The sequence below is a fragment of the Nonomuraea sp. NPDC002799 genome (assembly GCF_053592075.1).
The window spans coordinates 1-55883 of record NZ_JBSFVA010000006.1; the positions used below are offsets into that span (position 1 = coordinate 1).

53 protein-coding genes, 2 tRNA genes and 2 pseudogenes (1 of these 57 running past the window's edge) are annotated in these 55883 nt (G+C 67.9%); 32 read left to right on the plus strand and 25 right to left on the minus strand.

The genetic code is table 11. The features are described from left to right. Positions 1-554, minus strand: a 554-nt coding sequence (locus tag ACWD0F_RS13445; RefSeq protein WP_449875718.1) for an IS701 family transposase, incomplete at its 3' end; no start/stop codon positions are given. Positions 555-805: 251 nt separating this feature from the next. Here ACWD0F_RS13445 and ACWD0F_RS13450 point away from each other — a divergent pair. Then, positions 806-1414: a DUF1877 family protein gene (locus ACWD0F_RS13450; protein ID WP_449875030.1), complete on the plus strand. Its 609-nt coding sequence runs from the start codon at positions 806-808 to the stop codon at positions 1412-1414. Positions 1415-1511: 97 nt separating this feature from the next. Continuing rightward, on the plus strand, positions 1512-2024 hold the full coding sequence (locus ACWD0F_RS13455) for a hypothetical protein (protein ID WP_449875032.1): 513 nt from the start codon (positions 1512-1514) through the stop codon (positions 2022-2024). A gap of 17 nt (positions 2025-2041) precedes the next feature. Here ACWD0F_RS13455 and ACWD0F_RS13460 read toward each other — a convergent pair whose 3' ends face one another. The 3 genes from ACWD0F_RS13460 to ACWD0F_RS13470 all read right to left on the minus strand — a co-directional run bounded on the left by ACWD0F_RS13460 (position 2042) and on the right by ACWD0F_RS13470 (position 4058). Then, complete coding sequence (locus tag ACWD0F_RS13460; RefSeq protein WP_449875034.1) at positions 2042-2884, minus strand: IS5 family transposase; 843 nt, start codon at positions 2882-2884, stop codon at positions 2042-2044. Between the two features lie 95 nt (positions 2885-2979). Next, positions 2980-3591: an IS630 family transposase gene (locus ACWD0F_RS13465; RefSeq protein ID WP_449875036.1), complete on the minus strand. Its 612-nt coding sequence runs from the start codon at positions 3589-3591 to the stop codon at positions 2980-2982. Beyond that, positions 3516-4058, minus strand: a complete 543-nt coding sequence (locus ACWD0F_RS13470; protein ID WP_449875038.1) for a winged helix-turn-helix domain-containing protein — start codon at positions 4056-4058, stop codon at positions 3516-3518. Before ACWD0F_RS13470 ends, ACWD0F_RS13465 begins: the two co-directional genes overlap by 76 nt. A gap of 543 nt (positions 4059-4601) precedes the next feature. Between ACWD0F_RS13470 and ACWD0F_RS13475 the strand changes: the two genes are divergently transcribed. Then, the gene (locus ACWD0F_RS13475) at positions 4602-4739 is read left to right on the plus strand and encodes a hypothetical protein (protein ID WP_449875040.1); all 138 of its coding nucleotides are present in this window, start codon (positions 4602-4604) and stop codon (positions 4737-4739) included. A gap of 154 nt (positions 4740-4893) precedes the next feature. Beyond that, positions 4894-6414, plus strand: coding sequence for a hypothetical protein (locus ACWD0F_RS13480; RefSeq protein WP_449875042.1), 1521 nt, complete (start codon positions 4894-4896; stop codon positions 6412-6414). A 375-nt stretch (positions 6415-6789) separates the two neighbouring features. Here ACWD0F_RS13480 and ACWD0F_RS13485 read toward each other — a convergent pair whose 3' ends face one another. The 3 genes from ACWD0F_RS13485 to ACWD0F_RS13495 form a co-directional block, all read right to left on the minus strand. Then, positions 6790-9219, minus strand: coding sequence for an N-6 DNA methylase (locus ACWD0F_RS13485; RefSeq protein WP_449875044.1), 2430 nt, complete (start codon positions 9217-9219; stop codon positions 6790-6792). Between the two features lie 115 nt (positions 9220-9334). After that, positions 9335-9964 carry a hypothetical protein gene (locus ACWD0F_RS13490; protein WP_449875045.1) on the minus strand — a complete coding sequence of 210 codons (630 nt, stop codon included), beginning with the start codon at positions 9962-9964 and terminating at the stop codon, positions 9335-9337. A gap of 663 nt (positions 9965-10627) precedes the next feature. Continuing rightward, positions 10628-10700: transfer RNA gene (locus ACWD0F_RS13495), tRNA-Arg, on the minus strand. 1075 nt (positions 10701-11775) lie between these two features. Here ACWD0F_RS13495 and ACWD0F_RS13500 point away from each other — a divergent pair. Continuing rightward, on the plus strand, positions 11776-12792 hold the full coding sequence (locus ACWD0F_RS13500) for a D-alanyl-D-alanine carboxypeptidase family protein (RefSeq protein ID WP_449875046.1): 1017 nt from the start codon (positions 11776-11778) through the stop codon (positions 12790-12792). Between the two features lie 3 nt (positions 12793-12795). Here the strand turns inward: ACWD0F_RS13500 and mscL are convergent, their stop codons facing one another. Genes mscL through ACWD0F_RS13515 form a run of 3 tightly spaced genes read right to left on the minus strand, consistent with a single transcriptional unit; the run spans position 12796 to position 14614 of the window. After that, entirely contained in the window at positions 12796-13197 is a 402-nt protein-coding gene (gene mscL / locus ACWD0F_RS13505; RefSeq protein WP_449875047.1) for a large conductance mechanosensitive channel protein MscL, read from the minus strand. A gap of 29 nt (positions 13198-13226) precedes the next feature. Further along, the gene (locus ACWD0F_RS13510) at positions 13227-13817 is read right to left on the minus strand and encodes an RcpC/CpaB family pilus assembly protein (protein ID WP_449875048.1); all 591 of its coding nucleotides are present in this window, start codon (positions 13815-13817) and stop codon (positions 13227-13229) included. After that, a complete protein-coding gene (locus tag ACWD0F_RS13515; RefSeq protein ID WP_449875049.1) occupies positions 13814-14614 on the minus strand; it encodes an S-methyl-5'-thioadenosine phosphorylase in 801 nt (266 codons plus the stop codon). Before ACWD0F_RS13515 ends, ACWD0F_RS13510 begins: the two co-directional genes overlap by 4 nt. A 110-nt stretch (positions 14615-14724) precedes the next feature. On the opposite strand from ACWD0F_RS13515, the gene ACWD0F_RS13520 reads away from it, so the two are divergent. Further along, the gene (locus ACWD0F_RS13520) at positions 14725-16692 is read left to right on the plus strand and encodes an MFS transporter (protein ID WP_449875051.1); all 1968 of its coding nucleotides are present in this window, start codon (positions 14725-14727) and stop codon (positions 16690-16692) included. A gap of 232 nt (positions 16693-16924) precedes the next feature. Here the strand turns inward: ACWD0F_RS13520 and ACWD0F_RS13525 are convergent, their stop codons facing one another. The 3 genes from ACWD0F_RS13525 to ACWD0F_RS13535 all read right to left on the minus strand — a co-directional run bounded on the left by ACWD0F_RS13525 (position 16925) and on the right by ACWD0F_RS13535 (position 19406). Further along, entirely contained in the window at positions 16925-17239 is a 315-nt protein-coding gene (locus tag ACWD0F_RS13525; protein ID WP_449875053.1) for an FmdB family zinc ribbon protein, read from the minus strand. Positions 17240-17307: 68 nt separating this feature from the next. Next, the gene (locus ACWD0F_RS13530) at positions 17308-18813 is read right to left on the minus strand and encodes a potassium/proton antiporter (RefSeq protein WP_449875055.1); all 1506 of its coding nucleotides are present in this window, start codon (positions 18811-18813) and stop codon (positions 17308-17310) included. 23 nt (positions 18814-18836) lie between these two features. Continuing rightward, the gene (locus ACWD0F_RS13535) at positions 18837-19406 is read right to left on the minus strand and encodes a 5-formyltetrahydrofolate cyclo-ligase (protein ID WP_449875057.1); all 570 of its coding nucleotides are present in this window, start codon (positions 19404-19406) and stop codon (positions 18837-18839) included. A 24-nt stretch (positions 19407-19430) separates the two neighbouring features. On the opposite strand from ACWD0F_RS13535, the gene galU reads away from it, so the two are divergent. The 7 genes from galU (at position 19431) to ACWD0F_RS13570 (ending at position 24000) form a co-directional block, all read left to right on the plus strand. Next, on the plus strand, positions 19431-20333 hold the full coding sequence (galU, locus tag ACWD0F_RS13540) for a UTP--glucose-1-phosphate uridylyltransferase GalU (RefSeq protein WP_449875059.1): 903 nt from the start codon (positions 19431-19433) through the stop codon (positions 20331-20333). Further along, positions 20320-21507, plus strand: coding sequence for a molybdotransferase-like divisome protein Glp (gene glp, locus ACWD0F_RS13545; RefSeq protein ID WP_449875060.1), 1188 nt, complete (start codon positions 20320-20322; stop codon positions 21505-21507). Before galU ends, glp begins: the two co-directional genes overlap by 14 nt. Next, positions 21504-21980 (plus strand): cyclic pyranopterin monophosphate synthase MoaC, encoded by a 477-nt coding sequence (gene moaC, locus ACWD0F_RS13550; protein ID WP_449875062.1) that lies wholly within the window; start codon positions 21504-21506, stop codon positions 21978-21980. Before glp ends, moaC begins: the two co-directional genes overlap by 4 nt. Beyond that, positions 21977-22459, plus strand: coding sequence for a MogA/MoaB family molybdenum cofactor biosynthesis protein (locus ACWD0F_RS13555; protein WP_449875064.1), 483 nt, complete (start codon positions 21977-21979; stop codon positions 22457-22459). Before moaC ends, ACWD0F_RS13555 begins: the two co-directional genes overlap by 4 nt. A gap of 58 nt (positions 22460-22517) precedes the next feature. Next, positions 22518-23171 (plus strand): GNAT family N-acetyltransferase, encoded by a 654-nt coding sequence (locus tag ACWD0F_RS13560; RefSeq protein ID WP_449875720.1) that lies wholly within the window; start codon positions 22518-22520, stop codon positions 23169-23171. A gap of 124 nt (positions 23172-23295) precedes the next feature. Continuing rightward, positions 23296-23877 (plus strand): divisome protein SepX/GlpR, encoded by a 582-nt coding sequence (sepX, locus tag ACWD0F_RS13565; RefSeq protein ID WP_449875066.1) that lies wholly within the window; start codon positions 23296-23298, stop codon positions 23875-23877. 49 nt (positions 23878-23926) lie between these two features. Next, positions 23927-24000 (plus strand) — tRNA-Ala (locus tag ACWD0F_RS13570). Between the two features lie 248 nt (positions 24001-24248). Here the strand turns inward: ACWD0F_RS13570 and ACWD0F_RS13575 are convergent. Together ACWD0F_RS13575 and ACWD0F_RS13580 are read right to left on the minus strand one after the other, a co-directional pair. Beyond that, a complete protein-coding gene (locus ACWD0F_RS13575) occupies positions 24249-25913 on the minus strand; it encodes a hypothetical protein (RefSeq protein WP_449875068.1) in 1665 nt (554 codons plus the stop codon). An 80-nt stretch (positions 25914-25993) separates the two neighbouring features. Then, the gene (locus ACWD0F_RS13580) at positions 25994-26917 is read right to left on the minus strand and encodes a hypothetical protein (RefSeq protein ID WP_449875070.1); all 924 of its coding nucleotides are present in this window, start codon (positions 26915-26917) and stop codon (positions 25994-25996) included. A gap of 72 nt (positions 26918-26989) precedes the next feature. Here ACWD0F_RS13580 and ACWD0F_RS13585 point away from each other — a divergent pair, with 72 nt between their 5' ends. Then, positions 26990-27304: a helix-turn-helix domain-containing protein gene (locus ACWD0F_RS13585; RefSeq protein ID WP_449875072.1), complete on the plus strand. Its 315-nt coding sequence runs from the start codon at positions 26990-26992 to the stop codon at positions 27302-27304. Between the two features lie 252 nt (positions 27305-27556). Here ACWD0F_RS13585 and ACWD0F_RS13590 read toward each other — a convergent pair whose 3' ends face one another. Next, a complete protein-coding gene (locus ACWD0F_RS13590) occupies positions 27557-28075 on the minus strand; it encodes a hypothetical protein (protein ID WP_449875074.1) in 519 nt (172 codons plus the stop codon). Positions 28076-28477: 402 nt separating this feature from the next. Between ACWD0F_RS13590 and ACWD0F_RS13595 the strand changes: the two genes are divergently transcribed. Then, positions 28478-29014: a hypothetical protein gene (locus ACWD0F_RS13595; protein ID WP_449875076.1), complete on the plus strand. Its 537-nt coding sequence runs from the start codon at positions 28478-28480 to the stop codon at positions 29012-29014. Between the two features lie 364 nt (positions 29015-29378). Here the strand turns inward: ACWD0F_RS13595 and ACWD0F_RS13600 are convergent, their stop codons facing one another. Together ACWD0F_RS13600 and ACWD0F_RS13605 are read right to left on the minus strand one after the other, a co-directional pair. Continuing rightward, entirely contained in the window at positions 29379-30482 is a 1104-nt protein-coding gene (locus ACWD0F_RS13600; protein ID WP_449875078.1) for a hypothetical protein, read from the minus strand. A 568-nt stretch (positions 30483-31050) separates the two neighbouring features. Further along, positions 31051-31422 carry a DUF4260 family protein gene (locus ACWD0F_RS13605; protein WP_449875080.1) on the minus strand — a complete coding sequence of 124 codons (372 nt, stop codon included), beginning with the start codon at positions 31420-31422 and terminating at the stop codon, positions 31051-31053. A gap of 174 nt (positions 31423-31596) precedes the next feature. On the opposite strand from ACWD0F_RS13605, the gene ACWD0F_RS13610 reads away from it, so the two are divergent. Beyond that, positions 31597-32214 carry an SUKH-4 family immunity protein gene (locus ACWD0F_RS13610; protein WP_449875082.1) on the plus strand — a complete coding sequence of 206 codons (618 nt, stop codon included), beginning with the start codon at positions 31597-31599 and terminating at the stop codon, positions 32212-32214. 470 nt (positions 32215-32684) lie between these two features. Here the strand turns inward: ACWD0F_RS13610 and ACWD0F_RS13615 are convergent, their stop codons facing one another. Continuing rightward, positions 32685-33605 (minus strand): LysR family transcriptional regulator, encoded by a 921-nt coding sequence (locus ACWD0F_RS13615; protein WP_449875084.1) that lies wholly within the window; start codon positions 33603-33605, stop codon positions 32685-32687. A 112-nt stretch (positions 33606-33717) separates the two neighbouring features. Between ACWD0F_RS13615 and ACWD0F_RS13620 the strand changes: the two genes are divergently transcribed. The 5 genes and pseudogenes from ACWD0F_RS13620 (at position 33718) to ACWD0F_RS13640 (ending at position 37682) form a co-directional block, all read left to right on the plus strand. Continuing rightward, positions 33718-34575, plus strand: a complete 858-nt coding sequence (locus ACWD0F_RS13620; protein WP_449875085.1) for an MBL fold metallo-hydrolase — start codon at positions 33718-33720, stop codon at positions 34573-34575. A 20-nt stretch (positions 34576-34595) separates the two neighbouring features. Then, on the plus strand, positions 34596-34739 hold the full coding sequence (locus ACWD0F_RS13625; RefSeq protein ID WP_449875086.1) for a hypothetical protein: 144 nt from the start codon (positions 34596-34598) through the stop codon (positions 34737-34739). Between the two features lie 80 nt (positions 34740-34819). After that, positions 34820-35383 (plus strand): annotated as a pseudogene (locus ACWD0F_RS13630) (aldo/keto reductase). Positions 35384-35417: 34 nt separating this feature from the next. Further along, a complete protein-coding gene (locus ACWD0F_RS13635) occupies positions 35418-36224 on the plus strand; it encodes an SDR family NAD(P)-dependent oxidoreductase (RefSeq protein WP_449875088.1) in 807 nt (268 codons plus the stop codon). A 132-nt stretch (positions 36225-36356) separates the two neighbouring features. Next, positions 36357-37682, plus strand: coding sequence for an MFS transporter (locus ACWD0F_RS13640; protein ID WP_449875090.1), 1326 nt, complete (start codon positions 36357-36359; stop codon positions 37680-37682). Positions 37683-37977: 295 nt separating this feature from the next. Here the strand turns inward: ACWD0F_RS13640 and ACWD0F_RS13645 are convergent. Further along, positions 37978-38388 (minus strand): annotated as a pseudogene (locus ACWD0F_RS13645) (AfsR/SARP family transcriptional regulator); the annotation flags it as partial. 248 nt (positions 38389-38636) lie between these two features. On the opposite strand from ACWD0F_RS13645, the gene rox reads away from it, so the two are divergent. From rox to ACWD0F_RS13670, 5 genes are all read left to right on the plus strand, one after another. Then, entirely contained in the window at positions 38637-40106 is a 1470-nt protein-coding gene (gene rox, locus ACWD0F_RS13650; RefSeq protein ID WP_449875092.1) for a rifampin monooxygenase, read from the plus strand. 147 nt (positions 40107-40253) lie between these two features. Continuing rightward, the gene (locus ACWD0F_RS13655) at positions 40254-40673 is read left to right on the plus strand and encodes a hypothetical protein (protein ID WP_449875094.1); all 420 of its coding nucleotides are present in this window, start codon (positions 40254-40256) and stop codon (positions 40671-40673) included. Continuing rightward, entirely contained in the window at positions 40670-40864 is a 195-nt protein-coding gene (locus ACWD0F_RS13660; protein ID WP_449875095.1) for a helix-turn-helix transcriptional regulator, read from the plus strand. The genes ACWD0F_RS13655 and ACWD0F_RS13660 overlap by 4 nt, the downstream gene beginning before the upstream one ends. A gap of 311 nt (positions 40865-41175) precedes the next feature. Then, positions 41176-42351: an MFS transporter gene (locus tag ACWD0F_RS13665; protein WP_449875097.1), complete on the plus strand. Its 1176-nt coding sequence runs from the start codon at positions 41176-41178 to the stop codon at positions 42349-42351. Between the two features lie 75 nt (positions 42352-42426). Beyond that, a complete protein-coding gene (locus ACWD0F_RS13670; RefSeq protein WP_449875099.1) occupies positions 42427-43104 on the plus strand; it encodes a tetratricopeptide repeat protein in 678 nt (225 codons plus the stop codon). Positions 43105-43185: 81 nt separating this feature from the next. On the opposite strand, the gene ACWD0F_RS13675 is transcribed toward ACWD0F_RS13670, so the two are convergent. Continuing rightward, positions 43186-44601 carry a hypothetical protein gene (locus tag ACWD0F_RS13675; RefSeq protein ID WP_449875101.1) on the minus strand — a complete coding sequence of 472 codons (1416 nt, stop codon included), beginning with the start codon at positions 44599-44601 and terminating at the stop codon, positions 43186-43188. Between the two features lie 62 nt (positions 44602-44663). Between ACWD0F_RS13675 and ACWD0F_RS13680 the strand changes: the two genes are divergently transcribed. After that, the gene (locus ACWD0F_RS13680; protein ID WP_449875103.1) at positions 44664-45233 is read left to right on the plus strand and encodes a hypothetical protein; all 570 of its coding nucleotides are present in this window, start codon (positions 44664-44666) and stop codon (positions 45231-45233) included. A gap of 147 nt (positions 45234-45380) precedes the next feature. After that, positions 45381-46481 carry an NADH:flavin oxidoreductase/NADH oxidase gene (locus tag ACWD0F_RS13685; protein WP_449875105.1) on the plus strand — a complete coding sequence of 367 codons (1101 nt, stop codon included), beginning with the start codon at positions 45381-45383 and terminating at the stop codon, positions 46479-46481. A gap of 19 nt (positions 46482-46500) precedes the next feature. Here ACWD0F_RS13685 and ACWD0F_RS13690 read toward each other — a convergent pair whose 3' ends face one another. From ACWD0F_RS13690 to ACWD0F_RS13705, 4 genes are all read right to left on the minus strand, one after another. Then, on the minus strand, positions 46501-47700 hold the full coding sequence (locus ACWD0F_RS13690; protein ID WP_449875107.1) for a lanthionine synthetase C family protein: 1200 nt from the start codon (positions 47698-47700) through the stop codon (positions 46501-46503). Between the two features lie 132 nt (positions 47701-47832). Further along, positions 47833-47985 carry a hypothetical protein gene (locus tag ACWD0F_RS13695; protein WP_449875109.1) on the minus strand — a complete coding sequence of 51 codons (153 nt, stop codon included), beginning with the start codon at positions 47983-47985 and terminating at the stop codon, positions 47833-47835. Between the two features lie 33 nt (positions 47986-48018). After that, positions 48019-50607 (minus strand): class IV lanthionine synthetase LanL, encoded by a 2589-nt coding sequence (gene lanL, locus ACWD0F_RS13700; RefSeq protein WP_449875111.1) that lies wholly within the window; start codon positions 50605-50607, stop codon positions 48019-48021. A gap of 127 nt (positions 50608-50734) precedes the next feature. Further along, complete coding sequence (locus ACWD0F_RS13705; RefSeq protein WP_449875113.1) at positions 50735-51256, minus strand: histidine phosphatase family protein; 522 nt, start codon at positions 51254-51256, stop codon at positions 50735-50737. Positions 51257-51384: 128 nt separating this feature from the next. Here ACWD0F_RS13705 and ACWD0F_RS13710 point away from each other — a divergent pair, with 128 nt between their 5' ends. The 4 genes from ACWD0F_RS13710 to ACWD0F_RS13725 form a co-directional block, all read left to right on the plus strand. Then, a complete protein-coding gene (locus tag ACWD0F_RS13710; protein WP_449875115.1) occupies positions 51385-51987 on the plus strand; it encodes a DinB family protein in 603 nt (200 codons plus the stop codon). A gap of 23 nt (positions 51988-52010) precedes the next feature. Continuing rightward, on the plus strand, positions 52011-53294 hold the full coding sequence (locus ACWD0F_RS13715) for an MFS transporter (RefSeq protein ID WP_449875117.1): 1284 nt from the start codon (positions 52011-52013) through the stop codon (positions 53292-53294). A 43-nt stretch (positions 53295-53337) separates the two neighbouring features. Beyond that, on the plus strand, positions 53338-55452 hold the full coding sequence (locus ACWD0F_RS13720) for a hypothetical protein (RefSeq protein ID WP_449875119.1): 2115 nt from the start codon (positions 53338-53340) through the stop codon (positions 55450-55452). 307 nt (positions 55453-55759) lie between these two features. After that, positions 55760-55883 carry the beginning of a DinB family protein gene (locus ACWD0F_RS13725; RefSeq protein WP_449875121.1) on the plus strand. The gene runs 383 nt beyond the window's last position, so the window shows 124 of its 507 coding nt (coding positions 1-124); the start codon lies at positions 55760-55762; the stop codon falls past the right edge of the window.

Below are 55883 nucleotides of genomic sequence, written 5' to 3' on the forward strand. Positions count from 1 at the left end.
TGCAGTAGTTGGGGTTTGGTCGCGAAGCCGACCTGCTCGGGGACTTGCGCGGCAGCGCACCGCTCCGGTGAGGCGATCCAGGAGTCCCGGGGCAGGTAGAGCTCCCGGTCCAGCACGGCCCGGCCGCGACTGGAGGCGTAGCCGAGGAACACCCCGATCTGGCAGTTGGTGACCTTGCCGAGGGTTCCGGTGTATTGCCGTTGCACTCCGGCCGAGCAGCCGCCCTGTTTGGCGAAACCGGTGTCGTCCCCGACCAGTACCCCGTCGGCCTCGCTCAGGTGCTCCATCAGGTAACCGCGGATATCGTCGCGCACGCCGTCGACGTCCCATTTGGCGGCGTTGAACAGTCGCTGCATCCCATCCGGAGTGGTCTCACCGGCGTACTCGGCTAGTGACCATCCGTTCTTTCGCTCCAGCCCGGACAGCATTCCCTCAACGCAGGCCCGGGCCCGCCGCCGTACTTCCGGGCGTTTGAAACGACCGGCCACCAGCGCGAACGCACGATCCAGGCATGCTTGCAGACGAGCAGCGTCGAGATGTTCTACCCTGGCCAACGCGGCCACCGCATGATCTTCAGTTCCATCACACCTGAATGATCACAGCGGTGGCCGTTCCTCTTTCACCCAGGATCTACCCCGACAGACCCAGGTGGTCCTGGGTCGTCCCAGGCATGCCCAGGCACACCTACTTCAGGGAAGTGCGGCTGGAGTATTAGATCACGTGGTGGTCGTCTCTAAGCGACCCCGACCTCCAAGATCGCCAAGTGTCACGGGAAGTATTAGCCCCCACCCAACGAGGTACGACGATGGGCATAGACCTGCGGAGTGTTCCTGTTCTGCTGGACTCGGAGCCAGTCCAGGCGATCCGCCGCGATGCGGCGGTGTGGGAGACCGCTTCGTGGCAACCGCCCTTCCACTCCGACATCGACGACATCGGTGAGCCCTTGTCCGAGATCAACCAGGCGATGCTGGCGGACCGTCCAAGCGCCCTCGACACGCTCGAGGAACCCTGGCGCTCGGGTGCGCGTGATTATGAGCAAGCCGAGTATGCGCTCGACCCGGCGGCCTACCGCCAGTTGGACGACTACGAAGAGCGGGAGCGCTCACTGCCGTATCGGATCATCCACGGTGACCGGCACTTCGCCGACCACGCAGTCTCCGGACAGGGCATGCTGTGGCGCTGCTCTGCCCGAGCGTTCCTCATCGAGGCCGCCGACGCGATCGAGGCTCTGGATGAGGCGGCCATCCGCCGCGAGTTCTCGATCAAAGAGATGGCACGTGGCGTTTACAAGACGAGATCGGACGATGACGAGGACGAAACATTCGCGCGCGCCATGGACAACCTACGATGGCTCGCGCGTTACTACCGCGACGTCGCCGCCCACGACTACGACCTGATCGTGATCAGGTACTGACCCAGCTCACGGCCTCGTGGCGGGCTAGAACCCCCTCGCCGCCCCACACCGCCTTCTCCCGGGCCGCCCGTACAACCTCAGCGACCTGATCGACGGGTTGCCGGAGGACACCGCCACGGGCAGCATGCCCCTGTTCCCAGGCAAGCCCGGCATGGCGGAGAAGGCCACCGCCTCAACGCTGAGGAGCAAGCTGTACAAGCTCGGCAGATCCGAGATGCTCGACTGGATGCCCACCAGGAACACCCCGTACCTGGACGTGGACGAGCTTCTCGCCGGAAAGCGCCTGAGCGTTTTCGATGTGAGCGAGACCAACGACACTGCCCGCAACATCGCCATCTCATTCCTGTTGCAGGCGCTGTTCGACCGGGTGATCGCGGTGGCCCGCGATGAACCCATCGGCAAGGACGGCAGGAAGCAACCGCCGGTGCTGGTGGTGATTGAAGAGGTCCACACGTTCGTATCCCGGGCCAGCGCGGGCAGGATGCGTGTCGTGCTCGACCAGCTGCAGGTCATCAGCCGCCGCGGCCGCAAGCGCTGGATGGGGCAGGTGCTGACGCACGTATTTGGCACGATCAACGGCTGTATCTGTCCGGTGCCCGGGCGGTCGTAGAGGGTGTCTGAAAAGGGTCAGGGCGAGCGGCCGCTGTGGCGATGTAGCAGGATCATGCTCATCGCCAGGTAGATGACGTTCTCGGAGGTCGCTGTCAGGTACTCGTAATCCTTGGCCAGGCGGCGATACTTGCCGAGCCAGGCGAAGGTGCGCTCGACCACCCAACGGCGTGGCACGAGAGCAAACCGCGGTACCTGGCGCGGCGGGGTTCCTTCCTTGGCCCAGGTGGAGCGGAATCCGCCATCGCGCCGTGCGACGATCTGCACGGTCACGCCGAACTGGTCCAGGATCCAGCCGATGAAGTCCTGTCCGCGATAGCCCTGATCGGCCCAGACATGCTTCAGCCGGCGCAGGAGCTCGCGAGCTCGGGACAGCAGCACGACCGCGCCGTCACGATCGTTGACGCTGGCCGGGCTGACGCAGGCGGTGAGCACGGTGCCGAGCGTGTCGACCAGCAGGTGCCGTTTGACCCCGGGGACCTTCTTGCCGCCGTCGTAGCCGTGCAGGCCGCCTCGGTCGGTGGCCCGGACGCTCTGGCTGTCGATGATGCCGGCGCTGGGGGTGGGGTCACGGCCTCCAGCGATGCGATCGTGTTCGCGTAAGCGGACCAGGATGTGTTCCCAGCGGCCCTCGATTCGCCAGGTGCGCCAGTAGTGGTAGACCGTCTGCCACGGCGGCAGATCGTGGGGCAGCAGCCGCCACGCACAGCCTGCCCGCACCCAGTACGCCAGCGCATTCACGATCTCCCGACGCTCATGAACGGCAGGCCGGCCACCCGGTTTGGGCGCGGGAATCAGCGGAGCGAGCAGTTCCCACTCAGCATCGGACAGATCGGTGGGGTACGGACGCCGAGGGACCATCGCACGCCTCCAGGCTCACCCCCGACACCCTGCCAAGCATGACTCGCCCGACCCTTTTCAGACACCCTCTACACCGGTTGAATTCGTAGAGTCGGTCATGGTTTTGTCGGGGTGTCGAGGGTGAGGCCGGTCTGGGCCAGGCAACCGGTGAGCAGGTGGGGCCTGTACTGGATCGTCTTCAGCCTGCGTTTGACGAGCCGGACGAGTCCGGTCAGGTCGGCGACGACGAAGTTGGCCAAGGACCGCCGGAGCAGGGACCAGACGCCCTCGACAGGGTTGAGCTCGGGAGCGTAGGTGGGTAACTGGACGATGCGCAGCCAGTCGGCGTTCTCGGCGGCGAAGTCGGCGAGTTGGCCGGCCAGGTGCACGTTGAGGTTGTCCCAGCACCAGACCACTGGTGCTCCCAACTGCTGGTGAGTAGCCACGATCAGGTCCCGGTAGTCGATCCAGGAGAACGTCTTGGGCTCGCCCTTGCGCCGCCGGTAGACGTGCAGGCGGTAGAACAGGTGGGGCCGTTCGCCGTCTCGGTAGGCCACGACGCCGGCCATGTTGACCCGGCCACTGCCTTTGTCGCGCACCGTGACCACCGGCCGGGCACCGACCGGTGCCCAGGTACGTCCTTTCGGCGGCCTCAGCCCTTGCCCTGCCTCGTCTTCGAAGCAAACGTAGGCGCCCAGGTCCGCCGCGGTGCTTTTACCGCCGGCCACACCTCGTCCTTCCAGACCGCGATGGCCTCCTCGTCCCGCTCGATCTCCCGCCGGGCCGGGACCTGCACCGACCAGCCGTGGCGGTGCAGCAGCTTGCCCACGCCCTCGATGGTGTAGCCGATGTGGAACAGCCGCCCGATCAGCGTCTTGACCCGGCCCAGTGTCCAGCACTGGTCTTCGGCGTAGCCCCAGGCCAGCGGACCCCGCCGAAGCTCGGCATCCAGCCGCGCCCACTGCCGGGCCGACAACTTCTCCCTCGACACCGGACCCTTCGAGCGCAACGCCTGCTCTCCGCCCTCAAGCCAGGCCTTACGCCAGCGGGTCACCGACCGCTCGTGCACCCGTAACCGCGCCGCGACCGTCCTGGTCGACTCTCCAGCCTCGAACCACTGGGCCGCCTGCAGCCGTACACGCTCCCGCCGCTCCTGCTCCGCGGGCGTGTACCCACCCCTTTGCCCATACCGCACACTCCGGTCGTACCGCACCGACCGCTATCCGTCACGACCCAGAGACTCTACGAATTCAACCGGTGGTAGTGGGTTTCCAGAGGCCTGGATGACCTACATCGGGGTCTGACCAGGGGAAACACGTTAAAGATCATCCTGCTTATGTCCCCTGATCATGGTCTTACCGCTGCATGCGGGCACCGTCGGCTGCCTATCAAGGTCGGTAAAGCAAAGGACCTGCGGCTGAGAAACCGCAGGTCAGGGGCTGAAATGCCTATGTAGCCGAAGTGGCCCCGGCAGGATTCGAACCTGCGGCACCCGCTTTAGGAGAGCTCGAGTCGAACGGCGTCCGTTTCTCTATGAACGGGCCATATGTGATTGTTGCTCGGCCTGCATTGGCTCCTCAGCAAGGACCTCTCCATTGTCCATCGCTGGGCGGGTGTTTGTACTGGTGGAAGCGATACTCCCAGCGGGAGTCTTGCAAGGCGGTCCCGCTCTTCTGATGCGGGTCCTGCACCGTTTTAGTCGTGTCGCTCTGGGCGTCTCAAAGTCGAGGTTGCGCCGGTGCACGAGACGTTCGCTGGCGACGGTGAGGATTCCGCCAAGGTCAAGGCGCCGGGCGCACATACCAGCACACCGGTGAAGGCCGTCAGCATCGCGGTGGCACTGTTGCTGCTGGCCCTCTGCGTGGCGGTCGAGTAGCGAAGACGATGGCTGATTTGAACGGCGTCGCGTTCGGACGTGTCGACACCATGCGGTAGAGAGCGTCTATTCCGAGCCAGGCAAGGGCCTCAAGAGGTACAGTTGGTATCGTATCTGCGCCATGCAGGCATGGTGACATTCAAACTATGGGTCTGTGAAAGATATGGCTGATCAGAAAGAAATTGTACGGCTACTCTCGGAGATTGGCTACCGATCCCTCAATAGGCTGGACCCCGCTGGCGAAGACACTGCCAAGGCCGATGCCTTGAAGGCTTTTCTCCGTGCCAGCCCACGGCAATTTGAGATCGCGCTCCTGCATGCATGGTCCGAAAATGTGCTCACCCAGCAATGGATGCCTGATGTAGTGCGTCATGTGCTGTCGCTCGATCGGCTGCTTGGTCAGCTAGCCGCAGATAGCTTGCCTACGGTGTTTGGTATTGCTCAAGGATTGATAGACGCTGAGTACACGAGGCGCGACCTAGGACTTGCAAGCTGGAAGTCATCAAGCATAGAGGATTCTGACCTCAGCATAAAATCTACCCTAGCGCCACAGGCCTCTCAGATCGCAGTGCTATGGCATACCTTGGCGATGATAGCTTCCTTGTCGCATGGCTATACAGTCGAGCGAAACGAACGGCTCTGTGCGCTCGAGCGAGAGGTGGCGGCACATCCGGAAAGTTGGGCTCGTTCTATTCCCTGGATTTTGACTGTAGGCCCCTCTCTTAGTGACCTCGATGTCGCGCTAACGTTGTGGCTTAGGGAACGCTATTCGAGAATTGATGACGATCTTAGAGACATCGAGGCATTGTCGTTTGGTCGGATAAGTTTAAGGGCGCGAGGGATCCAGACGCTAGTAACTGGGCGCGAACCAGTCATAAGCCAAGACTGGCTGCTAAACGCTGCGGCGAAGCTGCTAGACGAGCGCCGGAACTTGTTTCCCCGCCCTCTTGAGGCGCCGTCGTCCACTTGGCTAGGGGATGCAAATGTTGAAAGTCTGATCCGCGGGGCGGCGGATCGGGCCGTCCAAGAGTTCGCAGATATTGTTGCAGCAGATGGCGCTGCTGAAGAGGAATATCTCACACCGAGCCTGCTGGCGCTACTATCCGACAATATAGATGCGGTGAAAGCCGCGCTTGTTCTGGCTGGGGTGGTAGGTTCCAGCCCGAAGGTCGAGGTCGAACGGCGGATAGTGCCAAAGAGCGAGGAGAAGGAGATTGGTGCCGATATCGGTGTGGTCGTCTCAATACAAGTACCCGCACACGCGACAATCACCTATGGTGACCTGGTTCAGATAAAGAAGTCGAAGCTGTTGCGTAAACCTGGCCCAGGTTCAGACTCCTGGGCCATCGCTATTGGTCAGCTCGAAGAGCTGCTGCGCTGCAGTGCGACCGCCGTGTATTGGCTAATTGCACAAAGTGGGGTCGTATATGTCGTCCCTGCGAAGATGATACTAGCCTTGCGTCATGGCCGAGGCAAGCCAAACGCGGGATCCTTCACCGTTCGATACAGCGATATTCGGCATGTTGCCATCAAGCTTGGGCACTACTTTTGTGACGTACTTCTTGGTATGTGGGTTGCTAGCTCCAACCCGGAAACGCTTGCCATTGCAGACGGAAGCAACGCACGTACAAGCCCTCGTCACCTGTTCAGGGTCTCGGTACGGATTGGTGACTGAGGTTTGCGATGATCGCAGATGTTGTTTCCAGCCCTGCGGCTGAGTAAAATATCGCAGTTCGCTCGGCGTAGCAGGCGTCTTGGGTGCCATGAAAAGGAACCCTGAGGGTCATCCCTTCCTACCGACGTCGCCGAAGTTGCTGTACAACGGGTACAACTGCCAGGCAGAGCAGCGCAGCCCCTCCGAAAGCGGCACCTGCCGAGAGGATGATATCGGTGGCCGGGCTGCCGTCGAGAGCTTTGAGGAAGCCAACGCACGTCGCGACGAGGGTGGAAAATAGCACCATGACCAGCAGCCAGGGAATCCAGGTACTGTTCGCTGGCTCAGAGACAGCTGTTGGTGGGGTCGTTGAAGCGAGCGGTTGTTGGGGGGTGTTCACAGGGATGCCTTCTTCTCGAATCGGTCGCGAGATTGGATGTTGGGGGCGGGCTCGGACGGGTTCAGGAGCACGCTAGCTAGTGCGATACGGGTTTGCCGCAGAGAGGCGGCCACGGTCTTATGTGCGCGATCCAGCTCGTCCACGTCGTTCAGCATGTTCACGATTTCCTGCTGCTCGGTGGGTTCGGGCAGCGGGATTCGTAGAGACCCGAGGGACTCGGTCCGGAGCGACGGGGCTGCGGTGGCCGCGGCTCGGTCTTGCATCCAGGCGACGGACTCGTCCAGACACAGGTAATGGAATAGGTATTCCGGAAGGATCCGGCACTCTAGCTCCTTGAGTATCCGGAGTCGGATGACATTTGGACTCATCAGCCAGCCGACCTGGTGCTTCCGCACCAGTGCCGGTGGGACGATCGCACCCGAGCGGACACATACGATGTCCTTCTCTCGAAGCTTGAAGTTCTCCAGCCGATGAGCTGTCTCCTCCGATACGAGCTCGTCCTTCTCGTCGCTGATATGTCGGTCCCTCAGGTGCCGAGGGAACACGACTGGCACCGATCCGCCTGCGCTGCGGTGGGCCTTGCCCAGCTTGGAATAGGAGGGTCCGGCCTGAATTTCGCACAACGAGTCGAGGGCGAACACGGAAGCCGGCCGGGTCCTTCGAGGCGACGATTCAAGGATTCTGACGGACGGCAGCCAAGTGGCGGCGTCCTGGGTATGCCGGAGGTGTTGCTCGGCATGGTCCAGGCTTCCCCAGGCAGCCTTGAGCTCGTGTTCACGGTCGTTGTCCTTGCCCCGTTGGCGCTCGACATAGTCAAGCGGGTTGAGCGAGTAGTCGCTTCGCCGCAGTTCGTCCCTGTTTACAAGGGCGCCGGGCACCTGCTGCTCCGCAGCCATGGCTCCGAGGGGGGGGACGGCCTCGCCTGGATTCCTGTGAGCACGGTAGGCGGAGAAAATACTCTCGGCGTCTACGGCATTGAGGACCTGGCGTGAGCCGCTCTTTTCCCCCATGTGCCGCGCGTCGAGGAATAGCGTTTCGTCGCAAGGAGTGTCGGGGTGGCGCAGAAACCAGACGGAGACAGGTACTGCGGTGCCGGTGAACAGTTGGGCTGGCAGGGCGATGACACAGTCGACGACTCCGGATTCCACTAGGTTGCGGCGGACGGTTCGCTCGGCCTTGTGGCCCGAGTTCCCCGCCTTGTTGGGCATGATGATGCCGGCCAGACCTCCTTCGCGTAGCGATGCGAGACAGTGTTGGACCCAGGCGAAGTTGTCGTTGTCGAGGGGCGGAGCCCCGTACGTCCACTGCCCATTGCTGCGCTCTCCGCGGCCGGGGTCGCTCATGTTGAAGGGTGGGTTGGTGAGCACGATGTCGAAGGGCCCTGGCGGAGCATGCCCAGGGCTGTTGTCCCAAGGGGCGTTGCGTTTGAGGTCGAGAGTCGGCGAGACACCGTGGAGAAGAAGATTCATGGTTGCCAGTCGCCAGGTGTCGGCACGCCGGGTCTCACCGTAGGTCCGCACCGCGTCCTCCCGTGGCAGGCCCTCTTCGTCCAAGGCGCAGGCGGCGCTCGCCTCGATGAGGAACCCGCCGTCGCGGGCGTACGGGTCATAGACGGACTCTGGCTTTCCAGGACCGAACTCGGAGCACGCCAGCCGCGTCATCACTCGGACTACTGCACGAGGCGTGAAGAACTCACCGCTGCCCAATGTGGCTTGGCGTTCGTACTCGTCTAGGAATAGCCCGAACACGTCCTCGTCGAGGCGGCTCATGGCGTCCACGACATAGCGAAGATCACGGGCGGTTCGTGGTTCGAGGCGCTGTAGCGCTTCCTGCATGCTCGCGTGCCCTCTGAGGCTAGGTATGTCCTCGTCGGTTTCGCGGCCGATGTCTCGGAGCAGTTGGGCAGCCTCGTCGAGGCTAGTGAGAGTGCGAGCCCGGGCAGCAAGAATCTCGAACCGGTCGGTAGCAGTGCCGCGGAGATAGTGGAGACAGGCCAGTAGGTTCAGATAGTCGAGTACGCTGGCCGCGCCACGGATCCGATCTACGAAGGTACCCAGCAACTCGTTCACGATCTGCTGGTTCTCGGGACGGGGTTCGTCGACTGCGCCGGTTGGGATGCGGTAGGGCGAGCTGGCACTGCGACGGCGTTTCGCCGTCGCAGCCGGGGGCTTCCCTGCTTCTTTCTTCTTTCGGGCTCGGTTCCCGTAAGTGATACCGGCAGGCTCATCGGCCGCGAGCCACTCGAGCGGGACAACCCTCCGGTCCAACCAGCGCAAGACTTCCGACCGTCGGAAGTACTCTTGCCCGCCCGAACGCCGAGGCGAGGGATAATCGGCCTCCTGCTTCTCCCAGATAGTGATGATCAACCTGCTGACAGCCGCTAGCTCGGCGATCTGCGCTCGTGTGAGCAGTTTGTCCTCATCCATCGGCGGATACGACATGAGTGATGGCCTCCTCTCCGCCTTAAGAACGTGCTCTGTGCAGGATGAGCCTAGGAGTGCATGGCCCAGCGTCCAACTGCGCACTGGCAGTGCGCAGAATCTAGCAAGGATCGAGGATTGTCGGGGCTCGATTCCAGTCCGTATGCGAGGCCAAGCCCAGCGGCACCACCGTTCCCGCGTCGCACGGCCATGCCTCGCCGGTCTGCGGATGCCGCGGTACCAGGGCGATGTCAGTGATGCCGGTGGATAGGCCGGGCCCGGCCAAGGCGAGGTGTCGTTCCGGTGGCCCCGGTGGGAGCAGGCCGTCGATCGCCCGACGGAACGCCTTCGCGACGTGTCCGTCAAGGGCGGATACCCGCTTACCGTCCGAGGCCACCAGCAGGTGCCCCAGTGCCACTTCGACTGCGGCCTCCCAGGGGGCGCTCCAGCAATCACGCGGGTCGGCGGGTGGCGTGCTCGGCAGTTCCTCCCAGTCCATTACCTGCTGGACGGGGCTGGCGACCGCGACGGGGTGTACGGCGTCCGGTTCGAGCCACACCACTTGCCAGGATCCGCAGTCGTCGACGCGGGTCGCCACCGGGCGGCAGCATGTCGCGCAGGCGAGGTTGGGGCCGTATTGGCCGTCCCAGCCGCAACAGCAGCCGCCCAGCCGCTCGGGGATGAAGATGGTTCCGCGGACGTCGCCCGGCGCGATGCCGATCCTGTTCGGGGGTCCCGTGATGCGGTACATCTACAATCGGACGCGGCGTTCTTCAGGCTCGGGTTCCCATGGTCGCCAGGGTCGGCCGTTTCCGGGGTCTACGGAGTATGTTCCTGGCTCCAGCAGATTGGGGAGCAGGCCATGGCCGTACTTCTGGCCCGAGTGGTCAGGGAGCGCCACCCGCGCCACCTTCGCGGTCATCACGGCGCCGCATGCTGTACAGGCGAAAACGACCAAGCAGCCTCCTTCGTCGGATCGATGCGATCATGGTGACGCAAATCCCGCCTCGCGCGGAAGCGCGGGTTGTACACGGGCGGGCGCGGTAGGGGATGGGGAGACCGTGCGAGCTTTCGTGGACGGGCAGTGTGTCCAGGGTGGGGAACTGGCCGGGATGGTGGCGGTAGTGCGGCGATGAACGTGCACCTCCGGTGGGGGTTTGCGCACGTATTTGGCACGATCCCTCGTGGCGGTCGTCCAATATTTGGTGCGGCCATAGTGGTTGCCGGAGGCCGGGATGGCGGGAATCTAGGGCCTGAGCTGGGGAAACGCCATCAAGATCATCCCGTGTATGTCCCCTGATCATGGTCTTTCGGCTGCATGCTGGCGCCGTCGGCTGCCTACCAAGGGCGCAAAACAAAAGACCTGCGGCTGTGAAACCGCAGGTCAGGGGCCTGAAATGCCGATCTAGGTGAGTGCCCCCGGCAGGATTCGAACCTGCGGCACCCGCTTTAGGAGAGCGGTGCTCTATCCCCTGAGCTACGGAGGCGGACCCCGTAAGCCTAGCGAAAGTTGGGCACTGCGTGGGACGCGGGGCCTCGATGACTTTGGCGGGGTTGGTTATGGGTGCTCTGAGCTGCGGTAAAGCCATGACAAGTGATCAGATTCGCACGTATCGCGCATGGATAGCGTCTGCCTGTGACCAGGAGGCGATACACGCAAGCCCGTCGGCGCCCCTTTGTGCTGTTCGGGGCGTTGCTGGCGCCGGCGATTCTTGCCGGGGGACTGCTGGCGGGGGAGGTGCGGGGGTTTGAGGAGTTTGTGGGTGGTCGGGGGGTGATCAGTGGCGGGGGGCATGAGCTGGTGGCGTTCGAGCCGGTGTTGGTGCCTGAGCCTGCTCATCCGGATCGTGTGTATGAGGGGGTTGTGCCGGCGCCTGTGCAAGTGGTGCGCAGTCACAGTCCGCGAGCTGCGGAGGCGGGTGGGGGTGGCGAGCCGGAGCCGGTTGTGACAGAGGAGCCGTTTACGCCGCCGTCGCCTGTGCCGCCTCAGGCCGGTTGTCCGGGGGAGTGGGAGGACACCTGGTTGTGGGAGCTGTGCGGGGAGCGCGACTTGGATGAGGTTGAGGAGAGCGGGGAGAGGAGTTGGGCGCTGAAGATCTGAGGCAACTCGAAGGTGCTGAGTTGTCCAGGGTTCGCTTGAAGGTAGTGGCTCAAGGAGAGCTGCTCAAGGTGTTGGGCTGTCTACCAAGGCGCTGGGCTGTCCAAATTCGCGTAGGTCTCGGGATGTTTGGGTCGGTCTACGCCAGGGTGTGGGTTGTCTGGGTTTGCAGCGGGGTGTGTGGGGTTGCGTGAGGGTGGTGGGATCTGAGGTCGCTTGAGGGGTAGGCGGGGGCTCCAGGTCGTGGGGTCGGGGCGAGATGTGGCTGGTTGCGGGGGGTGGCTGTGCAAAGTGGGCTTTATAGCTCATAACGGCTCTCTAGTGTTCGGGTCCGGACACTCGGGGGGCTGTAGTAACGTGCGTGCCTGACCCGGGTAACGAGTTTGCATACGGAGGAGTCGAACGTGCCAGCCCCTCGATCAGCGGGTCTGATCGCGGTCTTCATGGCGATGGCTTCTCTTTTGGTGCCTCTCTCGCCGGTGCGGGCTCAGGTGGGGGCGCAGGTGCGGCGGGATCCGTCCACCCTGTCCGAGCTGCGGAAAGAGGCTGAGCGGTCGGCCAAGGAGCTTGAGGACGCCACCAAGGCCCTGGAGAAGCGGCGAGCCGGCATCGCCTCTTCCGAGAAGGAGCTCAAGACCAAGCTGACGGCCCTGCAGGAGATGGAGCAGCGGCTCTCGGTGATGCGGCAGCCGGTTTCGCAGATGGCCGAGCTGTTGTACGAGGAGCCGATCGCGGCCGCCGACAACCTCGTGCCGTTCATGACGCAGGACGCGGACGCGGGGACGCTGCGGGCGCTCAGCGATGCGAGTCAGATCGTGGCCGTACGGCAGCAGGCCGTCGAGCAGACCTCTGCCCTCTATGCGCAGACGCAGCGGCTGGCCGGTGAGGCGCAGGAGCTCCGAGCCGGAAACCTGCTCTCCGAGGCGCAACTCGCCGTCGAGGTGGACACGTTGCGGCAGCGGTCGGACAAGATCGTGAAGTCGCTGACCGCGGCCCTGGTGAAGCTGGGCATCAAGATCGACAAGGTCGGGCGTGCCGCGCTGGGGTGCAACCCGCTGCGGGCGGCGACGGCCAACGAATATCCCAACGGGTTGATCCCGAAGGGCATGCTCTGTCCGTTGCAGCAGAAGGGCTTCAGTCTGCGGGCCGACGCCACCATCGCGTTCGTGAGTCTGAACGAGTCCTATCGAAAGCGGTTCGGGAAGGCGATGTGCGTCACTGACGCCTATCGCAACCTTGCTGAGCAGCAGTCGGTCTATTACCGGCGGCCGGGGTTCGCGGCGGTGCCGGGGCGGAGCAACCACGGGCTCGGGCTCGCTGTGGACCTGTGCGGTGGGGTCGACCGGTCGGGGTCGGCGGAGTTCGTGTGGATGGAGAAGAACTCCAAGAGGTATGGGTGGTTCCATCCCTCCTGGGCCTACAGCGGTCCGTTCGAGCCGTGGCATTGGGAGTACGATCCCAAGATCGACTCGCTGCTCTAGGAACTACGCCGCCGCGGTCAGCGCGGCGCTGCAGAAGGCGCAGCGGGAGGCGGCCTTCGGGATCTCCGAGAGGCACTCCGGGCAGTCGCGGGTCGTCGACTCGATCTTGGCGGCGGTGCGTTCCTTGAGGTGCGTGTACGGCTTCACCACCAGGAAGTAGACCGCTCCGGCGACCATCAGGAACGAGATGGCCGCGTTGATGAGGTTGCCGTACATGAAGGTGGACCGGCCGACGGTGGCCTTGAGCGACGAGAAGTCGGGGAGGCCGCCGAACGCCGAGATCAGCGGGGTGAGCAGATCGGCCACGAAGGACTGCACGATCGTGTTGAACGCCGCCCCGATGACGACCGCGACGGCCAGGTCGATCACGTTTCCCTGCATGAGGAACTTCTTGAATCCGTTCATGGCAAGGAATCGTAGCCGAATGATTACTCTCAGTTAGGTTTGATGGTGATGGACAGGCGGCCGTTGGTTTGGGCGGCGGCGAGTTCGGCGGCTTGGGATGGTGTTGTCGCGAGGACGAGTAAGGCTCCGTGGTCGCTGGCTGCGGCTTTCGCCGTCGCCGCGGGGGTGGTGATGACCGTGATGTTCTCGGCGATGAGGCGGGCGGCGAAGGCGGTGTCGCTCACGGTGGCCAGGACGCTGATGGTGGAACCCGGGGAGAGCAGGCTCGCAGCCGCCGGGTCGGCTATGCGCACGGGAGTGGCCACCAAGCCCGGTGGTAAGGGGTAGGTGCGGAGGAGGCGGACGTCCGTCAGGGGCTCTCCTTTGCGCATGGGGGCGGCCAGCACCTGGCCGGTGGCGGTGGTGCGGACCGCTCCGGCTGGTGGGGAGGCGAAGGCGGCGGGGTGGAGGTCACCCGGCCGGATGGGGCCGGGGGACAGGTCGCGCGCGGCGACCAGGACCGTGGCGGCGGGCGCGGCGGGGCGGGTGGCCAGGAAGCTGCACAGGACGGCCATGGCGGCCAGCGCCACCGCGATGAGGCGACGGTGCCGGCCGTAGCGGCTCAACCAGGACTTGATCACGGGAGTTCGATGGGGAATCCGTCGAGGGCTGAACCGCAGGAGCAGGTGGGCTTGTCCGGGAGGGCCTGGACGGTGTCGGACACCAGCGTGCGCATGCGGGCGACGTTTTGGGCGAAGAACTCCAGGACCTCCTCGTGCGTGACGCCCTGGCCGGCCTCCACTCCGGCGTCGTGGTCGGTCACCAGGGAGAGCGAGGTGTAGCAGAGGGCCAGCTCGCGGGCCAGGATGGCCTCGGGGAAGCCGGTCATGCCGACGATCGACCAGCCGTTGCCCGCGAACCACTGTGACTCCGCCCGGGTCGAGAAGCGCGGGCCCTCGATCACCACCAGGGTGCCGCCGTCGACGGTCTGCCAGCCGCCGTCGCGAGCCGTCTTCACCGCCACGGCCCGGCCCGACGGGCAGTAGGGGTCGGCGAACGACACATGGATCGCTCGCTCGGAGTCGTAGTAGGTCTGGGGGCGGCCTGAGGTGCGGTCGATCAACTGGTCGGGGACGACCAGGGCACCGGGGCCGTACTCGGCTCTCAGCGAACCTACGGCGCTGGGCGCGAGCACCTGGCGGACGCCGAGCTTGCGCAGGGCCCAGAGGTTGGCACGATAGGGGATGCGGTGCGGCGGGAAGCGATGATCTCGCCCGTGCCTGGGGATGAACGCGACGGAACGCGAGCCGATGTGCCCGACCGTGACGACGTCGCTCGGCGGCCCGTAGGGGGTGTCGAGCTCGACTTCCTCCGCATCGTCGAGCAGGGAGTAGAAGCCTGAACCGCCGATGACGCCGATGTCTGCGCTAGTGACCATGGCGCAGAGGGTAGTCGGATCGGGGGAGGGCTTGGGGGGGCCGAATGCGGTTCTGTGGATAACTTTCTTGCGCTGCGTAGGCACACCAGTACGAAGAGTAGGATCGCCGCATGCGGCAACAGGGCCTTGGTCTCATCATCATCGCGCTCATGCTCGGCATGCTGCTGGCCGCGCTCGATCAGACCATCGTCTCCACGGCCCTGCCGACCATCGTGAGCGATCTGGGCGGCCTGGAGCAACTGGCATGGGTCGTGACGGGCTACATGCTCGCCTCGACCGTGTCGACGCCGCTCTGGGGCAAACTGGGGGATCAGTACGGGCGTAAGCGCCTGTTCATCGCCGCCATCGTCATCTTCCTGGTCGGATCGGCGCTCTGCGGCCTGAGCGGGAACATGGGCGAGCTGATCGCCTTCCGCGCCGTTCAGGGGCTGGGCGGCGGCGGCCTGATGGTGCTGGCCCAGGCCATCGTCGGCGATGTGGTCTCGGTGCGGGAGAGAGGAAGATACCAGGGCTTCTTCGGTGCGGTCTTCGCGGTGTCGAGCATCGTCGGGCCGCTGCTCGGCGGGCTGTTCGTCGATCACCTGTCGTGGCACTGGGTGTTCTACGTCAACCTGCCGCTGGGGGCGGTCGCGCTCTTCGTGGTCGTGGCGGTGCTGCCCAGTGACGACACGCGCACCAAGCACCGGATCGATTATGCGGGGGTCGTGCTGCTGGGCGGTGCGACCTCCTGCCTGGTGCTGATCACGACGTGGGGCGGCACCATGTACGCGTGGACGGATCCGGTCATCCTGGCGCTGGCCGTGGCGGCGCTGGTGCTGGTGGCGGCCTGGGTCGTCGTCGAGCGGCGGGCGGCCGAGCCGGTGCTGCCGCTCGGACTGTTCAGGCACCGGGCGTTCACGATGTCGTCCGTCGTGGGGTTCGTGGTGGGGTTCGGCATGTTCGGGGCGCTGACCTACTTGCCGCTCTTTTTGCAGGTCGTGCATGGGGTGAGCCCGACCGCGTCAGGGGTGTATCTGCTGCCGATGATGGCGGGCATGCTGACGATGTCGGTCGTCAGCGGGCAGATCATTTCCAGGACCGGCAAGTATCGGTTTCTGCCCATTGCGGGGACGGCCTTCGCGGCGGTCGGGATGTTCCTGCTCTCTACGTTGACGGAGCAGAGCAGCCTGTTCGCGATGAGCGTATATCTGCTGGTGCTCGGCGTCGGGCTCGGGATGACCATGCAGGTGCTGGTGATCGTGGTGCAGAACGCCGTCGACTTCAAGGATCTTGGGGTGGCGACGTCCGGGGCCACGTTCTTCCGGTCCATCGGAGGGTCGTTCGGGGTGGCCACGCTCGGATCGGTCTTCTCGGCCACACTCAACGACGATCTGCGTGCGGTGCTCCGTGACGCCCGGTTGCCTGCCGGGTTCGATCCCGCGCGGGTGCAGGAGGATCCGACGGTGATCCAGCGGCTGCCGCGGCAGCTCGCCGGCGACTTCCTGCATGTTTATGCCGATGCGATCGCGGCTGTGTTCCGGGTGGCGGCGCCGATCATGTGCGGGGCGTTCCTGCTGAGCTGGTTCATCCCGCAGGCACGGTTGAGGGAGACGACCAAGGCGACGGATCTGGGGGAGGGGCTGGGCGCCACGTCCGCCGAGCGGTCCTCGCTGGCCGAGGTCGAGCGAGGGCTCGTACGGCTCGCTGACGCCGATCTGCGGCGGGGATATTACGACCGGCTCGGGGCGTTGGCCGGGTTGACCGGGATTCCGCCCCAAGGCGTCTGGGTCATCGCCAGGCTGGGTGGAGAGGGGTGGGTCAAGGCCGCGGAGCTGGCCGAGCGGGCCGACGTGAGCAGGGAGCACGGGCGGCCGTACGTCGATCAGTTGGTACGGGCTGGGCTGGTGCGGCGGTCGGAGGATGGCGAATCGCTCCGGCTCACGTCCGAGGGGGAGGAGGCGGCCATGCGGCTGCTGTCGTGCTCGCGGGAGGGGTTGAGCCGGCTCGTCGCGGACTGGGGGCCCGATCCGCAGCTCGAACGGCTGCTCGATCGCATCACGCCCGAGTTGCTGGGGGCCAATGCCGATCGTCCTCAGTAAATCGCCCACGACCTGCCGGCCTGGGCCGGTGGGATTGCGGGGTGCTGGACCTGCCGGTGGGCTTACGGCGCGTTGGTGGCCCATGGGTCGCGATCGACCCGTGGGGACCGGGGCTTCAGCGTTCCGACCGGGAGGGTGCGCATCGCCTTACGGGTGGCTTTTTCCGGGCGTACCACGGAAGTGGTCGCCCGGCGAGAGCCGAAACCGAGCCCTCGGCGGGCTCGGGGACACGCTAGCTGGACGCGGCGGCGGGCGTGGCAGCCGTGCTCGACGAGGAGGTCGAGGAGGTCGAGCTGGAACTCGACTCCGACGACTTGCTCTCAGCGGGCTTCGACGGCGTGGAGGGCGCCGAAGAGGCGGGAGCCGACGAGGACCGGTTGTCGGTCTTGTAGAAGCCGGAGCCCTTGAACACGATGCCGACGGCGGAGAAGACCTTCCGCAGATTGCCCTCACAAGCAGGACATATCGTCAACGCATCGTCGGTGAACTTCTGAACGACGTCGAGCTGCTCACCGCAGTCGTTGCAGGCGTACTGGTAGGTCGGCACGCGCTCCTCCTTCAACCTCTGGCACTCGAGCGATGCGACTGCTAATGGTAACCGATTAGGTCAAACACCTATTCCAACCCCCGCTCTCCGTACCAGCCGGCGAGCTTGCCGCTGCGGCTCACGGCACGCAGGCGGCGTTCGACCTGGTCGCGGCAGGCGGCGGTGGTGACCAGCAGGAGCTGGTCGTCGGCTCGGATCCTGGTGGTGCGGTCGGGTACGAAAGATCTACCGTCACGCACGATCAGGGTCACCGCGGCGCCGGAGGGCAGCCGGAGCTCGAAGATCTCCACACCGTGCAGGCGCGAACCGATCGGGACCTTGACCTGGAGCAGGTCCGCGTTCAGCTCCTCAAGGGGCGCGGACTCGACTGCGAGATCGTGGGCCTCTCCCAATGTGGTCACCCCCAGCAGGCGGGCCACGAACGGCAGCGTCGGCCCCTGGAGCAGCGTGAACACGATGACGATCACGAAGACCTGGGTGAAGATCTCCTTGGAGCCGTCGACGCCGGCCGCCCAGGGGATGGTCGCGAGCACGATCGGGATCGCGCCGCGAAGCCCCGCCCACGACAAGAACGCCTGGTCGCGCCAGCTCACCCAGCCCAGCCGCAGCGCCCATGACACCAGGGAGCTCACCAGCACCGACAACGGCCGTGCCAGGAGCACCAGGACGGTGCCGGTGATCAGGCCGGGCACGATGGCCGACGGCAGCTCGTCGTCGCTGACCAGCATGCCGAGCATGACGAACAGCCCGATCTGCGCCAGCCAGGCCGAGCCCTCCGCGAAGCCCCTGGTCGCCGCCCGGTGCGGCAGCCGTGAATTGCCCATGATCAACGCCGACAGGTAGACGGCCAGGAAACCGGATCCGTGCAGCAGGACGGCGCCGCCGTACGAGACGAAGGCCAGGGCGAGGACGGCGATGGGGTAGAGGCCGGAGGCGGGGAGGGCGACGCGGCGCAGCGCGTAGGCGCCGGCGGGGCCGACGGCGAGGCCGACCGCGGCGCCGATGACCAGCTCGACGCCGGTCTCCAGCAGGAACATCCCCACCGTCGCGTCGGCCGCCGCCGCCCCGCTGAGCAGCGTCACGGCGATCACCGTGGGGGCGTCGTTGAAGCCCGACTCCGCCTCCAGAGCGCCCGCCAGGCGCGAAGGCAGCGGCAGTCTGCGCAGCACGGAGAAGACGGCCGCCGCGTCGGTGGAGGCCAGCACCGCACCGAGGATCAGCGACGCGGTCCAGCCGAGGCCGAGGATCGTGTGCCCGGCCAGCGCCAGCACGAGGGTGCTGACCGTCACGCCTATGGTGGCGAGGATCATGGCCAGGGGGACGGAACGCCGCACATGGGACCAGTTGGTGGTGAGACCGCCCTCGGCCAGGATCACCGCCAGCGCCACCAGCCCGATCTGCTGGGCTACCTGAGGGCTGTCGAAAGGGAGGTCGAACCCGTAATCGCCCAGAACCAGGCCGAAGCCCAGGAACAGGAGCAGGCTGGGCAGCCCGCTGCGATGCGCGATGCGTACGGAAGCAATGGATGCGATGACGATCCCGGCACCCAAGAGGAGCCAGACATCAACGGTCATCTGGCTCCCTCCCGTATCCGCGTTCACATAAGCCTAGTGAGTCCCTGGGGGGTCATCGCATAACGGACGGGGAGGTCATGGGGCTCCGCGGGGACGTCGTCGATCAACTCGCCGTCGTGCAACAGGGCCACCGTGGGGACATTCGGGCCGACTCTGGACAGAGCGCGGTCGTACGAGCCGCCGCCGCGGCCGAGGCGGACACCTGTCCGCTCGTCCACCGCGAGCGCGGGCACGATCACCAGCGCGGCGGTGCGTACGGCGTCGACGCCGCGGCGGGTGTCGACGGGCTCCATGATGCCGAAACGGCCGGGCGTGAGCGTGTCCGGCCCGTCGTACACCGCCCAATCCAGGTCATCGTCCTCAAGCAGGACGGGCAGGATGACGGTGGCTCCATGTTTCCAGAGAGCGAACACCAGCCCGTGGGTGTCCGGCTCCGACCCCGTCGACCAGTAACAGGCCACCAGGCCGGCCATCTGGACCCATGGCTGGTCGAGCAGCGTTTCGCGAACCTTGACGGAGTTGGACCGCAATTGCTCGGGGGAGAGCGAGGTGCGCGCCGCGTTCAGCTCGCGGCGGAGGTTCAGCTTGTCCACAGGTCCCTCCACTAGGGTCTACTCATGGCTGACTTCGACCCTGTGACGAAAGCCGTTGTGCCCGCCGCGGGTCTGGGCACCCGGTTTCTCCCGGCGACAAAGGCGACACCCAAGGAGATGTTGCCCATCGTCGACAAGCCCGCGATCCAGTATGTCGTCGAGGAGGCCGCTTCCGCCGGACTCCTCGACGTGCTCATGGTCACCGGCAAGAATAAACGGTCCATCGAGGATCACTTCGACCGCGCGTTCGAGCTGGAAGAGGCCCTTGAGGCCAAGGGCGACGAGCAGCGGTTGTCCCAGGTTCGCGAGCCCGCTGCGCTCGCGACGCTCCACTACGTGCGGCAGGGCGAGCCCAAGGGGCTCGGCCACGCGGTGCTCTGCGCCAAGCAGCATGTCGGCGATCATCCGTTCGCCTGCCTGCTCGGCGACGACCTGATCGACTATCGGGACGCGCTGCTCAAGCGCATGATCGAGGTGCGCGCCACCTACGGCGGAAGCGTGATCGCGCTGATGGAGGTGCCCAAGGAGCAGGTCTCGCTGTACGGCGTGGCCACCATCGAGGCGACCTCCGAGGACGACGTCGTGCGGGTGACGGACCTGGTGGAGAAGCCGCCGGTCAGCGAGGCGCCGTCCAACTGGGCGATCATCGGGCGCTATGTGATCGATCCGGCGGTGTTCGAGGTGCTGGAGGACACGCCGCCCGGGCGTGGCGGTGAGATCCAGCTCACCGACGCGCTGCGTACGCTCGCGGGGCGTGGCTCCGACGAGGGCGGGCCGGTCCACGGAGTGCTGTTCCGCGGGCGGCGCTACGACACGGGCGACAAGCTTGAGTATCTGCGGACGGTGGTGAGGTTCGCGGCCGATCGGGAGGATCTGGCGCCGGACTTCGTGCCGTGGTTGCGGGAGTTCCTCGATGAAATCGGTTGACGCGCATCTGGCCGAGATTCTGGCCACTGTGCGTCCGCTGGCGCCGCTGGAGCTCGAAGTGGAGCAGGCGCTAGGGGCGACGCTGGCCGAGGAGGTCTCCTCGCCGGTGCCGCTGCCGCCGTTCGACAACTCCGCCATGGACGGCTATGCCGTGCGTTCTGCGGATATCGCGGATGCGCCGGTGACGTTGCCGGTGGTCGACGACGTGGCGGCCGGGTCGTCGGAATTGCGGGCCGTGGGGCCGGGGCATGCCGTGCGCATCATGACCGGCGCGCCGCTGCCCGCCGGGGCCGACGCCGTGGTGCCGGTGGAGTGGACGGACGGCGGGACGGTCAGCGTACGCATCGATCGTCCCGTCGCGGTCGGCAATGCGATCCGCCGGGCCGGTGAGGACGTGCAGGCCGGTGAGACGGTGCTCAAGCCGGGCACGCTGATCGGGCCCGCGCAGCTCGGGATCATCGCCGGGGTCGGGCGGCGGCGTGTCCTGGCACGGCCGCGGCCTCGCGTCGTCGTGATCTCCACGGGCGCGGAGCTGGTCGAGCCCGGGGGGCCGCTGGCGCTCGGGCAGATCTGGGACTCCAACAGCTACACCTTGACGGCCGCCGTGCGTGAGGCGGGCGCCGAAGGCTTCCGTGCGGGGTCGGTGGGGGACGATCCGGGCGTTCTGCTCGACCGGCTCGATACTCATCTGGTGCGCGCGGACGCGATCATCACCAGTGGCGGGGTCTCCATGGGGGCCTACGAGCCGGTCAAGGAGGCTCTGTCGCCGCTGGGCACGGTCCGGTTCGAGAAGGTGGCGATGCAGCCGGGGATGCCCCAGGGGTTCGGTGTTCTGGGGCAGGATCAGGTGCCGATCTTCGCTCTTCCCGGCAATCCGGTGTCGTCCTTCGTGTCTTTCCGACTGTTCGTACGCCCGGCGCTCGACAAGATGCGCGGGCTGCCCGAGAGCGCGCCGGAGACGTTGACCGCTCGCGTCACCGGGCCGTTGCGGTCGCCGGCGGGGCGCCGGTCGTTCCTGCGTGGCGTGCTGGCCTCCGATGGCACGGTGACGCCGGTGCATGGGCAGGGCTCTCATCAGCTCGCGGCGCTGGCGTCGGCGAATGCGCTGATCGTGGTGCCGGAGGAGGTGACCGAGGTGCCGGGAGGGGCTTCGGTGGAGGTGATCCGGCTGTGAGTGAGCTGACCCATATCGACGAGACCGGTGCCGCGCGCATGGTCGACGTCTCGGCCAAGGACGTGTCGGTGCGCAGCGCGGTGGCCACCGGACGGGTGTTGCTGTCGTCCGGTGTGGTGGCGCTGCTGCGGTCCGGTGAGGTGCCCAAGGGCGATGCGCTCGGGGTGGCGCGGATCGCGGGGATCATGGGGGCGAAGCGCACGCCCGACCTGATCCCGCTCTGCCATCCGATCGCGCTGCACGGAGTGAAGGTCACGCTGGACGTCGAGGACTGGGGCGTGGCGATCACGTGCCGGGTGAAGACGGCCGACCGCACCGGCGTGGAGATGGAGGCGCTGACGGCGGTCTCGGTGGCGGCGCTGGCCCTGATCGACATGGTCAAGGCGGTGGATCCGGCCGCGGTGATCACCGACGTGCGGGTGGAGGAGAAGCTGGGCGGGAAGACCGGCACCTGGACACGGGAGTCAGCATGATCCGGGCGCTGGTGATCACGGTGTCCAACAGGGCTTCGGCTGGGATTTATGCGGATACATCCGGGCCGTTGCTGGTCGAGCTGCTGCGTGACGAGGCCGGATGCGAGGTCGTCGAGGGCCCCGTGGTCGTGCCGGACGGTGAGCCCGTCGAAGCGGCGCTCCGTGACGGAGTGTCGGGCGGTTACCACGTCATTGTGACGACCGGAGGAACCGGGCTGACGCCGATGGATCTGACGCCGGAGATGACGTCTCGGGTGATTACTCGGGAAATTCCGGGTATTGCCGAGGCTATTCGGGCGGCGAATCGGGAAAAGGTGCCAACGTCCGTACTGTCGCGGGGTTTGGCGGGTCAGGCGGGCGACACCTTGATCGTTAATTTGCCCGGATCGTCCGGCGGCGTACGCGACGGCGTTGCCGTACTCGCGCCGATTCTCCGGCACGCCGTTGATCAGATCCGGGGCGGCGATCATCAGCGCTGAGCACGTTCGCTGGTGGTGATCGATGATCCGTGGCGACATCGTGCCCGATAGGGGGATGATGAGAGGTGTGGATCGACTTCGTGGCTGGCCGGCGGCGCTGAATGAGGGTCCGGTGGGCCTCCGGCCGCTGCGGCTGAGTGACGTACGCGTGTGGCGCGAGACCCGATTGCGCAATGCCGACTGGCTGCGTCCCTGGGAGCCGAGCAATCCTGAGACGCCGCTGTTCAGGACGGGGCTCGGTCCCTACATCTCGATGGTCGGCACCCTGCGCCGCGAAGCCAGGCAGGGGATGGCGTTGCCGTGGGTGGTGACGTACGAGGGGCGGTTCGCTGGGCAGTTGACGGTTGGGGCGATCGTGTGGGGATCCGCCCGTTCCGCGCAGGTCGGCTACTGGGTCGACGGGGCGGTGGCAGGCCGCGGGATCACGCCCACCGCGCTCGCCATGGCCGTTGACCATTGCTTTTTCACCACCGGATTGCATCGGCTAGAAGCGAACATCCGCCCCGAGAACCAGGCCAGCCGTAGAGTGGTTGAGAAGCTCGGATTCAGGGAAGAAGGCATTCGGCGTCGTCAACTTCACATCGACGGAGCCTGGCGCGATCACATTTGCTACGCGCTGACCGTCGAGGACGTTCCCGGCGGCCTGCTCGTGCAATGGCGACGTGCTCGTGAGTCAGCCGCTCATGGTGGGTCTCCCGTCGAAGAGGTTTGACGATCTCGCGACACACCGCACCGAATGCTCGTCAATCAGTGACACACGGTCTTACGGTGCGTGACGTGAGCACATTGAAGACGCAGCGAACACACCCGCGTCTTCGTGCTGCCCGGAGGTGGCCATGAGCAGTGTCCTCCTCTATCTAGCCATCGTGGTCATGTGGCTCTGTGTCCTGATTCCGATGTGGTTGCGTAGAGACAAGACGAACCTCGCCGAACTCGCCGAACTCGAAGAGCACTACACCGGCGAGCATCAGCTTCCCGATCTGGACAACCTGGGTCCGTCGGACCTGGACGAGTACGACGGGTCGCCGGTGGAGGTCGAGAAGGTCGACGTCCGCCAGTTCCGGTTCCGGCGTCGCGCCATCATCGTGGCCCGGCGGCGGCGCCTGCTGTTCTTCACCGCGCTCCTCGTCATCGCCTCCGTGGTCACGGCCTCGGTCGAGATGCTGCCCTGGTGGGGCGTGGCGCCCTCGATCGTCGTCACGCTGGCGTACATGGCCTTTCTCCGCATTGCCGTACAAGTGGATCGGGAACGCCGTGAACGGGGCCGTCAGGCGCGTGCTGAGCGGCTGCGGCGGGCACGTGAGCAGCGCCGGGCTGTGGAAGTGGCGGAGGCGGAGATCATCGATCTCACGGCGCTGAACGCGGATGTGCTGTTCGATCAGTACGCGGAACCGCCCAGGCGTGCAGTCGGAGACTGAAACGGTGGCGCGAGGACTCTCAGGAGTTTGCTAATCTGGTCGAGTCCTTGGGGATGTAGCGCAGTCCGGTAGCGCACTTCGTTCGCATCGAAGGGGTCAGGGGTTCGAATCCCCTCATCTCCACAAGGAGTCGTTCTTGAAACGGCTGGACTGAAGTTGACGGGATCCCGTCTGATCATCGCGATCGGGCGGGATTTTGTCGTTTCGGGGGTTTCCGAATCGGGTTCGTCCTGGTTGGGGAGCCGCGGAGCGGGTGCCCGGGAAGGTCCAGGTGGTGTCAGACCGCTGGTCGAGGACCGAGTTCGCGCCGTTGGGCATGGCGAAGCCGACGGTGGGCGGGGCGCTGCGGGGGGGGTGGCGGGTTTTGCGGCTTATGGGGCGGGTGGTGGCCTGCTCTGGCCTGCGGGTGTGACGGGCTCGTCTGGGGGCTGGTGGGTGTGGCGCCACTGGTCGAGGAAGTGGTCGTTGGTGACGGTGACGAGCAGCGCGGCCAGGATGGTTTGGGCGACACGGCCGTGGGCGAGCCGGTTCTTAGGGTCGCCGAGGTCAAGATCGTGTCCCTTGATCCTGCCATTGAGGCCCTCGGTGTTGGCCCGGACGGACTTGTAGGTCCCGATCCAGGCGGGATTGAGGTAGGGCAGGTCCTGACGGAATTTGTCGAGATGGCCGAGGTCGCCTTTGCTGACAGTGACGGTCTGCTGGCGGCAGATCTTCGGCAGTTCGCCGGGCTTGTGGTCGGGACTCGGGGGCAGGACGCGGGGTTTCGCCGCCGGGTGAGCGGCTCGCTGCCGAGCGTCGGTCAGGTCGACCGTGGTGGGACGGCTGGGCCCGCGCTGGTGGAGGCGGTCGAAGCGGGGGCAGGTGACCGATGGGGAGGTGCCTGCTGCCGGGCATTGGAAGCGGGTGGTCCCGCTGGCGTTCGAGCTCTGCTTGAGGCGCAGCAAGTACGGCTCCCGCGCGCTGATCAACGCGGTGAGTTCTTCGGACGGGGCGCGGATGGCGGCGTCGTCCAGGCCGGTGGTCGCCTGGGCGAGCCTGTCGGGGATGAGCGGGCAGGCCAGGGAGCCGTCGATGAGCAGGGCGCCGTGGGCGCTGCCCTGCACCCCTCGTTGATCCACTTTGTAGTCGAGGGCGAGTCGGTAGCCGAGTTCGCGTGCGGGTTGGGCGAAGTGGGCGGGTTGCTGGTCGGTGTAGGCGCGGTCGACGACGGCGAAGGCTGTGGGGAACCCGAGTTGGGTCAGGGGCGTGAGGGTGGTGATGGCGTTGGCGCCGATACGTTTGTGTGGGGTGTCGAGGACCAGTCCGAGCGCCAGTTGTGGGAACGGGCCGCCGACGGTGGTGGCGGGGCGGGCGGCGACGGTGAGGGTGGCGCTGTAGCCGTACTCGGGTGGGCCACTGCCTGCGGAGTGGTGCCAGCCCGCGGTGATCTCGGTGGAGGCGATGAGTTCTCCGGTGGAGCGGCGCACTCGTGGTGGGCGGGCGAAGACCGGGGCGGCGGTGGTGTCGATGCCGACGTCGCCGCGGAATCCTTCCATGTAGCCGCGGCCTTTGCCCCAACCGACGGGGGTGAGCACGAGCGCGGTGACGATGTCTTGCAGCAGCTTTCGCTTGCGGGTGTGGTCGGGGTCGTTGTCTTCCCAGGCGGTGGCGAGCAGGTCGGCCTCGTGCTGTGGCAGGCGGGTTCGCCGGTCGTGCCGGGCCGGGTCCAGCAGGCTGGTGAGCCGGTCGAAGGCTCGGTAGAAACGTCGGTTGTCGGCCAGGGTGGCGTGCGGATCGGCTGGGTGTGGCCGGTCGGGGTCGAGCCCGAGGTGCTCGCGGGCAGAGACAGACAAGGAGAACGCAGACAGTCGCCAGGCTTCGGCCAGGGTGGCTTTGCCAGCGTGATGGATCGAGATCATGAGGCAGACGAGCACCGCGCGGATCGGCATTCCGGCCGGTCCTGGGCGCTGTCCGAGTTCGGCGTCGATCGATGTCATGACCCCGGAGTCGCCCAGCAGTCGGGTGTAGTGGTCGACGACGGCGTCGGGGATCTGCACCGCCTGCTTGATCGGTGGCTTGGGACGGGAGTTTCGGGCTCGGGTGGTGCGCGGCGGCCAGGCGCGTGGCTTCGCCGTAGTCAACCGTTGCGGCCGCGCAGCAGCGCGACCGCAGTGGGCTGGTCCAGGGCGGGGACGAAATGGCTGTAGCGGGCCAGCGCGGAGGCGCTCATTCCGGCCGCGGCGGCCACCACGCCGAGATCAATCCGCGCGGTCAAGAGTTCGACGATCCAGGAGGAGCGCAGCCGGCGCACCGACAGGTCGGGCAGGCCGCCGGTCGGGCGGTGGCGGGCTGTCCAGGAGCTGAACAGGTTCTTGGCGTGCCGGGCGGCGCGTCGCGGCCGGAACACGAACCGGTCGCCCGGCTGGTCAGCGGCATGGACCAGGACGTCCTCCCAGGCGGCGCGGCAGACGATCAACCGCTCGGTGCCGGGGACGGCGACCACGACCGCGCCGGAGTCCAGGCAAGGAAGATGCCCGCTCTGGACGGCGGCCACCTCGCCGGAGGTCAGACCACAGCCGAAAGCCAGGGCCAGCAGCGCCAGCGCGTCCGTGTGGGCCTGGCCGGGCAAACGTTCGGCCCAGGCGCGCAATTGGCCGAGCTGGGCGGGCGAGTACGGCGGGCTGACGCCCTTGGGAGCTTTCATCGGCGGTGGCGGTTGTTCGCCGCGTTCCAGCCAAGCCAGCGTGGCGCGCATGTGCCGCAGCCAACTGCGGTAGGTCTGCGCCGAACTCGGCGCCAGGTCGGCGCAGCCGGTCAGGACGAACGCGTCGATCGTCTCATGCCGCAACCACACTTCCGGGTCATCCGGCAGGCCGGAACGGTGACACCACACAGCCAGCCTGGCGGTCGCGGTGAGCAGCCGTTCCACTCGATAAGGAGAACGGTCCGCGCTGGCGGCGACCAGCATCCGCACATGCCCGCAGATGTGGTCCCACTCCGGCGGAGCCTTCTGCGGCCGGTAGCCGGTGATCGTGGCCGAGGTTTCCGCGTCAAGGGTCACACCCCACCCATAGCGGCAGAACAACCTGCCGTTACGCAGCGCGACGACATCCACCGAAAGGAGCCGTTTGTCATGGTCGGAGGACGCGCGCGTTCCTGCTCTCCCCGGGAGTTGGCCGACGACCCGGAGAACTGGCCCCACGCGGACCTGTCCCATCACCCGGCCGCCGCCGTTGTCCAGGCCATCGCCGCCGCCCTGCAGAAAGTGATGGCCGAACAGGGGCTGAGTTTCCGCCGCCTGGCTGAGGTGTCCGGAGTGAACCGGCAGACCGTCAACGACGTGGCCGTCGGGCGCTGCTGGCCCGACGTGGCCACCATCGCCCAACTCGAGGCCGGGCTGGCCATCCGGCTGTGGCCCACCCCGCCCACCGGGCCGAGGAGAAGCTGACTCACGCCGAACTCGTTTTCGCCCTGGTGAGGACATCGCCGATCCCTTCCCGCCGCACTCCTGCCGGTGGCAGGGCAGGCGAAATCCGGGCTTGACGCCTCCCCAAGAGACCTCATCCGAGTTACTCTCAGAGATGCGGGAGCCACTGTCGGTAGCTCTGCTGGTCGCTCACGCAACCTTGGGTGCCGTCGAGGGCCTAATCTCGGCGGCACCCTGCTCATTCACGGCATGACCGTGATCAGGCATGGGCGATCAATCGGCCCCCCCGTCCGGTGCGTAGCCGTTGATCCCGGCGGCGATCGTATAGAGACCGTCGGCTTCCCGGCACAGCCACCCGTCGCTCACCAGTCGCTGCAACCGCGACCGCATCCCCTCCACCTGAGAGCGGGTGTCCGGCTTGCCGATCGCCTGCACGATCTCCCGCGCCCGCATCGGCTCATCCGCGGTCGCCAGCAACGCCACCACCTGCTGCCGGAATCCATGCAACGCCGGCAGCGGCGACGACGGCTCTGCCTCGCAATCGCCGTGGGTGGGGTTGGCCTGTTCTTTCTCGACAACGGCGGTTTCGTCGAGGTGATCGACGGTGAACTCCGTCAGGGTCTCGCGGGTGATGGCCAGCCGCCGCAGCCGTTCCTCAACCACAGCCAACTGCGCCCGCAGGTCATCCACCTGCTGCAATGCGGCCGTCTCAGCCTGGGCCACGCGTTCCAACAGTGACGCCACCATCGCCTCCCAGGAGAGGAGCAGCCACATCCCCATTGCCGCATTCACGCCATGCAGTCCAACAACTCCACACTGTAAACGGCAAAGCACTGGCAGTCAGTACCGCGCCAAAGATCCTTACCAGCCGACGTTGGAGTGGAACGGCCACCGATGTGATTGTGAAACCCAGACCTAACTCGCGACCCGCTGGCCGGCATCGCCTGGCCCTGGCGCGCTCTGATCGTCCTGGCCCGCCGGCATCCCCAGCGTCTCGCGAGTGATGCGAAAGCGCTCGACGCCCTGCTCGGCCGCCGCCACCTGCTCGTGGAGCTCCTGCAACCTGCCCGCGCCACTCCGACCGCACCTGATCAGCCCTACCCAAGAACGGGCTCCGAGTGGTCCGCGGGTTAGCTTCCCGGCACTGATAGTGGGGCCGATGCGCTTGGTCCTGGCATCGGGCAAGATCACCCCATGCGCCTGACTCGCAACCCCCTCGCCCTGCTCTTCACCGCGGCCACCGGACTTGCTTCGCTCCTGACGCTCATTGAGGCGAGCACTCCCGGCCTGTCCTACTGGGGACTGGCACTGGCGCTGTACTGGCTGGTGCTCGCCATCGCCATGGCCTGGTCCGTACGGATGTTGGGCCCTGGCGAGCGCCGGCGGGCGTGGAAGCCCTGGATGTTCGTCCCAGTCGCACTGGCGCTGGGCACCGTGCTGCTGGTCAAACTCGACGCGCCCCTTCACGCGCGCTTCGCCCTGTCGGAGCCGAGCCTGGAGCGCTACGCCCGGTCGGTGCGCGATGACTATGACAGCGGTCGGTGGTGGGGCCTGTATTGGGTGGACGACGTGGAGAAGATCCCCGGGGGAGCGAGGTTCATGGTCACCTCGCTCACCATGAATTGGAAGAGCTACGGCTTCGCCTACATCCCGGATCGGGTACCGGGCCCAGAAGGGGGAGTGTATGAACACTTCAGGGGCCCGTGGTACATCTGGACCGACGGACCCTGAACCCCCGATGCATGACCTCCCGGTTCCACGCAGCTGCGTGCCGCGCCCAGAGCGCTATTAGTAGATGAAGGCGCCGAACAGCTGGGAAACGATCAGTTACGTTGCGGGAAGCGATCATCACCGTGACCGACTTGGTGCAGGCCACGCCCATTTGTGAACACCCCACAAGGAGTCGTTCTTGAAACGGCTGGACTGAAGTTGACGGGATCCCGTCTGATCATCGCGATCAGGCGGGATCTTGTCGTTTCAGGCAATTGCCTAACTGGATCGTCTGGGTTTGGGCTCCGATAGCCGGCGAGATGAGTGGCCCGGGTGCTGTCACACGGTCGGTGGGCGCGACAATCCGCCCTGACCTGCGTAGACGCTAGATCAGCGCATCCTTGTACGCGATGTTCACCTTCCGGTCACCCCCGAGCCCCGACGCGAAGCCGAAGGTCAGGCGAGGCAGATACGCGCCCGCCTTGGCCGGGTCGGGGACGAGCATGATGTTCATGCCCTCCGGTTCCCGGTAGTCCAGGCTCATCAGCGCCTGGGTGAACACCCGTTCGGTGTAGGACGAGTTGAGGTCGATCTTCGTGATATACGTCGTCCCTTCGTCCGCCGGGTCCCTCGGGATTTTCGTGTACGCCTTCCCCTCCAGCTGATACATGTACGACCCGTAGAAGCAGAACCCTTGCGCGAGGGTTTCCTCCATCGGCAGGTTCTTCCGCAGCAGCAGCGGCGGCCCGAGCGGCGCGGCCACCGCGGTCGCGAGGTCCCACACGGCCGCCTGCCGCTGCCCGTTGCGGGTGAAGCGCACCAGCAGCCGCTTGTTCAGCGGATCCACCGCGGGGCGGGGCGAGGACAGCGTCGCACCGGCGCCGGGCAGCTGCAGCGGGTCCGGCGTGCGGTCCAGGAAGTTCATGCTGGCCCGGTCCTGCGCGTTGTCCCAGTGGAAGTGGCGCGCCGGCTCATCGGTCGGCGGCCCCATGTACTTGATCCGGCAGAGCTTGGTGCCGGACCCCACGCCCTCGTTCGGCACGGAGTTGTACTCGATCCACAGGTACGGTGGTAACCCGACAGCCGTCGGCTCGACGCTGAACTGCGCTCCGTGGCCGAAGCCCATCAGATACATGCGGCCGAGTTTCGTCGTACCGTCCGCACTCAGCTTGGTGACGCAAATGTCGCCCTGGTACGTCCGCATCGTTTGCGTCACGCCATCACTCGGGATGTACATGACCTGGGTGACGTACCAGTGCTTGTTGAGATGGTCGTACCCCGCACACTGCATGACCGGCGCGCACCATGCCTCCTGTCCCATGAAGAGGGCGGTCACGTCATCGTGCAGGTCGAACGACTTGGACACGGGCAGGGACAGGGCCCCGGCTGCCGCGGCGTTCGCCGCCGCGGGGGATGCGGCGCCTCCGAGGGCCAGTCCGGCAGCCGTTCCACCGCCCAGCCTCATCAGCCCACGACGTGACAGTTCCATCTTCTCCCTCACCTATGACGGCAGTTGATCCGCATACGGCGCCGGGCTCCTGTCACGACAGGGGCTCCGCGCGGATGATTCGCGGCGTGACCGCCGGCGGAGGTCCTGAGGACAGGACCCCCGGGGCCATCGCCGACGTCAGGAGCCGTCGGCGGCCGATGGGCGTTTCTGCTGAACTCGAGCGGGCACCTTCTATCAACCATGATCACTGTCACGAGGATCATTACTGGCCCGGGCGAAAAGATCAATAGGTCGGCAAACCCGGCGGCAGCCGCGAGCCGCCCCTCTGTCTGGGAAGCAGCAACCGACCTCCACGTCCCCTCGGCCTCGCCGACCGCTGGCGGCGGGCATGTACTGGATGAAGGCGTGCGCCAATGATGGCCTACGAGGCCGACAACTTCGGGCTGGTCGAGGAAGGCGAGTCGATAAGGACGATGGCCACGGGGCCCCTCGGGTTCGTCCTGGTTTGGGTCCTGTGGAGTGGGTGTCTTGGAAGGCTTGGGTGGTGTCAGGCCGCTGGTGGAGGACCGAGCCACTGGTCGAGGCCCGCCTGGAGGCAGGGCGGCGGTCAGGTGGAGGTGAGCCCGCGCCCGAGCGTGCGATCCAAGGCGATGCGGGTGAGCCAGCCGAGGCCGGCCGTGAAGAGCGGCGGCCACACGATCGGCCCGACGGTGTAGCCGACCAACACCACGAGTGGGAGCCACACGCGGTTCACGACCTGGTAGAGCATGCCGGGCGCACGGATGCCGGCGAGCCGCGTCAGGTCGGGTACCACGAAGAACACCAGCGCCGCGGCCGTGGTTGGCAGGCCGTACTTCTGACTCTCGAAAATGGCGAACGCGGTCAAAAACAGCGTGAGAGTGCCCCAGGCGATTCGTTTCGGCCAGCTGGTCACGCCAGGGGTGCGTAGCGGCGTGGCGCGCGGGGGCTCAATGGTCACGCCTAGAGCGTACAGATGATGACCTTCACCTGGGAAAGTGGACAAGACGAGTCAGGAGGGGGCCTCCGGTTAGTCTCAGGAAATCTTGCTTTGGATATCGCTGTTGTTGTGACCGCTTCCATCCACTAAGAGGCCCACGGCGCCCGTGCCGCTGCCGAGTTCGGAGTTCCTGCAGTGCTTTTCGACGTCACCCGCAGAGAACTCGCCGACATCTTCGGCGAGGATCGGCTCGCGACCCTGCCCGCCACCGCCTTGACGCTCTCCACCGCGGACACCGAGGGCGCCCGCCTCCTGCAGACCGTCGGCGTCCCCACCGGGACGCTCTGGCTGCGTGAGCCCGACGCGGACTCCGGTCGGCTGCCCCTCGTCCAGGACGTCGTCGACGCCGAGGACTTCGAGGACGCATCGGATGACGCGGGCGAATGGCCCGTCATCGGCTGGCTGCTCAATGTCCACCTCGCCCTCGACCCCGGTTCCGGCAAGGTGCACGCCTTCGACGCCGACGAGGAGACCGTGCAGGAACTCCACACGGACGTCTCCTCCCTCGTCCAGGTCACCCTCCGGTTCCAGCGCCTGCTCGAGGAGTTCACTTTCAGTGGCGACGACAGCGACGAGGAAGCCGACTTCGAGCGCCTGAACCGCGAGGTCGAGCGTATCCGCCAGGAGACGAGCAGCATTGACCCGCTCCCCTTCCGGGACGACGAGACCGTCTGGTCGGTGGTCGGCGAGGAGATCGCCGCCGGCCAGCGCTTCAAGGGCACCAGCCCGGGAGCCCGCTCGCTCTACGGGTGATCGCCGGCCGGTGGCACCCGCGGTCTGCGCGAACCACGCGGTCCTCGCAGGCCGCCTTCCTGCGAACCGGTCTCCTCCTCGACCTGTCCGAGCGACTCCACACTCTGCCTGGCCCCGGCGGCATCAGGGGTGCGGCGGCCCGTTTCTCCGCGAACCAGAACGCCACCAGCAGGACCACTGCGACCGCCAGTGCCCCGAGCGTCGTTGGTCGCTCCAGCCGTGTTCGGCGGCGTCGGTGAGGCCGAAGACCAGCGCGAGGAGACCGCCGGTGACGGTCACGGCGCCTGAGCAGGAGCACGAGGGTGAGCTTCTGCCGACCGGTCATCGCCGGTCTGGCAGCAGCCCTCTCCTGGAGCGTGGTCATGGTCGGCCTTCCTGTGTTTTCGGACCCCTTAAAAGTCGGCCCTCATGCGTGGCCGCAACAAGGCTGAACGCCGGAAGGATCGATCAGCCACGGTTATCGACAGGGTTCAGAGCGCGTCCAGGACCCGGTTGGGCCCGCCGAGACTTCTGGTGAACTCATGGATGCACTGCGCGAAGGCGCGCACCTTGGCCGTCTCGCGGGCACTCGGCCACACGAGCGCGTACTCGATGGGCGGGGCGTCACGGAAGGGGACGAAGGCGAGGCCGGGCTGCGTGTAGTAGCGCGCACCCACGGCGGAGACCGGGGAGACGCCTTTGCCCGCGAGTACGAGCGAGAGCACGTCCTCCCAGTAGAGGATGGCCTGGCCCTGGGGAATGGGCCTGCCCGTGGGCGTCTGGCGCGGGAAGTGATGCTCGCGCCAGTGGTCGGGGACGGTTCCGCCGACGGTCAGCAGGGTCATCTCGGCCAGGTTCTCCAGGCTGATCGATGCGTGGCGGGCGAAGGAGTGGCCGGCGGGCAGGAGCAGCGCCCGAGGCTGGGAGATCAGGACCGGGCCGACGGTCAGGTCGGGCTCGTCGATGGGCAGCTCGGTGGCCTGCAGGTCGACGTCGCCGGCGCGCAGTGAGCCGTAGGGATTAGAGATCGGCACCTGCTGGATCTGCAGCTCGATGCCGGGATTGCGGGCCGAGAAGACCTCGGCGGCCTGAAGGATGAGGTTGCTGGTGAACGCACCGGAAAAGCCGACGCGCAACAATCCCGTGATGCCGCGCCCCGCCGCCGTCGCCCTGGCGATCTCCTCCTGAATGCGGCGGTGGGCCGGTTCGATCCCGTCCCGCAACTGCTGCCCGATGGCGGTCAGGGCCACTCGGCGGCTGTTGCGTTCGAACAGCTTGACGCCGATGCGGCGCTCCAGCTTGGCGACCGTCTGGCTGACCCGGCTCTGCGACACTCCTGCCCGCTCGGCCGTACGCCCGAAGTGCAACTCCTCGGCCAGGGTCAGGAAGATCTCGATCTCGTGCCGTTCCATGCCCTCCACCTCGAACGATGAGTTCTGCGAATGAATCATGACATATGTCGTTCTTGTTGCCGCACGTCCTTTTCGTCACGGTGGGACCACGAACACCGACCGAGGAGGCACCATGATCGACAGGCGGCTGCGCAGGCCGTCGGGGATCCGCTCGCTCCGGCTCGGCGAGCTGGAGATCAGTTACGTACCCGACGGTGTGGTGCAGCTCAGGCCGCGCGGCTGGCTGCCCGCGGCCACCGAGCGCGACTGGGTGGAGCATGCCGACCATCTCAACGACACCGGCCACCTGGTGGCCGGTATCGGAGGGCTGCTGATCGAGCATGGCAGGCAGGCCCTCCTCATCGACGCGGGGTTCGGGCCGCGCGCCGTACCGGAGGATCCCGATCACCCGCTGGTCGGGGCCATCCACGGGGGCGCACTGCTGGAAAACCTGGACAGGCTCGGGCGTAAGCCCGGCGAGATCCAGGCGGTGGCGTTCACCCATCTGCACGCCGACCACCTGGGCTGGGCCTGCGTCGACCCGCCGGTGTTCACCGGCGCCGCCTTCCTGGTGGTCGAGCAGGAGTGGGCGCACCGCCACCTCGCCGAGGCGCACGGCGTCACAGACCGGATGCTTTCCGTGCTCAAGCCACGGCTGCGGCTCGTGCGCGAGGCGGAGGAGATCTTCCCGGGCGTGCGGGTACGGCTCGCCCCCGGCCACACCGCGGGGCACGCCACGTTCGTCATCAGTTCGGGAGGGCGGCGGCTGCTCGCGTTCGGCGACGCGCTGCACTCCCCCGTCCAGGTCCGCCACCCCGAATGGTCGTCGGGCTCCGATCACGATCCCGCCGTCTCGGCCCGCCAGCGCCACTGGCTGCTGGCCGAGCTCCAGCGGCCGGACACCCTCGGCTTCGGCGTGCACTTCGCCGACGTGGTGTTCGGCCACGTACGCCAGGACGCCGACGGCGCCACCTGGCAGCCACAACCGTGAAGCACAGAAAGGGTCATTTCATGGAATACCGACGGCTGGGCGCATCCGGCCTCAAGGTCCCCGCGGCGATCAAGGGACGCCGCGACGACGTTCTGCTGTCCACCAAGGCCGGCTTGCCGACGGGCGGCGGGCCCGGCGACGCCGGGACCTCCCGTAGCGGCTGATCAAAGTGGTCGAGGATGCGCTGCGCCGCATTGACCTGTTCCAGTCGCACGCCTTCGACGCGGGCACGCCTGTCGAAGCGGTGCTGTCCGCCCTCGACGACCTCGTTCGCGACGGCAGGCCGCGCTATGCCGGCGTCTCCAACTTCTCCGGCCGGCAGCTCATGAAGTCGCCGGCGGTCGCGGAGCGCTAAGGCCACCCGCGTTACGTCGCCCACTCGCTCGTGGGCCGAGATCATGAGCGGGAGCTGATGTCTCTCGGCCTGGACCAGGGCGTCGGCGCGCTCGTGTGGAGCCCGCTCGGCTGGGGCAGGCTCACCGGCAAGATCCGTCGTGGCCGGCCGCTGCCCGCTCAGAGCCGTCTGCACCAGAGCGCCTCATACGGCCCGCCGGTGGACGACGAGCACCTGTTCGCCGTGGTCGATGTGCTCGACGAAATCGCGGACGAGACCGGTAATGCCGTCCCGCAGATCGCACTCAACCGGCTGCTCGGCCGGCCCACCGTGTCGTCGGTCATCATCGGCGCCCGCGACAAGGAGCCGCTTCGCGACATTCTCGGCGCGATCGGCTGGGCTCTCGCCCCCGAACGGGTCGCCCGGCTCGCCTGGGCGACCAGTCGTACTACCGCCCATCAACGGGAAATTTGACCCGTTAACAGATTCAACCCTAAGGATAATGATCATGGATTTGCAGTTGTCCGGCCGCATCGCACTCGTCACCGGCGCCTCCAAGGGGGTGGGCCTGGCCACCACCCGCACGTTGCTGCAGGAGGGGGCCCAGGTGGTTGCCGTCTCGCGCCGCACCAGTCCCGAACTCGACGGGCTGTCCGGCCCGAACCTCGTCCACGCGGCGATCGACCTCACCGACCCGGAAGGTCCCGGCCAAGCAGTAGCCCGCGCCGCCGAGGTGTTCGGCGGGCTGGACATCCTGGTCAACAACGCAGGCGGCCCGCCGCCCGGGACCCAGTTGCCCCGTTTCGGGTTTCTGACTCCCACCGACGATGACTGGCGGGCGATGTTCGAGTTCAACCTGTTCTCGGCCGTCCGCGCGATCCGGGCGGCGATTCCGCTCATGCTCGCGAGAGGCGGCGGTGTGATCGTCAACATCTCTTCGGGGAACGCACGGCGACCTGCCCCGATGAACGTCGACTACAACGCGGCCAAGGCCGGGCTCACCAACCTCACCAAGGCGCTGTCCGAGGAGTACGGCCCGCAGGGCATCCGCGTCAACACCGTGTCCCCCGGCCCCGTCCGCAGCGCCTGGTGGACCGAAGAAGGCGGCGCGGCCGACATCATCGCCGCCCAGGCGGGTGCTGACAGAGACGCCGTCATCGACAAGATCGCGCCGGAGATGATGAATCTCACCACCGGCCGCCTCGTCGAGCCGCAGGAGGTCGCGGACGTGGTGGCGCTGCTGGCCTCGCCGCGTTCGGCCAGCACGACCGGCGCCGATTTCTCCGTGGACTCCGGCTTCCTCAAGGAACTCTGACCCCAGATGGGACTCCCGGGCGGGAGTCCCATCTCCACCACCGACCCCTGGATCGTCGTGACCGCCCTCCTCCCCTCAGGCCTGGCACAGCCCGGGCCCACCCGCACAGCCGGCCGCCGGAGACTCCTGATCGTGCTCCTGGCGCTGGCGCCCTTCCTGGCCAACGCCGATGCCGGAATCGTCGCGCTGGCTCTGCCAGACCTTCAGCGCGACCTGGCCATGACCATGACCGGAGTGCACTGGGTCACCAACGTCTACGTGCTGCTCCTCGGCGGACTGCAGATTCCCGGGGGCAAGCTCGTGGACATCGTCGGCGCCAGACGGCTGTTCCTCGGCTCCCTCGTCGGGTTCGCCCTGGCGGCCGCCGCCTGTGGCGCCGCACCTTCGGGCAGCATGCTGATCACGGCGAGAGCCGTTCAGGCGGTAGCGGCGGCGGTGCTGGTCCCCGCTGCGATGGCCATGGTGATGACCACCGTCACGACACCTGCCGAACGGGCCAGATCACTGACTCTCTGGGCGACGATCGGGGGTGCGGGCTCGGTGTCCGGTGTGCTGCTCGGCGGACTGGTCGTCGACCACCTCGACTGGCGCTGGGCCTTCTACCTCAACCTCCCCGTCATCGCGATCGCGCTGTCAGCCGCCCCCAGACTCCTGCCCGCCGACTGCGCGACCAGAGCAGGCGGCATCGACCTGCCTGGCACGCTGACCCTGATCGCCGGACTGTTCACGTTCGTGCACACCCTGGTGAACATCCCCGAGCGCGGCTGGAACCAGACCACCTATCTCGGGTCGGCCGCGACACTCCTGCTCGGCGCGCTGTTCCTGGCCACCCAGGCCCGCTCCCGGCACCCGCTGTTCCCGATGGCCGTGATGCGTGACCGCGGACTGGTCGCCGGCGTCCTCGGCGTGCTGTTCGTCTCAGCGGCCACCGCCCCCGTCGTCTTCATCGGCAGCCTGTACCTCCAGCGGACCCTGGCCTTCAGCCCGCAGGAGACGGGGCTCGCACTGCTGCCCATGGTGGGGGCGGTGCTGCTGCTCGGCCGCACCTGCCGCCGCCTGCTCACCCGGTACGGCCCGCGCCCGCCGTACCTCGTCGGCTGCGCCCTCATCGCCGCCGGTCTCCTCCTTCTCAGCGGCATCGCGCCGGGGACCGGATATCTCACCGATCTCCTACCGGGCATCGTCCTCACTGGCGCGGGCCTGCCCTTCATCTGGATCACCTGTGAAGCGACGGCGCTGGCCTCGATTCTCAGGAAGAGCATGGGAATCGCGGCAGGCATCGTACAGTCCGCAGGACAGATCGGCGCCGCCATGGGCCTGGCCGTGGCGGTGACGATCTGCACCGCACACGGTGCGCATCCCGCGCTCGCGGACGCGATGCCGCCCATCTTCGTGACCGCCGCAACGCTGATGATCCCGGCGCTGGTCAACTCCCTGCGCGGCTTCCGCCGCAGATGACTGCATTCAGATGGGTTCACGGGGCCGGGCACGGGGCGGGTTAGAGGCCCGGGACCGCCGCGAGTTCGGCGAGGATCCCAGCCACCGGACCGAGGCTGATCAGGCCGCTCGCCGCTCCCGTCAGTTCCTCCGAGGCCGGGCGCATGGCCGTGGCGCAGTCGCAGGGCGAGCAGGGCGAGCAGGGCGAGCGAGGGCAGGCCCTCGCTCAGGCCGGGCATGCCCGCGAGTCCAGGAGGGTGATGGCGGCGCGGCAGGCGCTCTCCTTGCCGGCGAAGGGTGCCTTGGGGTCCTCGGCGAGATCAGGAACAGCCTCGGCGGAGCGACCGAGGTCAAGCAGCGCCTGGGCGCGCCGCTCCACCGCGCGAAGCCGCAGCTCCGTCAGACGTGCCCGCGCCGGCCGTCCCCACGGCGAACCGCCATGCGTCGACCTCTTGCGTGCCGGCCCGCAGCGCGTATCCCGGCCCGGCGGTGACGATCAGCCGGGGCGGCGTCCGGGGCGGACGGTCCGGCTCCAGCGCGCGGCGCAGTGCTCCGACGAAGACGGCGCCCTCAGGAGGGTCCTCCCAGAGATCGGCGGCGAGGAGATCGACGGGCACCATCCGGCCACGAGCCGGGCCAGCACCTCGCGATGCCTCAGGCCAGGAAGGGAGATCGCCTCTCCCGCATCGTCCCAGACCGTGACCGGCCCGAGAACCCCGATGTGCATGGCCGCCACGCCGGATTCGCGCGGCAACCGCACGGGCCCGTTCGGCGTCGTGATCACGTACCTGGAAAGGATTGGACGGGATGATGCTCGGGCTTGTAGCTTGCAGTTGATCGTGACACCGCCCGAGGAGGTGAGCCCCATGAACGCTGTATCGATGTGGGTGCTCCCCCTTCCTGCCACGGTCGGGCGATTGACGTAGGTGTCGCCGGGAGCGCCTCTCCAACAGGCACTCCCGAAAGGCAACACCTATGCACTCTCAGCAGGTCACCGCCGGCGCCGGTCGCGTGCCCCTCACGTTCGATGTGATCATTGCCGGGTGCGGGCCGACCGGTGCGATGCTGGCCGCCGAACTGCGGCTGCACGATGTACGGGTCCTCGTTCTGGAGAAGGAAACCGAGCCCGCGTCGTTCGTCCGCATAGTCAGCCTGCATGTTCGCAGTCTCGAGCTGTTGGCGATGCGCGGACTGCTGGATCGCATCGTCCAGCACGGAAGACGGCGTCCGGCCGGCGGTTTCTTCGCCGCCATCCCCGCACCCGTGCCCAAGGGCCTGGATTCCGCGTACGCCTACCTGCTGGGCATCCCGCAGCCGGTCATCGAACATCTGCTTGAAGACCATGCGACCGAACGGGGTGCGCAGGTCCGGCGCGGTTGCGCGGTCGCCGGTTTCGAGCAGGACGACGAGGGGGTGACCGTCGAGCTGGCCGACGGGGAACGGCTGCGTTCGCGCTATCTCGTCGGCTGTGACGGCGGGCGCAGTACGGTGCGCAAACTGCTCGGTGTCGGCTTCCCCGGCGAGCCCGCACGGACCGAGACGCTGATGGGCGAGATGGAAGCAGGCGTGCCGCAGGAGGAGATCGCCGCCAAGGTGGCCGAAATCCGGGAGAACCATCAGCGATTCTGGCTCCGGCCCTTCGGCGAAGGAATCTACAGCGTCGTAGTCCCCGCCGCGGGAGTCAGCGACCGCGCGGAACCGCCCACCCTCGAAGATTTCCAGCAACAGTTGCGCACCATCGCCGGAACCGATTTCGGCGTGCACTCCCCGCGCTGGTTGTCCCGCTTCGGGGATGCCACCCGGCTGGCCGAACGTTATCGGGTCGGGCGGGTGCTGCTGGCCGGCGATGCGGCACACATCCATCCGCCCATCGGCGGACAGGGTCTCAACCTGGGGATTCAGGACGCGTTCAACCTCGGCTGGAAACTGGCCGCACAGATCCGCGGCTGGGCGCCGGAAACCCTGCTGGACACCTACCAGGCCGAACGTCATCCGGTCGCCGAGGACGTGCTGGACAACACCCGCGCCCAGACGGAACTGCTGTCCACCGAGCCGGGCCCGCAGGCCGTGCGCAGGCTGCTCACCGAACTGATGGACTTCGACGAGGTGAACCGCCATCTGATCGAGAAGATCACCGCGATCGGCATCCGCTACGACTTCGGCGAGGGCCCCGACCTGCTCGGCCGCCGCCTGCGCGACCTCGACGTGAAACAGGGCCGCCTCTACGGTCTGCTGCATCGCGGCCGCGGCCTGCTGCTGGACCGCACCGAACGCCTGACCGTCGGCGGCTGGTCAGACCGGGTCGATCACCTCGCGGATCCCGCTGCGGAACTGGATGTTCCGTGCGTCCTGCTACGCCCCGACGGCCACGTCGCCTGGATCGGCGACGATCAGCAGGACCTGGCCGACCACCTCTCCCGCTGGTTCGGCAAGCCCGCCGGCTGATTTCGCCTGTTGTCAGGCGGAACCGGCGGTGGTCCCATGCCATCCGGAACGGGGCCGTCCGCGACGATGTCAAGTGAACTTGACATCGTCTCGGATGCCTCTATCGTGTCAAGTGTACTTGACTTCTCGCGGCAGGAAGGGCAACCCGTGCAAGCACACGACGAGACCGGGGCCTATCGGGACTCGATCAAGACAACCGCTCGACTTGTGCTCTGGACACTGGTCTGGCTGGTGACCCTCGCCTTGGCCAGGTTCGGTCCCGAGCTCTTGTGGGACTCGCGGCAACCGGTGGCGAGCTGGGCCGCGGTTGCCGTCAATCTTGTCGCCGGCATCGGATGGATCGTCGCCTACGGGCGCTTCATCCGAGGACAAGATGAGTTGCAACGGAAGATCCTGCAGGATGCGCTGGCGGTCACCCTTGGAGTGGGGTGGGTCGGCGGATTCGCCTATGTCGTCGCGGACAACGCCGGCCTCGTCGTCTACGACGTCGATACCGCAGTCCTCCCCGCACTCCTGGGCGCCGCCTACGTGATCGCCTTCTTCGTCGGCAAGATCAGGTACCGATGAAGAACCGCATCACGACTTTTCGGGCCGAACGCGCCTGGACGCAGGCTGACCTGGCTCAGCGTGTCGGCGTGTCCAGGCAGACGATCAACGCGATCGAGACGGGGAAGTTCGACCCGAGCCTCCCCGTCGCCTTCCGTCTCGCCAAGGTGTTCAACCTGAAGATCGAAGAGCTCTTTCTCGACGATCAATGAAGCGCCTCGGGCGTAGCCTGCACGAGCCGACCAGGGATGTAGTCACGAATCGTGCCACGCTTGACGGTTCCAGGACAGGGGCACCGCTGTCGGCCACGGCGTCATCGTCGTCGGAGCGTTCAGCATCGCTTGCAGGCACGGCGTTCAGAGCGGCTTCCAGCGGGTGGCTCAGCGTTTGCGGCCCTTGCCGGTCGTGGCTCGGCGGTCGTGTGGGCCGCTTGTCGGTCGCGTCCGAAAGGCGCCAGTGCCCGCTGCTTCAGCACGCTTGGCTGGGTGCCTGCACGCCACGCGTACCTGCCTGAACGGGAAACATGTCTACCACCACGCTCGCCCGGCCCCGCTCGCCTTTCATCGGCTGGCTCGCGGTCACCTCGCTCATGCTGGGCATCTTCGCCATCGTCACCAGCGAGATCCTGCCCATCGGCCTGCTGACCGCCATCGGCGCCGACTTCGGCATCTCCGACGGCATCACAGGGCTGACCATGACACTGCCCGGCATCGTCGCCGCGGTCGCCGCACCCGTCGTCACACTGACCACCGCGCGCCTGGACCGCCGCGTGATGTTGTGCGTCTTCATGGCGGTGCTCGCCGCCGCCGACGTGCTGGCCGCGGTGGCGACCTCCTACTGGGTCATGCTGATCTCCAGGGTGCTGGTCGGCCTCACCATCGGTGGCTTCTGGTCGATCGGGGCCGGGCTGGCCGGCCGCCTGATGCCGCCGCGCGCCGTAGGCGCCGCCACCGCTGTGATCTTCTCCGCCGTGCCACTGGGCTCCGTGCTCGGCGTGCCGGCCGGCACCTATATCGGCACCCTCGCCGGCTGGCGAACCGCCTTCCTGGTGCTGGCCGTGCTGGCCATCCTGGTCCTGGCCGCCCTGCTGATGCTGCTGCCGCCGCTGCCCGCCCACCAGGTCACCAGCCCTCGCGTCCTGCTCGACCTGCTGCGCGCACGAGGTGCCACCATCGCCCTGCTGGCCACCTTCCTCATCGTCTTGGCCCACTTCGGCACCTACACCTACGTCACGCCGTTCCTCCAGGACGTCACCGGCCTGTCTCCCGCAGCCGTCAGCGCCGTCCTGCTCGCGTACGGCGTCGCCGGAATCGCCGGCAACTTCCTGGCCGGCAAAGCCACCGCCACACACCTGCGAGCCGCTTTCGCGACCTGCGGATGCCTGATCGCGGCCACCACCCTGCTGCTGCCCTCGGCAGGCGGCTCGACCGTCGGCGCCGTGGTGTCGCTCGTGGTCTGGGGCCTGGCCTATGGAGGCGTACCCGTCCTCTCGCAGGCATCGTTCATCGCCGCGGCCCCGCACACGCCCGAAGCTGCCACGGTCGTCTTCACCTCCTCCTTCCAGGCGACCTTCGCCCTCGGCGCGTTCCTCGGAGGCCGCGTCGTGGACTCCTTCTCGGTCTCCACCGTGATGATCTGGGGCGGGCTGACCGCTCTGCTCATGGCGGTATCCCTGGGGTCGCTCACCAGATCCCGCTGAGCCGGCGCCCCGCGTACGGTGTCGTCAACAGCGTGACGGGATCAGACCGCTGAGGACTGGGACGAGGTGAACGGGATGGGTGTTGAAGGGCCTATCGAGCAGGCCAGGCTTTTATACGAGCGCGCTGTCTACGCCGGCGATGTCGGTGTGCTGGCGGAGGCGGACCGGGAGCTGGACAAGGTCGAGGCTGATCTTGCGTTGGCCCGGGGCCGGGTCATGCACGCGCGGTTTCTGGAAGAGCGGCGCGAGGATCCGCTTGAGCTGACCTTGTTCGAGCGGGCGGCGGAGCTGTATCGGATGCTCGGCGATGCGACCGGCGAAGCCGAGTCGCTGTTCTGGGTGGGCTGCTTTCACCAGGTCGTACGGGGTGACAACGGTGCAGCCGTCCCCCTTCTTGAGCAGGCATGCGACTTGGCCGCGCAGGCTGGAGACCGGCGTACCCAGTCCGAGGTGCTTCGGCATCTGGGGATCGCGGAGCATTCCGCGGGCCGGTTGGACGCTGCGCGGGAGCACTTGGAGGAATCGGTACGGCTGCGCCGGGAGATCGGGCTGCTGGCCGGTGTCGCGGCCAATCAGGTCGGGCTGATCTACATCGCCGCCGCACAAAACCGTCGTGGCGACGCGCTGGCGCTGGCGGAGGAGGCATACGGCACCGCCGAGGCCTGCGGGGCGGAACGCATCAAGCGCCAGGTCGTGGAAGCGCGTACCCAGATCATGACGCCGACCGGCGATCAGGGCGCGGCCCAAGCTTAGAGGGCACCCTGAGCCGCTCGAACGTCCGCCATCGTCCTTCCACGGGGAAGGACGACGGCGGATCCGGCTCACCGGCGGGTGTCAGCGGCGCCAGACCACCGCTGAGGGCGTGGTCGCGTCGATGGTGACATCACCGTTCCAGGAGAGGAAGGACGGCTGGGGAAGATAGTCCTGTCCCAGGAAGAAGCCACGCTTGATGCCGGTGACGTGCACCACGGCGCCGTTGTCCGTGCCGGCCACGACACGGTTGGCGGTGATCTCCTCGATGTCGTCGGCCGTCGTGCCGGGCGGCAGTTCCACCGTGGTCGCGGCCGAGTCGTCCCGCTGGATGGACCAGGTGGGGTCGACGTGGTTGGACACGTAGACGGTGGCACCGCTCTTGAGCCGCACGCCGATGGAGACGCCCACCCAGGACGACCCGGTGTTGGGCCGGTCGGTCGTCTTCTTGATCACCGCGTACAGATAGTTGCGCTGGTCGCTCACCTCCGGCGTGGCAGGTGTCGTGTCCGACGCGGCCTCGATCTTGCCCTCCCTGATCATCTCCTTCGACATGATCTGGTAGGTCCAGGCGTTGGTGTCCATCATGTACTCGCGGGCCTGGTCGGCCGGCCGCGTCTGCAGCGCCGACAGGAAGAACCGCATCGGATCGGTGACTTGGTCGCACATGTTGTTGTTGCTGGTGCAGGTCTCCAGGAGGGCGTGGTCGCCCTCGTACTTGCCGGAGAAGTGCAGCGTCTGGTGGTTGGCGGCCTGATAGGTGTCGCTGCCCGCGACCCGGTTGCCGTGCTCGTCCACCTCCACGTCGTAGATCCACTCGATGTCGGTGGTGCGGCCCCAGCGGGCCATCAGCGCCGGCGTGTTGGTCCCGCCGTCCTCGTTGCTCCACACCACGGAGTAGGTGAGCTTCGTGCGGCCGGGCGCCGTCCCGGGCCCGGACTCGTGCCAGGCGATGAGCGGCGTGTCGGTCGTCGCGTTCTGGTCAGGGGTGCCCAGGTCGGCGTTGCTGCGGCCGTGGACGATCGGGGCGTAGCGCAGTGCCAGGTAGTCGGCGCTCCCTGGCGTGTACGTCGTCACCTTCACCGCGTCGAGCCGGACGGAGCTGCTCCCCGCCGCGGATCGTTCGCCGGCGAAGTGCAGGCGCAGTTTGTGCGGTCCTGCCTCGACCCCGCCGAGAGCGAGTTGCCGGTGCTGCGGCTGGTCACCGGAGACGACGAGGTCGGTGGCGTAGCGGTTGTCGACGTAGATCGACACGACGGCCGACTCGCCGCCCTTCACGGCCCAGTCCGTGCCGGGCGCGGCGGCGTTCAGGTCGATGAGCGCTTCGCCGGACCTCTTCACCACGAAAGGCACGCGTACGTCGGAATGGTCGCGGCGGATCTGGATCTGCCGGCCGTGAGCGGCTTGGTCCTGGTCGACCTGCGCCATGGCCGGGGCGGCAAGCACCGCCACCGTTGCGGCGACCGCTGCCGAGGTGGTCAGCAATTGGACAACTCGCATCAGAGTTCTCTCCGTCGAGGGGATGGGCCGCGAAGGCGCGGTTTGAGCAAGTATCAGACCTAATGATCGGACGTGACCGATCGACCAACCCCGAGAAAGCAGTCATTGAAGATCAGGGCAACGCGCCGGCGGCGACGGCTGCCCGCGCCATGGCCAGGTACCGTCCCGTGTGTCACCATGCGCGAGTGATCGAAGTGCAGCCGGACGCGTCCTTGCCGCACGCGCAACCCGGCCGGCGGATCGCCACGGCGGGCGTGGTGGGGATCATCCTGCCTGTTGCTCTCCTGGCGTGGGCGGCCTTGATGGCCAGGCTCTTTCCCCAATCCCCGCAATGCGGCGAATACACCGAATGTCTTGGCCATCTCGTCCAGACGTGGGAGTCCGGGCGTTGGGTCGCGATCGTGATCGCCTGGCCGCTGCTGCATCTCCTGCGCGTACGGCCCTCCTGGCCGGTGGCGATACTCGCCGCCCTTTTCCTGACGGCCATCTGGCAGGTCGCCGAAGCGTTGTTGCCCGTATCGCTTGCCGGGGCCTTCGCCCTCATCATCTTCAGCGGAGTGATCGCGTATCCGGCCGCGGCCTGGCTGGCCATGCGGCGCAGGCGGGCCGGTACGAGGTCGAGATCATCCTGAGGTTGGCCGTCCCTGCATGATTGCGTGCGCTGGTTACCGACGGAATAAATAGGCAGCGAATGCAATTATCGTGAGAGTTCTTCCGCGTGCGGGTGACGCGCCTCTCGCCCGGCGGCTACCCCTCAGGCGCGTACCAGGAGTTCACGCATGGCCTCCCTGTTCACCCCGTTCCCCCTCAGGTCGCTGACCATCCCCAACCGGATCTGGATGGCGGCGATGTGCCAGTACAGCGCAGAGCCGGAGGGGGAGAGGGTGGGCGCCGCGACGGACTGGCACTTCGCCCACCTCGCCGCGCGCGCCTCCGGGGGGACCGGCCTGATCGTCACCGAGGCCACCGCTGTCAGCCCCGAGGGCCGGATCTCCCCTTATGACCTCGGCATCTGGAACGACACCCAGGTAGCCGCGTTCCAGCGCATCACGGCGTTCCTGAAGTCGCAGGGCACCGTTCCCGCCATCCAGCTCGCCCATGCCGGACGCAAGGCGTCCACCGAGCGCACCTGGGTCGACGGCGGGCGCGCGATCACCCCCGACGAGCCGTACGGCTGGACTCCGCTGGCCCCCAGCGCGATCCCCTTCGCTCCCGCGTCGACGACGCCCGAGGAACTCGACGCGGACCGCATCCGCGCGATCGTCCAGGAGTTCGCCGCCGCCGCCCGGCGCGCGCTCGAGGCCGGATTCGAGGTCGCCGAGCTCCATGGCGCCCATGGTTACCTGCTTCACCAGTTCCTCTCCCCGCACAGCAACCACCGCACCGACGAGTACGGCGGCTCGTTCGAGGGCCGGACCCGCTTCGCCCTGGACGTCGTCGACGCCGTACGCGCGGTGTGGCCCGAGGAGCTGCCGGTCTTCTTCCGCGTCTCCGCCACCGACTGGCTCACCGAGAACCCCGAGGATGACCGCGACGGCTGGACGGCGGCCGACACCGTCCGCCTCGCCAAGGAGCTCCAGGCCCGCGGCGTGGACCTGATGGACGTCTCCACCGGCGGCATCGCCTCCGGCGCCAAGATCGAGGCCGGCCCCGGTTACCAGGTGCCCTTCGCCGCGCAGGTCCGCGACGAAGCCGGAATGCCCGCCGCGGCCGTCGGCATGATCACGGAGCCTGCCCAAGCCCAGCAGATCATCACCTCGGGCCAGGCGGACGCCGTCCTCCTGGGCCGCGAACTCCTGCGCGACCCCTCCTGGGCCCGTCGGGCCGCAGAGGAGCTCGGGGGCCAGGTCGGCGCCCCCGTCCAGTACCACCGCGCCTGACCCGGCTCGGCGTCGGGTTCTATGCCAGGAGGAGGGCTCTGTCCCAGGCCGGCGGTGTGTCGGTCGCGGCGGCCAGGAGCGCGAGGATCACCCCGGCGGCACCGTCGAGGAATCCGGGCCGGGCGGCCACCACGGCAGCGTCGGACGACAGAAAACCTTCGGTGAGTTCGGCGGCGGCGTGGGCGAGCTCCGGGTCCTTGGTGTCATGGGCGAAGCGAGAGGTGACGTGGAGCAGGCCCGCGAGTCCGTGACACAGGCCCGCGGCGCCGGGGTCCAGGTGGCGCGTCGTGGTGCGTCGGTGGACGGCCTTGACGGCCTGCACCGCGAGGTCGCGCAGGGCGGGATCGTCGAGTGCGACCGCGGCGAGCCACAGGGACCTGGCGATACCAGGGGTGCCGATGCACCAGGAGGAGCGGACGACCCGGGGACGGGTGGGGGCGGGGCGGCCGGGAGGGGCGATCTGCCCGGACCAGTGGGGCCCGTGTTCGTCGTCGAGGCGTTGCGCGGCGAGCCAGTGGGCCGTGCGGGTGATGGCCTGGGTCTGCCCGGGGACGACGAGGCCGGCGGAGCGGGCGAGGGAGAGCAGGGCGAGCGGGCCGGCGACGCCGTGGGCCAGGCTGCAGTCCAGGAGCCCGTGGGGGAAGTCCTGGCGTGTCGGGACGTGCCGGATCTCTGCTGCGGGGGTGTGCCAGCGGGGTGTGCCGGTGTGTTCGCCGCACAGGCCCACCAGGGTGGCCAGGACGGCGCACAGGGTGTGCCGGGTCGCCGGTTCGTGCCGGCGGCACAGCAGGTAGGCGCCGGTGCCGGTGAGCCCGGAGACGAGGTCGAAGGTGCGTACGGGCACGCCGCCGGGGTGGTTGCCGAGGGCGTGGGCCCGTGCGGTGGTCTCCCGCAGCAGGGTGTCGTGGACGGTGGGCAGCACGTCCGGGTCTCCGGTGAGGGTCCAGGCGGCGAAGGCGAGGCCGCCGGAGCCGCCGAACAGGCCAGGGAAGGAGCTCGGCAGGCGACGGGCTCCGGCGGCCGAGGCGGCGAGGTAGCCGCGGGCCGGGGCGTCCCAGCCGTGTCCTGGCAGGCTCAGGTCGAGGTGGTGGTAGGCCAGGGCGAGTCCCGGGCCGCCTGCCTCCAGGTCGGGCCGCACGCACGCGGGGGTTGGGCGCGGCTGCCCGGCCAGGGTGGCGACCAGGTCGAGGGCCGCGGTGGCGGTGTCTGGGGGAAGCACCGCGCTCCACTGCCCCACCGAAGGTCTCCGTTGCTCGGGAAGGGTGCGCGGCCACCCGGGGTGGTCGCGCACCGTGTTCGGGTTATGCCGGGGGTGTGCGGCCACCAGGGGCGGCCGCACACCGCGTTCGTGCTACGCCGGCGCGGCGTCGGGCTCGCGGTCCGCGCAGCGTGGCGGATCGGTGCACTGGCCCGAGGTGTGGTCGGTGTCGCAGCACATCATGGGCTCCAGCGCTTGCGCGTCGGTTTCGGGCAGTTCCTGGAGTTCGAGGATGTGGCTGTCCATGGTGGTGTCTCCTCTTCTTGTGGTGCCCGGCGGTCAGTCGGTGTCGACCAGCCAGGCGCGGTTCCCGCCGTGTTCGAGTCGCAGCAGGAAATCCAGGACGCCGGCCAGGCCGACGTTGTAGGCCGCGCTGACCTCGCGCAGAGTGTCGTCGGGGATCAGCAGCCGCCCCTCACGCACGGTGGCACGGGCGCGCAGGCAGGCGGCGGTCTGCGCGGCCCAATCGCGGTAGCGGCTCTCGCCGGTGGCGTCGGCCATGTCGAGCAGGAGTTCGCCGTTGCCCGCCGCCCCGTGGCAGGTGCTCGGGCCCAGCCGGGCGCGGTCGCGGTGGACGGCGTGCGCGGCGCGTTCGGCGTACTCGCGAAAGCGCGGCTCGCCGGTGGCGCGCCACAACCGGATCAGGAACGTGCCGATGCCGGAGGCGCCGTGACACCAGAAGTTCACACCGGTGCGTTCGGCCTCTCCGGGCTCCTTGGGCCAGTCGGCGGCGTCGCCGCTGACGCGGGCGGCCGTGCAGAGGACGTGCCCGGCCTCGGTGGCGACCTCGACGAGGTCCGCGCGGTCCAGGGCACGGCCCGCGGCCAGCAGGAAGGCGGCCTTTCCTGCGGTGCCGTGCGCGAATCCGTACGGCATGGAGGCGAACGCCGCGCCGCGGCCGGACCCACCGGCGCCGGTCAGGTGCAGGAGCCGGTCGGCGCAGTGGGAGACGCGTTCGGCGAAGCACGTCTCGCCGGTGGCGTGCCACAGGTGCAGTTGGGCCAGGCCGGCCCCGGCGAGGCCGTGGCAGATGTCGGGGCCGGTGCCGTCGAGCGGGATGCTCAAGGCGTAGCGGCGTGCCGAGCCGGCCAGTTCGTCGTCGCCGAGGGTGCGGGCGGCGTCATGCAGCGCCCAGACGGTGCCGGAGCGGCCGAAGTACAGGCCGGGCAGGACTCGGTCGGGGTCGGCCAGCCGGCGGTCCAGCCAGTGGGCCGCGGTGCGCAGGGTGGGTTCGGCGGTGTGCCGGCCGCAGCGCACGGCTCGGTCGAGGACGGCCAGCACGCCGGCCGCGCCCAGCTGGATGGCGCACGGGTCGCCGGGCGGGGCCGAGCGGGGGCGTGGCCACAGGTGTTCGCCGCCCGGGGTGATGGTCGCGGCCAGGTGCTCCAGGCCGTCGTCGATCAGCCGCCGTCGGGTGTCGCGGGTCAGCGCCGGGCCGGCGGTCACGGGAGCGGTGACGCCGGGCTCCCTGAACAGGAAGCCGGCGGCCTCTTCGATCGTCCAGCGGCCCGGAAGGTCGGCGGTCAGGCCCAGGATGAGGGGAGCGAGGGCGCGCAGCGCGGGCGCGGCGGGGGCGGCGGTGTCCACGAGCGCCGCGATGCGCTCGCCGGCGCCGCGCCGGGCGGGGGAATCCGCGGCGAGCTGGGGGATGAGGCCGCCGGCCACGTGCAGGAGGGTGGCCCCCAGGCTGTAGCAGTCCACCGCCGGGCCGGGCGCGGGCGGGGCTGCCCCGTCGGGGTGGTCGAGGTATTCCGGTGCGGTGAACCCGCGGGTGCCCACCACGGGGGCGCGCTCGCCGACGCGGATCGCACATTCCAAGTCGATCAGGACGGGCGCGTCGTCGGGCGTGACCATGACGTTGCCGGGCTTGAGGTCGCGCAGCACGAACCCGGCGGCGTGGGTCGCGCCGATCAGCCGGGTGAGTTCGCGGGCGAGCCGGCAGGCGACCGGAGCCGGGATCGGGACGCCGTCGCGCGCCAGCCGCTCGGCACACCACCGTGCCAGGGTCGTTCCGGGGATCAGGTCCTGTACGAGGAAGACATGCCCGGCTTCCTCGAACACCTCGCGCACCGCCGGAGTGATGCCCAGCGGTGCGAGCCGCGCCAGGACGCCGCCCTCGTGCCGCAACCAGTGCCGGGCGTCCCGGCCGGACACGTCGGCGCCCACGTGCGGCCGGGCCTCCTTGATCAGCACGTCCTCGCCGGTGTGCCGGTCCCGCGCCCGGTAGATGCCGCCGCGGTTGGCATGGCGGATGGCCTCCTCGACGTGATAGCGGCCGGCCAGGACCACCGGATCGCCGCGCCGCCGCCCGGATCCGGCGGTCACGGGCGGCTCGAACGGCAGCCGGGCCCAGGGCGGGGGCGAGAACCACGGGTTGCGCTCGTCCACGACGAACGTCCCGTCCGGGGCCCGCAGCACCCCCTCGTACAGTCCCTCGTCGTTGAGGCGGCGCACGGACGCGAAGCCCCCGTAGCGATAATGGACGAGACTGCCGGGCCGGTAGCGCCGATCGGAGAGGATCGCGGGCCCGGCCAGGCCGAGCGTGGCCTCGTGCAGCAGCCCGGCGAGCGTGCGCAACTGCTCGTCGTCGGCCGGATACGCGGTGAGGAACTTGCCTGAGTGACCACGCGGGGCTCGGGCGGAGACGAGATCTGCGGTGACCTCAGGCGAGACCGCGAATTTGAAGGCGCACCCGTGTGTGACCAGGACTCGCGCCGCGCGCTCAAGGACGTGCGGCGCGGACGGCGGGGTCGCCGACAGGTGCAACTTCCAGCCCTGCTCCCGGCGGGTGTGACGCGGCGGGGTGACCATGCACCAGGTCTCGCCGTCGCGCAGTGTCCACCCGGGGCTGGGGCTCTCCGACAGCAAGCGATGGGTAATCGATTGGTAACTCGCGGTCACCATTGGAGGATAGCCGGGTAGCGGAGTGGCCGCCACCTGCGCAGTTTCTCAAGAACTGTGTCAAAAGCCGGTCAGGGACGGGGCTCCCTCATGCTCAGCGGACGAAGGCTCGCTCGACGGTGCCCAACTCCAGATCGACGAGATGCGCATCAGGAAAGCGGAGGTCTGCCCAGAAGTCGCCGGGACCGTGCAGGCCCAGCCGTGCCCTCATCCACACGGTCATCGCCATGCCATGGGTCGCCACCACGAGCGGGCGCCCGCCGGAGAGCGCGAGATGATCGGCGATCCCGGCGTCGAAGCGCTCGGCGACCTCGGCTCGCGGCTCCCAGCCGGCGTGATCCACGCCTTCCACGTAGGCGCGCCGCAGCTCGCGGAAGTTGCCCTCCCACGGCTCCACGCGAACGACCTCATTGAACCGTGGATCACGCGTGACCGCGTCGCCGCCGCTCAGAGTCTGCCAGGCCTTCGGCTCGTCGCTGGCGACGAAGCGGGCGTCTTCGGGCAGATGGGCGATCAGCCGCCGGGCCGCCTGCCGCCCCTCGGTGCTGAGCGTCCATTCGTGCGCCGGGACCGTCGGTCCGTACGCGGGCATGGCGTGGCGGACCAAGAGCAACATCTGCGGAATTGTAGAGCGCCGCGAGCACGAGGCATCAGCGGAGACGGGTGACGGTATCCCGTCCGATCATCGGGATCGTCCTGTGACCACGGTGCTTTCTTGTCAGAGTCAGCTGCCAAGATGTCGGCATGGCCGAATGGGAACCGAAGTCTGATCTTCGCCACTATCTGCAGGTGGCTCGCGAAGCCCTGCTGTGGAAGCTCAACGGTCTCTCGGAGTACGACATCCGCCGGCCGCGCACACCTACCGGCACCAACCTGCTGGGGCTGATCAAACACGTCGCCACCGTGGAGGCAGGCTACTTCGGCGACGTCTTCGGACGGCCGTTCGCCGAGCCACTGCCGTGGATAGCGGACGACGCCGAAGTGGACGCCGACCTGTGGGCGGCCGCCGACGAGTCGCGCGAGCAGATCGTCGGGCTCTACCACCGCGCCTGGGCGCACTCCGACGCGACGATCGACGCGCTCGGGCTGGACGCGATCGGTGAGGTGCCGTGGTGGCCGGAGGAGAGGCGCCGGGTGACGCTGCACCGGATCCTGGTGCACGTGATCTCCGAGACCAACCGGCACGCCGGGCATGCCGACATCGTTCGGGAGCTGCTCGACGGCGCCGCCGGGCTGCGGCAGGACAACCACAATCTGGCGCCGGGCGACCAGACCTGGTGGGAAGACCGTCACACCCGGCTGGAGCAGGCGGCTCAGGCCGCCGGCCAGCCCGGACCCCGCACTTGAAGCGAGGAACACCGGCAGACTCGGTGAAACCGATCCGCGAGGCGCTCGCGCCCTTGACCGTCCGGGACTTCCGCCGCTACTACTTCGGGCATACCGCCTCGACGTTCGGGGACGCGCTCACCCCTTTGGCGATCGCGTTCGCCGTCCTGCACCTCACCGGATCGCCCGCCGACCTCGGCCTCGTCATCCTGAGCACCCGGATCCCCATCATCGCGCTGAGCCTGCTCGGCGGTGTCCTCGGCGACCGTTTCTGCCGGCGCGACGTCATGCTGGTCGCCGACCTGATGCGCTTCCTCGCCCAGGGGGCCACCGCGGCGCTGCTCCTCAGCGGGACGGCCCACATCTGGATGATCGTGGTTCTGCAACTCGTCGCGGGCATGGGATCCGCCCTCTTCAATCCCGCCTCCGTCGGCCTCGTGGTCTCGCTCGCGGGCAGGGAACGGGTGCAGGAGGCCAACTCGTTGTTGTCGATGTCGCGCAGCATCACCTCGATCCTGGCGCTCAGCGTGGCCGGAGCACTGGTGGCGACCGTGGGACCTGGGTGGGCGATTCTGGTCGACGCGGCCACGTTCCTGGTGAGTGCGGCCTTTCTGTCGCGGCTTCCGCGCGCGCTCGCCGCGCAGCGCCTGGCGGCGAGCACCGGGCTGCTGGCCGGCATCAAGGGAGGTCTCGCGGAGGTCGCCGGGCGATCGTGGTTGTTGGTGTCGGTCGTCCATGTGGCGTTGACCAACCTGGTCGTGGTCGCGCCGTTCCTGGTGCTCGGCCCGTATGTGGCGGACGAGCAGCTCGGCGGAGCGCCGGCCTGGTCCGCGATCGGCGTCGCGTACGCCGTCGGAGGGCTCACCGGCGGCTTGGTCGCGGTTCGATGGAAGCCTGCCCGTCCCGTGGGTGCGACGTTGGCCGTGTTCCTGCTGATGACGCCGCTGCCGGTGCTCCTGGCGGTGCCCGCCGCCCTCTGGCTGCTGTTGCCGGCCGCTTTCCTGGCCGGTCTGGAGCTGGTGATCTACAACGTTCTGCAGACCAGCACCCTTCAGCGCCACGTACCCGACCATCTCATCGCCAGGGCCGGCTCCGTCGTCATGCTGGGCTCGCTCGCGGCGGCCCCTTTGGGCATGGGTCTCGCCGGACCCGCGGCGCTGCGATTCGGCACTGGCACCGTCCTCGTGGCCGGCGCGGTCCTGGCCACTCTCGCCACCGTAGCCGCCCTGTTCGTTCCGTCGGTGTGGCAGATCAGAGACGACCCCAGGGCAGACGAACCGGCCGAAACCGCTCAGGCCGACGCGGGCAGAGCGAGGGCCTCTGGCTAGAAAATCACGGCTGGAAGCCGTACTCTCCCTATAAGGTGCGCCAGTGGACAATCTGGAAGACCTCATCATCGTCCGGCGACTGCGCGTCCCGATCGGGGACGAGCCTGCCGATGCTCATCCGGGATGGGGAGAGGTGGCCGCCCGCCAGCTCGACGCGGCGCTGCTGAGTGTCGGCTTCACCTGCTCGGCGGCCCTGCTCGAACGTCTGGCGGGGCTGCGCGGCGAGACCGTGGTCGATCTCGGCGTCCGCGTTCTGGCCGCCGTCCGCACGTTGGTGGGCGACCATGTCCAGCACAACGCCTACTTCATCGACTTCCCCAAGAACGTGCCCGACACCGTGGAGTTCTGGGCGGGTCTGCTGCGCGAGGCCCTGCTCGATCCGGTCGCCGCCACGCGCGTCCAGCCGGCCACGCTGAACCTGCTGGCGCTGCCGGGCTACGGCCGTTACCAGCACGGCTACGCCGATCTGCTGGCCGCGCACGCGGAGCTGGTCCCGCTCGCCGGCGACCGGGTGACCGTGCTGGACCTGGGCGCGAGCCTGGAGGCGGAGGCGCGCGAGCTCTACTTCTCGCTCGCGGGTTCCGAGGCGCCGCTCGCGGAGGAGGACCTGGCGGCGCTGCGTACCCTGGCCGCGTTCTGCGCCGATGAGCCGGAGCGCATCCCGGTGCGCGAGAACCGCGCCGTCGTCAACGAGGTGCGCCTGGCGGCAGGACGGCCGCTGCTGGTGGACACCGTGACCGACGTGCTCCGGCTGGCCTGCGGTGTCTCCGGTGGCGATGTCACGCTGACGAGGCCGACCAGGTTCCGCTCGTTCCGCCGCGCCGAACGCCGCATCCTGCTCCAGGCTCTGGACGCCGTCGCCACCCCGGCCAAGCTCGGCGACGTGTCACGGCACCGCGAGCCGTGGAAGCGGCTCGGCGAGCGGCTGCACCCGCACGAATACCCGAAGTTCCCCCGCGCCGCCCACGTCTTCGAGGTGGCCAGGGGCGTGCGCCGGGCCGCGGGCTTCGACAGCCGCGTCGAGGCCGTGTTGTCGGACGGGCGGATCGGCGACGCCGTCGACCTGCTGGAGCACGCGCCCGGCGCGCTGCTGCGCCGGCTCGACCACCTGCTGAGGTCGGGCCACTCCGCGCCGGCGGTGCTGGACGCCGCGGAGCGGGCCGCGACGGGCGCGTCCGGGCGGGTCCTGCTCTCGCTGCGCGAGCACCTGCAGAACCGGCTCGCCCCGGCCGCCGGTCGCATCTTCACCAACCGGCAGGGCCGAGCGTGGGCGGCCTCCGACGACCGCCCGCCGCTGGGCGAGGAGGTTCTGTCGCGGGCGGTCGCCATCCTGGATGAGGAGATCACCCGCCGCCTGCCCGACCCCGGTGAGCTGATCATCGATCCCGACGTGCTCGACGTCGCCCTGCCGCTGTCGGGCAAGGCCGTCGTGCCCGGGCTGGGGATGTTGCCGCGCGGCTCGGTGTCGGCGGTGGACGGCGAGCTGCTGCGGTTCTTCGTGCACTGGCGGCAGGCCGAGCGTCGTACCGACTACGACCTGTCCGCGCTCATGCTGGACGCCTCCTACGGCGATCCCGAGCAGATCTCGTGGACGAGGTACACCAACGGCTTCGCCCGATACTCCGGCGACCTCATCGACGCCGCGGACGGCGCGTCGGAGTTCATCGACGTCCGGCTGGCCGACGCGACCCGGCCGATCATCATCCCGCAGGTCAACATCTTCACGGGGGAGGCGTTCGACGAGGTCGCCGAGGTGTTCTTCGGATTCATGACCAGGGACGCCGAGCAGGAGGGCCGCCCGTTCGAGCCGCGTACCGTGCGGATGAAGTCCGATCTGCGCGGCTCCGGGGGCATCGCGCTGCCGCTCGCCTTCGTGCGCGGCGACGACGGCCGCTGGCAGGCGAAGTGGCTGCACCTCTACCTGAAGGGACGCCCGGGCTTCAACCAGGTGGAAGGCAACCGCGTCACCGCTTCCCTGCTGGTGCGCTCGATCATCGAACGCGATCACCTGCGGGTCCGCTATCTGGCCGGCCTGCTGCGGACGAAGAGCTCGTCGGCGGAGCACACCACGTTCATCGGGTTGCGGGCGCCGGCCGACCTGCCGGCGAACGCGCGGGTGTACACGCCGGGGACGCTGCACGAGCTGATCCCCGCCTGATAAAGTGAAGATCGTGAGGCCATTCGCGGGCTTCCTTCTCACCTGGTTCGAATCCAGGTAGGACCCCCTAGGGGGCCTGCTGGTACATCTAGCTCGCGAGCCTTCCTCACGATCGGTTCGTCACGAACCTTGTCCGGCGCGCCCGGTCGCATCCGAGCCGGTCTGGGCCGCCACCGCCGCCCAGACGCGAGCCGCTGCCCGCTCGGCCAGGCACCCTCATCCCCGCGTTCCTGACCGCACATCGCAGATCTTGTCCGGCCTGGCGCCGTAAGCCTGTCCCGTTCCCCGCAAGACGGAGGTGTCATTCGTGTCCGAGCCGTTGTGGCCCGAAGAACTTGTCAGCACCGGTACCGAACGGGAGGTGCTGGAGGCGTTCCTCGACTGTCATCGCCGGGAGATCAAGGCGAAGGTCACCGGGGTCTCCGAAGCGG

Bases quoted from the DNA above. Each gene is read 5' to 3' on its own strand.
- sepX (WP_449875066.1), top strand. From the start codon at position 23,296: ATGAGCAGTGTCCTCCTCTATCTAGCCATCGTGGTCATGTGGCTCTGT.
- ACWD0F_RS13635 (WP_449875088.1), top strand. From the start codon at position 35,418: ATGGATTTGCAGTTGTCCGGCCGCATCGCACTCGTCACCGGCGCCTCC.
- ACWD0F_RS13490 (WP_449875045.1), bottom strand. From the start codon at position 9,964: ATGTACCGCATCACGGGACCCCCGAACAGGATCGGCATCGCGCCGGGC.
- ACWD0F_RS13600 (WP_449875078.1), bottom strand. From the start codon at position 30,482: ATGGAACTGTCACGTCGTGGGCTGATGAGGCTGGGCGGTGGAACGGCT.
- ACWD0F_RS13665 (WP_449875097.1), top strand. From the start codon at position 41,176: ATGTCTACCACCACGCTCGCCCGGCCCCGCTCGCCTTTCATCGGCTGG.
- galU (WP_449875059.1), top strand. From the start codon at position 19,431: ATGGCTGACTTCGACCCTGTGACGAAAGCCGTTGTGCCCGCCGCGGGT.
- glp (WP_449875060.1), top strand. From the start codon at position 20,320: ATGAAATCGGTTGACGCGCATCTGGCCGAGATTCTGGCCACTGTGCGT.
- ACWD0F_RS13625 (WP_449875086.1), top strand. From the start codon at position 34,596: ATGGAATACCGACGGCTGGGCGCATCCGGCCTCAAGGTCCCCGCGGCG.
- ACWD0F_RS13670 (WP_449875099.1), top strand. From the start codon at position 42,427: ATGGGTGTTGAAGGGCCTATCGAGCAGGCCAGGCTTTTATACGAGCGC.
- ACWD0F_RS13615 (WP_449875084.1), bottom strand. From the start codon at position 33,605: ATGGAACGGCACGAGATCGAGATCTTCCTGACCCTGGCCGAGGAGTTG.
- ACWD0F_RS13555 (WP_449875064.1), top strand. From the start codon at position 21,977: ATGATCCGGGCGCTGGTGATCACGGTGTCCAACAGGGCTTCGGCTGGG.
- ACWD0F_RS13530 (WP_449875055.1), bottom strand. From the start codon at position 18,813: ATGACCGTTGATGTCTGGCTCCTCTTGGGTGCCGGGATCGTCATCGCA.
- ACWD0F_RS13595 (WP_449875076.1), top strand. From the start codon at position 28,478: ATGCGCCTGACTCGCAACCCCCTCGCCCTGCTCTTCACCGCGGCCACC.
- ACWD0F_RS13460 (WP_449875034.1), bottom strand. From the start codon at position 2,884: ATGGTCCCTCGGCGTCCGTACCCCACCGATCTGTCCGATGCTGAGTGG.
- ACWD0F_RS13485 (WP_449875044.1), bottom strand. From the start codon at position 9,219: ATGGATGAGGACAAACTGCTCACACGAGCGCAGATCGCCGAGCTAGCG.
- ACWD0F_RS13450 (WP_449875030.1), top strand. From the start codon at position 806: ATGGGCATAGACCTGCGGAGTGTTCCTGTTCTGCTGGACTCGGAGCCA.
- ACWD0F_RS13660 (WP_449875095.1), top strand. From the start codon at position 40,670: ATGAAGAACCGCATCACGACTTTTCGGGCCGAACGCGCCTGGACGCAG.
- ACWD0F_RS13710 (WP_449875115.1), top strand. From the start codon at position 51,385: ATGGCCGAATGGGAACCGAAGTCTGATCTTCGCCACTATCTGCAGGTG.
- ACWD0F_RS13520 (WP_449875051.1), top strand. From the start codon at position 14,725: ATGCGGCAACAGGGCCTTGGTCTCATCATCATCGCGCTCATGCTCGGC.
- ACWD0F_RS13705 (WP_449875113.1), bottom strand. From the start codon at position 51,256: ATGTTGCTCTTGGTCCGCCACGCCATGCCCGCGTACGGACCGACGGTC.
- ACWD0F_RS13695 (WP_449875109.1), bottom strand. From the start codon at position 47,985: ATGGACAGCCACATCCTCGAACTCCAGGAACTGCCCGAAACCGACGCG.
- ACWD0F_RS13680 (WP_449875103.1), top strand. From the start codon at position 44,664: ATGATCGGACGTGACCGATCGACCAACCCCGAGAAAGCAGTCATTGAA.
- rox (WP_449875092.1), top strand. From the start codon at position 38,637: ATGCACTCTCAGCAGGTCACCGCCGGCGCCGGTCGCGTGCCCCTCACG.
- ACWD0F_RS13515 (WP_449875049.1), bottom strand. From the start codon at position 14,614: ATGGTCACTAGCGCAGACATCGGCGTCATCGGCGGTTCAGGCTTCTAC.
- ACWD0F_RS13675 (WP_449875101.1), bottom strand. From the start codon at position 44,601: ATGCGAGTTGTCCAATTGCTGACCACCTCGGCAGCGGTCGCCGCAACG.
- ACWD0F_RS13620 (WP_449875085.1), top strand. From the start codon at position 33,718: ATGATCGACAGGCGGCTGCGCAGGCCGTCGGGGATCCGCTCGCTCCGG.
- mscL (WP_449875047.1), bottom strand. From the start codon at position 13,197: ATGAACGGATTCAAGAAGTTCCTCATGCAGGGAAACGTGATCGACCTG.
- ACWD0F_RS13585 (WP_449875072.1), top strand. From the start codon at position 26,990: ATGGTCGGAGGACGCGCGCGTTCCTGCTCTCCCCGGGAGTTGGCCGAC.
- ACWD0F_RS13560 (WP_449875720.1), top strand. From the start codon at position 22,518: ATGAGAGGTGTGGATCGACTTCGTGGCTGGCCGGCGGCGCTGAATGAG.
- ACWD0F_RS13685 (WP_449875105.1), top strand. From the start codon at position 45,381: ATGGCCTCCCTGTTCACCCCGTTCCCCCTCAGGTCGCTGACCATCCCC.